The organism is Variovorax ureilyticus (assembly GCF_037889935.1).
Classification (GTDB): Bacteria; Pseudomonadota; Gammaproteobacteria; order Burkholderiales; family Burkholderiaceae_C; genus Variovorax; species Variovorax ureilyticus.
Genome location: NZ_JBBKZU010000014.1, coordinates 114,575 through 170,268, shown reverse-complemented (window position 1 = coordinate 170,268; position 55,694 = coordinate 114,575). Strand labels below are relative to the sequence as shown.

The window sequence follows — 55,694 nt, the reverse complement described above, 5'->3', positions numbered from 1 at the left end:
CTCGTTGGCATCCACGCAGAGCTCGACGTCCTCGCCCACCGCAGCGCGGACCGTGCGGACCATGTCGATGTCGCGCTTCGCGTCGACGCCAATCTTGATCTTGATGGTCTTGATGCCTTCAGCGGCGACCTGGGCGACTTCCTTCTCGGCTTCTGCGATGGGGATCAGGCCGATCGAATGCGTCACCGGGATGCTCGATCGCGCCTTGCCGCCCAGCAGCATGTGGACCGGCAGATTGAGCCAGCGGCCCGTCACGTCATAGGCGGCAAACTCGACTGCAGCCTTGGCGTACGGATAGCCGCGCACCACTGCGTCCATGCGGGCGTGCATCTCGGCGAAATTCCCGAGTTCGACGCCGATCAGCGACGGCGCAAGGTATTTCTCGATCACGAGTTTGGCGATGGCCGTCGACTCGCCAAAGTAGCGGCCGAACTCGCCGCCCCAATCCTTCAGCGCGGGTGCCTCGCCCCACCCTACGCGACCCTCGCTGTCCGTCATCCTGACCAGCAGGTAGCGCCCGATGGACTCGGTCAGGCCAGTCCACTTGTGCTCGCGCCGCGTCGGCAACTGGACGAGCATCGTCTCTATCGTTCGAATCGTTGGCATGCGTTTGCTCCTCGCTGTCAGTCCCCCGCATCTCGAACGGACCGCCCGTCGACATGCGAAGAATAGTGTGATCACAGTTTGTGATCAATTAAGATGCTTGTCAAGAAGGGGGTTCCTCGGAATTCCCCTATTCCTGAAAGCAGCAACGAAGCACCTCGGAGCAATGAACATGATCGTTGAGACCACCAACTACTACGCCCTGCCGGGCCAGTCCTCGGCTGTCCTGGCGCAACGCCGGCATGCCAGCGCGATCAGAACCCGACTGGGCTTACCGGCGGGCCGCATCTTCACGAAGCTCGAAGGTGCAGGGCCGGACGTTCGATGGGAATGCACGTTCGACACGCGCGAAGCCTACGAAGCGGATATGGCAGCGCGCGCGGCGTGCGAGGAATTCGCCGTGGCGCGGCAATCGATGCACCAATTGCTCGAGAGGTTCGAGCGGCACGTCGAGGAAGAGGCCTGCTGAGGCCAGGGGGAGTACTTGAGTCCTCGGGTCGAGCGTCAGTTGAAACCGGCGCTTTGCGGGCGCAAGACTGCTCTATGCGGACGCACCGCGCGGTCGAAGATTCAAGTGGTCATCTCGCGCCAGTGCTCGTAGGCCTGGATAGCAGCTGCCAGGTCCTCCAACGCGCTACCGACCGACTTGAAGACGGTGCGCTCACCGTGGCTTGCTCTACCAAGATGAGCACCCGCGCACAACCCAGCCAGCGTCGCAACGACATCATTCGCGCAGAAAACTCCCCGAGACATTGGCCCCAAGAGTTCGCCGCTCTTCTGAAGAGCCTCTTCGGTGTCCACGAAAAGCTTCGCGTCTCGGAACGCAGTATCGTCTGTCTCACGCATCTCAGGCGTGAAGCTTCCAATGAGGTCGAGGTGCGCCCCTGGAGCCAGCCACTCGCCCTTGACGATTGGCTCGCAAGAAAGAGTGGCGGTACTCACGATGTCGGCTCGACGCGCAGCCGCCTCGAGAGACCATCGTCCCACGGACATCGATGCCATGTCCGACTCCCTCAACGTGGCAGCGAGAAGATCTGCCGCTGCAGGGTCTCGGTTCCAAACGTCAATCTGCTCAAGGGGGAAAACTGCGCGATAGGCATCCGGCAACAGCCGACCTACCCGCCCCGCGCCAACAACGAGAAGGCGCCTGGAGTTCTTCTTCGCGAGATAGCTCGCGGCGAGTGCCGATGCTGCAGCTGTCCGTCTGGAGGTAATCACGTTTCCGTCGAGCTGCGCCAGCGGGAGGCCCGTGCTTGAATCGAACAATGTGAAGACGGAGAACAGACCTGGGAGACCCCTTTGGCTGTTCTGAGGATAGATATTGACAGTCTTGATTCCCAGGTACTTCTCGTTCCAGGCCGGCATGATGAGTACGGTACCGCTTCCCTCTGCGGTATTTACCACATGAGAATGCCGCTGCGGTACGGAGCAACCGGCCGCGAACATCTCCCGAAGGGTTTCAATCAAGCGATCGAAAGGCAAAGCTTCGTTGGTCTGCCGCTCATCGAGGGTGATCATCGCTTTGCGTTCTCTTGCAGCGACACGCGCTCGTACGATTGCAGAACGGCGGGCGCTGAGACGGTCACCGAGGTGTCGCCCACTTCGCAAACAAGCTCGGCCTCGGCCTCGGAGGCTTGAAGCGCGTGTAACGTGGACTTGCCCAAGCGTTGAGCCCAGAACGGGGCAATGGCGCAGTGAGCTGAACCTGTCGCCAGGTCTTCATCCACGCCCAGGCCAAAGGTTGGACAGAAGAATCTCGACACGCAGTCGAACGAGTTCCCGGGTGCCGTCGCAATAAAGCCGCGATGGCCAAGCTGACGAAGCTTCACCATGTCTGGATGGAGGGCGCGGACGTCGACCTCCGACGCAAAGACGGCGAGGACGTCACGACCAGCATCGAGGAGTTCCGTCGGAACCCATCCAAGCGCCTCCTCCAGCTCCGGCCAGCGATGTGCGCATCGAGTGGAGTCCCAGCGCGGCAACGAGAGACGGAACAAGTCGTCTTCCGTACGTTCCACCTCAACAGGTCCACCAGGCGTGAGAAAGATGAACTTTCTCAGATCCGGCTTCGACAGGGACATTGCCAACGAGGCAGCCAAGGTTCCGTGACCACACATCGACTTGACGAATGATCCGGCGCGCGAAAGCCATCGCAGTTCGACGCCTCGCTCGGTCTCCACGATAACGGCCGTCACCGGCAGATCGATTGAGCGGGCCAGGCCGGACAGTACTTCGTCAGTCGGCCATTCGGGAAGGCAAATGACGCCCGCAGAGTTGCCGCCTCCGGGGATTCGCGTGAAGGCGGAGACATGCATGTATTCCAGCGCCATGATCAAGCTCCCCCCTGTCGCAGACGGCGCTCAAGACGCCTGCCAAGCGAGCCGAGCCCGGTTGCGCATGAGAAGTAGACAAAGCCAACGAAGATGTACACCTCGAGATAGGCATTTGCCCACTCCGCATTGCCGTACGCCGTTTGTGCTGATGCCGTGAAGTCGAAGAATCCAATGATTGCGACGATGGATGTTTCCTTGAACGTGGCGACGAGCAAGTTGACCGTCGCGGGCAGGCCATTCGTCAGAGCCTGAGGTAGAAGCACCAAGCGCAGGCGCATGTACTGGTTCAGGGCCAGCGCCTTGGCCGCCTCTTCCTGTTGCCGTGGAATGGCCTGGAGGCCCGCGCGAACGATCTCGGACTGATAGCAGCCATAAACGAATGCAAAGGCGATCGCAACTCGCCAGAGTTTGTCTCCCGACAACGAGCCTGGAAACACGATCGGCGCCAGAACACCCACCGTAAAAAGGATCATGACCATTGGCAGCGTCCTGACCGCGTCGACGATGAACGCGGCGGTGCCAGCGAGAAGGCCTTTCGGGCTCCGCCGCATCAGGGCCAATGCGATTCCTGTCGGCATCCCGAGCAGCACGCCGACGAGATAGAGGAACAGCGTCAGTGCGAACCCTCCCCAGCGATCCGTCGAGACATAAGGGAGACCGAAAAGGCCCCCACGCATCAGGAGCACAAACGCGATGCCCACCGCCGCAGCCGCCCACAATAGCGTTGCAAGGCGCCAGAGCTTCGACCATTGAAGGAAGAGAACGGCCGCGACCACCAGGATGCAGGCTACCGCCGGCCGCCAATGCTCTTCGTAGGGGTAAAGACCGAACAGGATGATGCGATAGCGCGCACGAAGCACGGCCCAACACGCGCCACCGGAGGTGCACTCGTTCGCGGATGCTGCGGTCCAGGTCGCATCAAGAATTGCCCACCGTAGCGCAAGCCAAGCCAGATATGCGATGACGATTGCCGCTGCGGCCGTGGCAACGAGCGAGACGCCGTTGAAGTGGTCGGCACGAGTGGACGTCGATGCCTCAGTTCGCGCTATAGCCGGGAATTTCAAAAGCATGATTCAGCGCATTGGCGATCGAGACCACCGCCTGATTGAGAAGAACGAAGCAAGCTGTCATGACGCACAGCAGCGAAACGGTGTGACCCGACTGATTGATGGACATGAGGGTTACCGCAAACAGGTCGGTGAAGCCAACCGCAAGCCCGATGGAAGTCGCCTTGATCAGCGTCGTGTATTGGCTTCCCATCGGCAGGATTGCCGCGCGGAGTGCGAGGGGCACTCGGACCTTGAGTTCGACAACCCAGGACGGCAGGGCGAGTGCCCGTGCGGCTTCGATCACCCCCTTGGGAACCGTCGCAAAGCCTCCACGAATAATCTCCGCGATATACGCGGAGCCGAAGAGAGTCATGGCGATCAAGATTGAGATCAGCTCTGTCGGCATGTGGACCCCACCGACAAAATTGAAACCCTTCAGTTCAGGGACTGAGCCGAACGCCTCGCCCGGGAAGAAGAACGCGGGCAACACCCAACCCACCACCAACCCAACGACCAAAGCGAACAATGCGCGGCCTCGTTGAAATGGTCGATACCGACGCATCAATGCAAGCACCGCTACCACTGCGATGATCGCTGCCGCAACGGCCGCTTGACCGGCCGCCGTCAGGAATGGAACGCTGACGCCGCGGTTGCTCGCAGCGATGCCGAGGAACTGGACCGCCCGTCGTGGCGCGGGAAGATGCGAAATGACCGCGAACCAGAACAGGGCCTGCAAGATGAGCGGCATGTTCCGAAAGAACTGCACGTAGGCGGCTGCCAATTTGCTCCACAAGCTATTGCCGCTGACCGCCATGAAAGCGACCAAGCTGCCAATGACAGTTGCCAGGGCAATGGAGACCGCCGCGACCACGAGCGTGTTCAGAATCGAAATGCCGATGGTCCGCCAGTAAGGATCGCTAGGGTCTTGCGGAAGCACGGCAAAGCCCATTTGCCAGGACGTGGCGTCCCACAGAAAGCGAAGGCTGCCAGTCGCCAAGGCCGCGCCCATCGCGGCGAGCACGAGAATCGTTAACAGCGATCCGACCGAAGGTCGGATCTTGCCTTTGGAGGCCGACGCCTGCGTGCGCATCAGTTAAACCCTTTTCAGTCGAAGACTGGTCCGTAGATCAAGCCGCCGTTCTTCCACAGGCGGTTGGATGCACGATCGAGCTTGTACGGAGACCCGGAGCCCAGCTCACGGTCGTAGACCTGACCGTAATTGCCAACCTTCTTGATCACGTCATAGACCCAGGTGTCCGGAAGGCCGAGTTCGGCACCAACGCCCTTCTGGACGCCGAGGAACTTCGCCAAGGCGGGGTTGGACGCAGGATTCGCGGTCACTTGTGCGCGAATGCTGTCGACGTTGGCGCTGGTAATCCCGAGTTCCTCGGCGCGAATCATCGCCGCGATCACCCAGTTGACGACGGTGCGGAATTTTTTGTCGTCCTGCCTCACTGCCGCAGCGACCGGCTCGAGCGAAATAGTGATTGGCAGGATGACTTGGCTCGCCGGATCCTTCACCTTTTGCGTCCTGGTGACCGCCAGGCTCGGGCCCCATCCAGCGAGCGCGTCGCACCGCCCAGCGAAATAGGCACCCTGAAGCTCCTCGGACTTTTCGTAAGTCACGACCTGGAACTTCACTTTCTCCGTGGCTGCGTAGTCAGCCAGCACGGGTTCGATACTCGTCCCTGATGCCGTGCACACGGTTGCGCCGTCCAGTTCCTTGCCGCTCTTGATCTTCGAGCTCGCGGGCACCATGAATTGAAAGCCACCAACGAAATAGGGAATGCTGAAGTCAATCTTCTGCTTGGTATCACGGGAAAGCGTCCACCCCGTGGCCTTGAAGATGATGTCTACGTCTCCGGAAATGAGTGAAGGGAAACGCTGCGCCCAACTCAAAGGCACATAGGTCACCTTGTCCGGCGAACCGAGCACCGCAGCAGCAACCGCCTTGCAGAACTGGATGTCAAAGCCCTTCCATGCACCCTTGTCGTCAACCTCGAAGAAGCCGGGGAAGCTTCCGTTGTGAGCGCTGCATCGCAGGTTTCCACGTTCCTTGATCACGTCCAGGGTGCTTTTGGATTCAGCGGAAGCAGGGGCGACCATCGCGATTGCGAGCACTGCGCCGACGGCCCAGCGCGACAGGGGGAGCTTGATATCGATTGTTTCCACGGTCACTCCATTGGGCATCGCGCCCCGCGCAATTGCACAGTCACCACGCGATAGTGGTTGTATGATATGACAGGAATTTTCGTTTTGGAAAATTATTTTCTCCAAAGAGGTGTGAATGGCCAAAGCCATAAAGACGGAACGCTCAAGGAAGGCTGTGCCGGCCGAGGGGGACGAATCGAATGCGCTAGGAGCCATCGTGCGGACGCTGCGTCGCCGCGCAGGCCTGACGCTGGTCGAGCTCTCCGACAAGGGTGATCTCGCCGCATCGACCATTTCAAAGATCGAATCGGGGCAGCTATCGCCGGGGTACGAGACCATTCAAAGGCTCGCCGTAGGTCTCGGTGTCGACGTGGCAGAGTTGTTCCAGCCGCGGATCGACAGCGTCCCAACTGGCAGGCGAGGCGTCACGAGGCGCGGACAGGGCGTTCATCATCATTCGGCGAACTACGACTATGAAGCGCTCGCACCCGACCTGTCGCGAAAGCAATTCTTGCCGCTAGTCGCCACGATCAAGGCCCGCAGCACGAAAGCCTTTCCGACATTGCCCTCGCATGCGGGCGAAGAGTTCGTATACGTCATCTCGGGCAGCGTGACCATCTTTAGCGAGCACTACGAACCTCTCATCCTCGAAGAAGGCGACAGCGTCTACTTCGACAGTCGTGCAGGTCACGCGCTTGTCTCAAGCGGCCGCAACGACGCGAAGGTGATCTGGGTTTGCTCCGATCGAGACGCCCTGCAAAATCAACAGAAGGATTCTCATGAGTGACTTCAGCCAGCGAGCTCCAAGCTCGAGCATCGTCGCGCGAAACCTGAACAAATGGTATGGGACCACCCAAGTCCTGCATGACGTGAGTCTCACGATACCTCAAGGGGAACGTGTCGTGGTTTGCGGCCCCTCAGGATCCGGCAAGTCAACGCTCGTGCGCTGCTTCAATGGCCTCGAGCCGTATCAATCGGGCTCGCTCGTGGTTCAGGGACGAGATCTCAGCACCCATAAGTGCGTGGAGGCCGTGCGTCACGAGGTCGGCATGGTGTTCCAGCAGTTCAATCTATTTCCCCATCTGACCGTTCTGGAGAACTGCATGCTGGCTCCCGTCTGGTCAAATAAGGAAAGCGCGTCAGTTGCCGAGGAGCGAGCGATGGAGCTGTTGCGGCGCGTCAGGATCGGGGACCACGCTCGCAAGTTCCCGGGTCAGCTTTCAGGCGGCCAACAGCAGCGCGTCGCGATTGCTCGGGCCCTGTGCATGCAGCCCAAGGTAATGTTGTTCGACGAACCTACGTCTGCGCTTGATCCTGAAATGGTTTCAGAAGTGCTGGATGTGATGATCGGGCTCGCAGATACAGGAATGACCATGATCTGCGTCACGCACGAGATGGGCTTCGCCCGTGCCGTGGCAGATAGAGTGATCTTCATGGCCGACGGAAGGATTCAGGAATCGGCTACGCCGTCCGAATTTTTCGAGCATCCGCAGACGGAGCGCGCACGCCAATTCCTCGGGCAGATTCTTCATCACTGAAAAAGGCGGTGCGGCCCAAGGGCAGGCAGGTGCATACTGCGCTCGTACATCCTGCTCTGGGATCTGGCGTGTTGTCCTTACAGACCCACGAAATTCTTGCGAATCGCGGCGACGCCCGAACCTCGGACCTATATCTGTCCGCCCGTCACGCGCTCGAAAATGGACTGCGCCCCCTCGTCCGTACCTCCGCGCCAGGCCACGATCTGGTCAGGGCGAATGAGCGCAAGCGGTGCTTCGTAGAGTTCGCTCAAGGCCGGCTGCGGTAGTCGCACGACGCAAAGGTCCATCGCGAACTCTTTCGCGGCAGCTTCGAAGGCTTCGATCGAAGGCGGGTTCGGCCCCAGCACCAGGAGCGTCCATTCGGGACCGAACAGATCGAAGAGCGAGCGCCCATCTTCAAGCCACGCATGCGGGGGGCGGCCTCCCGGGCTGGCGGTGGGCGTGTAGCTGTTGGGTTCGTCGGGAGGCAGCGCGGCGTTGTCGCGAACGATGATCGGCGAGCCGTCGTACCGACCTCCGAACGTGACGCCGGGAATGTTGAATTCGAGGCGGGCGTGTTCGTTGAAATGGCGTCGAGCCAGTTCCCGCTCGGCCTCACCCCGCGGCGAATCTTCTTCAAGCGCCGGCTTCGCCGAGAAGAGGCCGACGGAATCTGCAAATCGTCTCGCGTACGCAGTATTGCGATGCGCCAGAGGCTTGCGTTCAGCCTCATAGCTGTCCAGCAATGATCGAGGCGCCCGTCCGCGGATCACGCTGGCAAGCTTCCATCCCAGGTTGACGGCGTCTTCCACCGCGGTGTTGTAGCCCAGGCCCCCTGTCGGCGTGAACAGGTGTACGGCGTCGCCAGCGAGGAAGACGCGCCCACGCTGAAACGCGTCGGCCACCAATGCGTGGCCGGCAAGCCAGGTTCCCATGGACAGGATCTCGATTGGAACCTCGGCGCCAACAGCTTCCGCAAAGACCCGACGCGCATCGGCTTCGGACCAGCCTTCGGGATCCTCGCCTGGCCGCAAGGCGGCGTGAAAGGCGTATTCGGACACCCCGTCGACGGAAGCCATGAAGGCGCGCCGCCTGTGGTTGACGGCCACGTACATCCAAGCTTTGGGATGGCGCAAGGTGGAGACGAACTCAGGGGCTCGCAAGTAGATCGCGAACATCTTGCCGCCCATGAACTCACGCTGAATGCCGGTCTCTCCGCCCCACTCGATGTCGAGCTTCAACCGCACCAGGCTGCGCGCCCCGTCCGCGCCGACCAGGAACTTCGCCCTGACCTCTTGCGCAGGCCCACCGTCGGTCGGACGAACCGAGGCGCTGACAAAGCTGCCCTCGTCACTGAAGTCCTTGAGCTTCCATCCGTACCGGATGTCGGTGGATGACCAGGCCTGCGCCTGGCGACGCATTGCTTCCTCGACAAACTTCTGCGAAACGCGATGGGGTAGTTCCGCAGCACTCCACGAACCCGTCATTCGCTTGACGTTGACCATGGCTTGCGCAGCAGTGGGCAATTCGATGCGCGCGAGTTCCTGATGGGCAAAGCGCGTCAAGTAGACAATGTCGGTGGGGTGATCGGAAGGCAGCCCGAGCGCCCGGATCTCTTCTGCAAAGCCGAGCCGACGGAAATGCTCCATCGTGCGGGCCTGTGTGGCATTTGCCTGAGGATTGAAGGCGGTGCCTGGCTTGGCATCGACCAACAGGCACCGGATCCCGCGACGCCCCAGTTCGATCGCAAGCATCAGGCCGCAAGGGCCCCCTCCTGCGATCAGGACCTCCGTATCGATGGCTGCTTGCCCGGCCGTTGCAGCCTCAAGCGCTTGATTCATTGACTTTCTTTCTTTGAAACAGGGGCCGACTGCGGCTCATCTTGATGCGCTTTTTCAATCGCCGTGAATGCCGCGTTCGCGAATCAAGGCACCGAAGCGCTTGGCGTCCTGCGCGCCCTTGTCACCGAACTGCGCCGGCGTCAGCGGTTCCGGAACATTGCCGATGAGTTCGATGCGAGATTTCACGTCTGCGGTACCCAGCGCGCGATTGACTTGGGCGTTGATCCGTTTGACGATGGCCTGCGGCATGCTCGCGGGGGCGTAGAGACCGAACACCGCGTCAGCGTCGAACCCTTTCAAGCCCAGTTCATCGAGCGTCGGGACATCCGGCATCTGCGGCGCTCGCTTGAGACTGGCCACCGCCAGCATGCGCAGCTTGCCAGCCTTGACGTGCTGGATGGCAATCCCCGGGTCAAACAGAAAGTCGATCTGGCCAGCCAGCAGATCATTCAGGGCAGGCGCTGCGCCCCGGTACGGGACATGAATGGCGGTCGTCCCGGTTTCCTTCGTGAGCATTTCGGCAGCGAGGTGTGGCGAGCTACCGTTGCCGGGCGATCCGAAGGAACGCTTCCCCGGGTTGGCCTTCAGATCCGAGATCAGGCTCTTGAAGTCTTTCGCTGGATTGTCGGCACGGACGACCAGGTAAAAGGGAACGCGGGCAACGGATGCCACAGGAATGAGATCCTTGGCGGGGTCGAAGGTCATCCTGGGATAGATGTGCGGGTTGATCGACACCATGCCACCAGAGCTCATGAGCAAGGTGTAGCCGTCTGCCTGCGCCTTGGCAACGAACTCGCCTCCCAGGTTGCCGCCTGCTCCGGGCTTGTTGTCGACCACAAAAGGTTGACCCAGCGCTTGTTGCAGCGGAGCAGCGATCACACGTGCCAGCTGGTCTGCCGCACCACCGGGCGCAAAGTTGACGATGACCTTGACGGGCTGCCTTGGCCACTCGTCTGCGTGTGCCACAACGCCCAGCGCCGAGCAGACCAGGAAGGCTGCAAGCTTGGAAATGATCTTCATCGTGGGAGTCCTCTTCATCCCGATCAAAACGGATAGTGGCGTTCAGAGGTCTGCACCGTGATCCAGCGCAGTTCCGTGAACGCGTCGATGCCCGCCCGCCCACCGAATCGGCCGTAGCCTGAATCCTTCACACCGCCGAACGGCATCTGCGCCTCATCGTGAACCGTCGGGCCGTTCACGTGGCAGATGCCGGAATCGATACGGTTGGCCACCGCCCACGCCCGTGCGATGTCTCGCCCGAACACGGCGGCAGACAGCCCATAGGGGTTGTCGTTGGCAATGGCCACAGCCTCGTCCACGCCATCCACCCGAACGATCGGCTTGACGGGGCCGAAGCTCTCCTCGTGATAGATGCGCATTTGCGGGGTGACGTTGTCGAGCAGCGTCGCGGGCATGAGCGTGTTCTCGGCCTTGCCACCGCACACCAATCGCGCACCCTTGGCCAGTGCATCGTCGATCAGTGCGTTGCAACGCTCCACGGTGCTGGGATCGACCACCGAGCCCAGTACGACAGGACCGTTGCGCGGGTCGCCGAGCGGGAGCTTCGTGGCCTTTGCGGCAAGACGGTCGACGAAGGCATCCGCGATGCGCCGGTCGACGACGATGCGCTCCGTGCTCATGCAGATTTGGCCGCTGTTGGCGAAGGCGCCGAAGGCAGCACCGTTCACCGCGGCATCGAGATCGGCGTCGTCGAGAACGATCAGAGGGGCCTTGCCACCCAGCTCCAATACGGCGGGCTTCAGATACTTGGCACAGGTCTGCGCGATCCGTTTGCCGACGCGCGTCGAGCCGGTGAAGTTGACCCGGCGAAGGGCCGGATGAGCGACGATCGCCTCCACCACGGCTGCCGCATCCGCGGGCGCATTGGTCACGAAGTTGACGACCCCAGGCGGGAAGCCGGCATCCTTGAACGCCTCGACGATCAGGCCGTGCGTCGCAGGGCTCATCTCCGAGCCCTTGAACACCACCGTGTTGCCACAGGCCAGCGGCGTGGCAATGGCCCGCACACCCAGAATGACCGGGGCGTTCCAGGGTGCGATTCCCAGAACGACACCCGCAGGTCGACGAACTGCCAGGGCCAAACTGCCGGGAACATCGGAGGGAATGACTTCGCCACCGATCTGCGTGGTGATGGCAGCCGCTTCCTGCAACATGCCGGCCGCGAGATGAACATTGAAGCCGGCCCATGGGGCTGCCGCACCCGTCTCGCTCGCCATGGCAGCGATCAATGCCTCCGCCTTGGCTTCGATCGCCTGCGCGGCCTTCAGCAGCAGAGCCCTGCGATCACTGGGTCCTGTACGAGACCAGGCCGGAAAAGCTGCAGCCGCGGCTTCGACCGCAGCCACCGCATCCGCCGTGGTGGCCGCCGGGGCGATGGTCGCCACTGCGCCGTCCAGCGGATTGCGGCGCTCGAAGGTGCCGCCATTGGCAGCTTGGCATGCCTCCCCGTTGATAAGCATCGATATGGTGCCCATGGGCTGTCTCCTTGAGTAATGACGAAGAAAAGAGGGGTTCCTGGCCTAAGCGATCTCGACTTCGACAAGCATCGGTCGATCGGCTTCGAGTGCCTGCGAAAGCGCTTGTCGAAACTGCTCCGCCGTCTCTGCATGCAACCCTTGCACACCCTGGGCAGCAGCGAGCTTGACGAAATCCAGGTCGGGCAGATCAGTGCCCGGGACCGGCTCGTCTGGGCGATAGCCGAAGATCTGCGCAAATTCGTGGAGTGCGCCATATCGCCGGTTCTTCAGAATGACGACGGCGACCGGAAGCCCCAATTGGGCTGCGCTCCAGATGGCCTGGATCGCGTACATCGCCGAGCCGTCTCCGATCAGTGCGATGACTTTCGTACCGGGCTTTCCCATTGCCACGCCAACGGCGGCTGGTAGTCCGTAGCCGAGTCCGCCGCTGCACATCGTGTAGAACGTTTCCGATTCAAAGATGGGCAAATGGCCATGCATGACCGGTCGCGCGCTTGGCGCCTCTTCGACCACGATGCTGTCGCGCGTGCGCAGATCATTCAATGTCTGCAGAACCCAGGACACAGGCAGGCGTGAATCGGGATGGGGCTCCGGCACGCGCGGCGGCCTCTGGTAGCTCGGCGGTGCCTCGCGCGCGGGAGGTGCGCTCACTTCCAGAAGATCCTGCAAACCGAGCCGTATGCTGCTGATCACGGAGGTTCCGAGGGGAGCGCGCGCTGCAACCTGAACGTCGTCGGTCAGCTGAACCAATTCGGTTCCTGATGGCAGATGAGGCCCGCGCCCTTCCACGTGGTAGGTGAACGCCGGCGCGCCGATGGCAAAGACGACGTCATGCGCGGCCAGCCTGTCGACAATGCGCTCACGCATGGGTGGAAGGAAGCCGTTCCATAACCGGTGGTCCTCCGGAAAACTGCAACGGCCGGACATCGGCGCAACATAGACCCGGGCGTTATGCAACTCTGCCAAGCGCACGACTTCAGACCAGGCGCGATCGCGGTCGACCGCCGCACCAACGACGAAAGCCGGTGCCTTTGCACCATCGAGCGTTCGCGCGACCTGCGCAATCAGGTCGGGGTCCGCGCGCAGGTTTCGGCTGACGATGCGTGCATCGACCGGCGACGTCTGTGCTTCCCAGTCATCTGACGGGATCGAGACCAGAACCGGGCCCCGCGGCGGCATCATCGCGATGTAGTAGGCGCGAGCGATCGCCAGCGGCACGTCTTCGGCACGCGCCGGTTCGACGCTCCACTTGACGTACGGTCTCGGCAGTTCGGCGGCTTGGGTGGAGCCGAGAAACGGATCGAAAGGAAGAATCGAACGTGCTTGCTGGCCGGCGGTAATGACCAGCGGCGTCTGATTGCGGTACGCCGTAAAGATGTTGCCCATCGCGTGACCGACACCCGCCGCCGAATGCAGATTCACGAAAGCGGCGTTGTGCGTTGTCTGGGCGTATCCGTCGGCCATGCCGACGACCACGCACTCTTGCAGGCCGAGCACATACCGGAAATCTTCCGGAAAGTTCATGAACAGCGGCAACTCTGTCGAACCCGGGTTGCCGAAGACGGTGGTCATGCCGAACTCGCGAAGCAGCTTGTAGACGGCGTCGCGGACAGAAAGGGTTCCTTCGGTAGAACCCCCGACGACTTCGGACTGACTGCGTTGATCCATGAGTGCTCCTTTGACGAGGGCGAAGTTTGCGAGCACCTTGTTTATTCATCAATACAATGAACTGACTAACGCAGAATTCAATCAATGCATACTGATCATTTGGACATGAACCTGCTTCGCTTGTTCGAAGCGGTTTATCGATTGGGTAGCGTGAGCCTTGCGGCGGAGGCGCTCGGACTGTCACAGCCGGCCACCAGTCAGGGCCTTACGCGATTGAGGTTGGCACTTGGCGACGCTCTGTTCGTTCGCGCCAATGGGCGAATGCGGCCCACGCTGCGGGCAGAGCGGTTGGCGGCCGTCGTGCAGCCGGCAATGACCGCGATTCAGGACGTATTGAAAACCGAAGACAGATTCGACCCTTCGCGGTCACGAATGACTTTGCGGATGCACATGAACGACATCGGGGAGGCTCGGCTGCTGCCCGAATTCATGGCGGCTTTGCACTGCGATGCACCAGGCATTCGCGTGCACACCGCCCCCCTGCCCCACGGTGAGATCGTCGATGCGCTCGAGACAGGCTCCATCCACTTTGCGCTCGGCTTCCTGCCCTCGATCACCGGCACGGAGAAGATCGAGCTACTGAGCGATCGCTATGCAGTGGTGGTGCGTGCGGGCCATCCAATGACCTCCGCATCCAAAAGAAAAGCGACCTTGCAGGACTTGCGACGCCTGGAATATGTTGCTGTTCGGACTCATTCGGAAACGTTGCGCATCCTGCAGCAACTCGATCTGGATGGTCGACTCGTACTGTCCTCTGCCCACTTCCTCGCCTTGCCAGCCATCATCGCTCGCACAGACCTGGCAGTTGTCATGCCGGAGGCGATCGCACGTCGCTTCGTCGATGCGAAGAGCTACGCGCTGCTTCCGACGGATCTTCCTCGCAGCAGATTCACGGTGTCCCTCCATTGGAGCCGCCGCTTCGAGTCAGATCCAGCTCACAAGTGGATGCGCGATCTTTTCGTGCGCCTCTTTGTGGGCCAGCAACGCTAGGCACCTCGAGACGCGATTCAATTACGCTGCAAAACACCTCTCCGACGCCTCCGGCGTGAACCCGAACAAAGGCCGCAATGGTCTACGCGCTTTTGCGCGTGACGACTTCGAAGCCCAAGTCGACGCATCGAGTGTCCGGCTCCCGCTCCGAAAGCCGCGTGAGGAGCATCTGCCCTGCAACTCCTAGGGATGGTCTGCAGAACGTGATCTGCGGACGCGATTGAATGAACCCGACGATGACGATGCATCCGCTTTGCTCATTCGAGCAAGCTCGGCATCGTTTTGCTGGGCAGCGCCGCCGTGTTGGCGGCCTTGCAAGCCCGCATCGGGCTTCGCAGACGCACTCATGCCTCGGCCTCAATCAACCGCCGCCGCGCCATCCACAGGTTCGACAGCGCAAACAGCGTGACGATCTGCGCCGTGTTCTTTGCCAAGCCTCGATAGCGAACCGTGTTGAAGCCGAACTGCCGTTTGATCACTCGGAACGGGTGTTCGACCTTGGCTCGGATGCTGGCCTTCATCTTCTCCACGCGCTCGGCCACGAACTCGGGCTCGATGAACGGGTTGAGCACCCTACGTTTGCCCGGACGCATTGCCACATGCCAGGTCGGTCCCGCGGCCTCGGCACGCTTGTGCACCCCCTGATAGCCCGAGTCGCCGAAGGCCGCGTGTTCTTCACGGTGCAGCAGCGACCCAGCGACGTTGATGTCACTGATGTTCGCCGCCGTACCCACCACTGTGTGCGCCAGCCCCGATGTGGCATCCACGCCAATGTGGGCCTTCATGCCGAAGTACCACTGGTTGCCCTTCTTGACCTGATGCATCTCCGGGTCGAGTTCACCTTCGGCGTTCTTGGTCGAACTCGGCGCCGAGATCAAAGTGGCGTCCACCACGGTGCCGGTGCGCAGCATCAAGCCCTTGGCCTGCAGGATGTCATTGACCACGCGCAGCATGTCGGCAGCCAGCTCGTGCGCTTCAAGCAGATGGCGAAACCGAAGGATCGTGGTCTCATCGGGCAGACGGCTCACGCCGTCGCCCAGGCCGGCGAACTCTCGGTACAAGGGCACATCGTGCAGCGCCTCTTCCATGGCGGGATCGCTCAGTCCGAACCATTGCTGCAGGTAATGGATGCGAAGCATCGTCTCGATTGCAAAGGGCGGGCGGCCGGTCTTGGCCCGCGGGCTGTGCGGCTCGACGATCTGGACCAACGCACTCCAGGGCACCACCCGATCCATCTCGTCGAGGAACTCGCGCTTGCGCGTCTTCTTCGTCGACAGATTCAAACCCAGACCGAGTTGACCCGGGGGCGTCACGCGTTTGGAAATCATGGCTTCAGATCATGCAAGGGCCGGGCCTGTTTTGCAGACCATCCCTAGGTGTTAGTACTGAACCGGGCGACATTTGTGCGCGGTTCAAATTTGCGGCAGTGAACCAGTATGCGCAATTCATCGGTGGAGACTTAGCAATGGATCAGCAGAAATTCGACCTCAACCTTCTCAGCCTTTTCGAAGCCATCTATCGGCTCAGAAGCGTCAGTCAGGCGGCAGATGCGCTGGGTCTCTCGCAGCCAGCCGCAAGCCAGGGGCTGGCAAGGCTGAGGAACTCCGTGGGCGATACACTGTTCGTGCGCGCCGGCGGCACAATGCATCCAACCCTGCGAGCTGAGCGGATGGCAAGCGTGATCCAGCCAGCGGTTTCCGCCATCCAGGCCGTCGTGGCACGAGACAGCTTCGATCCAAAACTGTTGAAGATGATTCTTCGCATGCAAATGAGCGACATCGGCGAAGGGCGTTTGCTGCCCGCGCTGACCAGCGCCCTTCATACGGAAGCACCCGGAATCTGTGTCGAAACGTTCCCGGTTCATCAGTCGGAAGTAGGGGCCGCCCTCGACTCCGGCGCAATCCATTTTGCGCTTGGCTATCTACCGAATGTTGAAGGGACAGAGCGTGTGGAGGTCGTCCATGACCGCTACGTCATCGTCGTGCGCGCCCAGCATCCTCTCTACGCCGACAGCGGGCGATGGCTGGCGCTGCAAAATCTGCAGTCGCTTGAGTTCGCCGCAGTGAGGTGGCATGACCCGACCCGCTGGATACTGCGTGAACTCGGGCTTGAAGCAAGCATCCGCCTGACGACGGAGAGCTTTCTTGCACTGCCGGGCATCATTGCCGACACCGACCTGGCTGCGGTCATGCCGCGCCCACTCGCTATGGAATTCGCTGGCCGGGAGCAGTATGAGGTGCTCCCGGTCGAACTGCCGCGCGCCTCGTTTGCGGTGTCACTTCATTGGAGCAGGCGGCTGGAGAACGACCTCACGCACCAGTGGCTGCGCAGCACAATCACCCGTGTTCTCAGCCAACCGCAGCTCAAGCACCGCAGGCATTCGGCAGTAGCTCACTAAAGGCGCTCTCGCAGCATCGCCGCAGCGAAGATTGCTCAAGACGGGCGCATGCCGAAGCGCTGGCGAGCGTGGCTCAGTCCATCGTCACGTTTGCGATCTTGACCAGAGCAGCACCTTTCTCGCGGTCGCGGGCAACCTGGACCTGCATCTCGCGAGGCCCTTCTATGCCAGGGCTGAAAGTCAACGGGTCCATCACCCGGGTCTTGAAAGCGGGGTCGTTGACGATGGCTATCGTCTCCGTTGCCATTGTGTCAACGACGGACTGCGGCGTTCCGGCTGGCGCAAACAGACCCAGCCATGTGCGGACGAAGAAGTCTCCCAATCCCAGTTCGACGAAGGTCGGAACGTTCGGCAAGAACGGACTGCGCTGCGTCCCGGTCACCGCCAGGGCCACCAGTTTCCCAGACTCGATGTATTGCTGCAGAGTGCCGATTGGCATGAGCGTTATTTGCGACTCCCCTGCCAGAACCGGCTGCAGAGGATTGCCGCGATACGGGACGTGGGTGACTTCCCATCCGGTTTTCGAGCGAATCCATTCAAGATAGAGGTGCGAGTTGCTTCCGATACCGAACGACGCCCAGTTCAGGGAAGCCGGGTTCGCCTTGGACAGGGCCACGACTTCCGCAACTGTCCTGGCAGGCACGCTGCTGGACACCACGACGGCGGTGTTTGCCCAAGCAAGAATGGCAACCGGCGAAAAGCTCTTCTCCGTGTCGTAAGGCAATTTCCTGAAAAGATGCGGATTGAGCGTCACGCTATCACTGAGCGTGAAGCAGAACGTATGACCGTCTGCGTCAGCAGCCGCACACGCTTGCATGCCGATATTTGTGCTGGCGCCTGGCCGGTTATCGATGACCACCGGCTTGCCCAGTTTTCGCTCCAGGCTTTGTCCGAGGAAGCGGGCCACGTTATCCGGTGGCGTACCGGCGGCCGCCGGCACAATGATCTTGATAGGCTTGGTGGGCCAGGCTGAGACTGCGCCTGACAGACCCACCAGAAGCAAGCCAAGGGAAAGCAACAATTCTCGACGCATCGATGAGTCTCCGTTTGAATTTTTATGGGAGCGCTGATTTACAGCGTCTCTGAATGCAGAAATCAGTCGCAGCGCTCGATATGAGGAAAAACAGGAGATCGAATCAATCGAACCCGAGCAATTTCCTGTACTGCGGCAATTGCATTGCGTCCTGATATTGCTGTTCCAGTATGGCCAGATGTTCGTCGCCGGACTGAACCTCCGAGGGGTCCATCTTCCAGTAGAAACGCGTGCCCGGATCCTCCAGGATGTACTCGCCGGTCAGTTTGGCGTTATCGTCGTAGCGCCATACCTGCGTCTGATATTGCGTCATGTAGTAGCGGGCCTCGAGATCGTCGATGTGGAATCCGTAGGACTGAGCCATGGGTCCGGTCAGCTGATATCCCCACATGCCGAAGGTAGCGAAGCCCCAGTCGCTCACCATGTAGTCGTCACCCAGAGGGCCCAGCAAATTCAACATGCCGGATTCGAACAATCCTGCGTAGAAGCTCGCAACGCTCTCATGGCCGTCATAGACCGTTGTACGCAGTCCGTCGCTGTGGCAGTAGTGCGGGTGCGCAACCGTGAGAGCCGGCGTGAGAATCTGCTGCCAACGGCCGGTCACTTCCAGCAGACCGTGGATGTGATGGTTTTCCAGGATCGCCCGGTGGCGCGGATTCGTAGTCTTTTCGAGAAGCCGTTTGACGGGCTCGAAGGTGGCTCGCGGATCGTAGGTCCTGCGCCTATCGCTCTGAGGCTTTTTCATGGATGTCCTTACTGCGGTTTTTTATCGTGGTGGGTGAAGCTCGTGAGACCGCCGTCCACGACCAAGCTTTGACCCGTGATGTAGCTTGCCTCCTCCGAAGCGAGAAAAAGCACTGCGCTGGACACTTCCTTCGGCTCACCCTCGCGCCGCATCGGCACCTGCGCCTTGATGCGCTCACGGAGCGCATCGGACATCTCACGCGTCATCCCGATGGTGCGTTCGCCAAAGTCTGTGTCCATTCCCCCGGGAATGACGATGTTCACGCGAATCCCGTCTGCCACCAGTTCAGCGGCAAGGACGCGATTCAGGTACTCGAGCGCAGCCTTGCTGGTGCCATAAGCTGCCAGGCCGCTGCCATTGGCGATACGGCCGGCCGCAGAGCCGCACAACACCACAGCGCCCCCGCAGGAGATCAGTGGGTGTAGTGCTTTCAGCAAAAAGTAGGAGCTCTTTAGATTCAAGTCGAAGATGCGATCCCAGGTCGCCTCGTCCATTTCCCTGATGGACCTGAATCCGCCAGCGCCGGCATTGAGGTAGACGACGTCCAACTCTTCGATGCTGTTTCTCAGAGCGTCAGCGACGCGGTCGATGCCAGCCTGGGTGCTCAGATCTGCCTCTACAGAGATGGTTTGAGACCCGAGTTGCTCGCTAGCCTTGAGAAGTTGAGCCGCATCGCGCCCAACAATCACGACACGCGCGCCCTCTTCGACAAGATCCTGTGCAACAGCAAATCCAAGGCCTCGGCTACCGCCGGTAACCAGGCAGGTTTTCCCTGCGAATCGCATATTCCTGTTCTCAACCATTTCTGTCCTTCCAAGGTCTCGGCTTGGCGACTTTCTTACTTTGCCGGGCAAGCTTCAATGCACGCCAAGATATAGAGTGAGATTGGTTTCGTGGATAGAGCGAGAGCAGACGCCGCGGGTTCCAGTAGGGATTGCTGATTGCGATCGCCGCCGCCCGATCCAGATCGGCCGCCTTCATGCCAATGTCCTTCAGCGCCACCCTGGCGCCGTTGTCGCGTAAAAGGTCGAACAGGCCCGCCGGCGCGCTGCCGCCCTGCGCGATTCCGAGAGCGCAAGCAATGCGATGCGTCGATCGAGGAGCGGCCTGGGCACCGAATGCCATCGCATGAGGCAAGACGATGGCGTGCACTCGGCGTGCGGTAGATCGAAGCCGCCGCCCAGGGTGTGGCAGAGCTTGTGGTGCAGCGCCAGGCCGACGTTGCCCAGCACCGTGCCGCACAGCCAGTGCACGGGGAACGGAGCCGGTGGCGTTCGTCATCGTGGCGTGATATGGCGCGCGGGCGGGCTATGGAAAGGCTGAAATGCAAGCGCTTTCAGAGCCCGTTCCACTTCCCGGTGGAAACCCTGACTGCATCTCAAGACCAATTCCCATTGGCCGGGACGCCGCGCCGATGCACGACTTTAGGGTCATCGCAGCATCCGATTCAGCGTCCAGAATGAAAGCGCTTCCATCGCACAAGCTTTCAAACAGGAGACCTCACCATGCAGCGACGACTTCTCACGGCCGCCGCTCTCGCGCTCGGCTTCTTCGCGCTGGGGACATCCGCGCAGACCGCGAGCACGAGCGACTATCCGAACCGGCCAGTGAAGATCATCGTGCCCTTCCCGGCCGGCGGCACCAGCGACATCATGGGCCGGCTCATCGCCGATCAACTCGGCAAGCAGCTCAAGCAGCCTTTCATCGTCGACAACCGGGGCGGCGCCGGCGGCACGATCGGCGCGGAACTGGCGGCCAAGGCGGCACCCGACGGCTACACGCTGCTGCTGTCGGGCATCGGGAGCAACGCAGTCATCCATGGCTTCTCGGCACCCAAGCCGGGCTATGCCGAGTCCGACTTCGTCCACATCTCGCAACTCGCGGCCGGGCCGAACGTGCTGGTGGTGAACCCGAGCTTTCCGGCGAAGAACTTCAAGGAGTTCGTCGCGTGGGTGAAGGCCAATCCAGGCAAGTTCAGCTACGGGCAGGTGACCGCATCGTCCGGCCATCTCACCACCGAATATCTCAAGCAGAGCGCGGGGCTGGACATGGTCGGCATTCCGTACAAAGGTGGAGCCCCTGCGCTCAACGAGGTGCTGGCCAACCAGATTCCAGGCATGTTCACCAATCAGGATGTCGTCTTGCCCCATGTCAAGGCCGGCAAGCTTCGCGCCCTGGTCGTGACAAGCCCGCAGCGCAATCCGCTGTACCCCGACGTGCCCACCGTGGCCGAGTCGGGTTATCCGGGCTTCAGCGCGGTTTCGTGGACTGGCCTCTCCGCACCCAAGGGCACGCCCCAGGCGGTGATCGACAAGCTGCAGGCGGCCATGAGCAAGGCATTTGCCGATCCGGCCGCGCGCGCAAAGTTGGAGAGCAACGGCTTCGTGGTCTCCACCTCCAATCCGCCGGACTACACCCGCTTCGTTAACAGCGAAGTGGCGCGCTGGTCCGAAGTCATCCGCGTGGGCGGCCTCAAAGCTGAATGAGCCGCGCGACTCCATCCTCACTCACATCACCTGCAAGGACCTGTCAAATGCAAGCCGTCGAATCGAACATCGTCTCCTACGCCAAGGTCGGCGCGGACGCCCGCACCGCCGCGGACACCGGCGACCGCATCGAGTGGATCAAGCTGTCGCTGACTTACCTGCCGCTGGCCACGCCCGTCAGCGATGCCAAGGTGCTCACCGGCCGCCAGAAGCCGCTCACCGAGATCGCCTTCATCTTCGCGGAGATACGCACGCGCGACGGCCATGAAGGCATCGGCTTCGGCTACTCGAAGCGCGCCGGCGGACCGGGCATGTACGCGCATGCGAAGGAACTCGCGCCGAACCTGATCGGCGAAGACCCGAACGACATCTCGCGCCTCTTCACGAAACTGCTGTGGGCCGGTGCGAGCATGGGCCGCAGCGGCCTCACGACGCAGGCCATTGCGCCTTTCGACATCGCCCTCTGGGATATGAAGGCCAAGCGCGCGGGCCTGCCGCTCGCGAAGCTACTCGGCGCGCAGCGCGATTCGGTGCAGTGCTACAACACATCGGGCGGCTACCTGCACACGCCGCTGGACCAGGTGCTCAAGAACGTCGCGATCTCGCGCGAAAGCGGCATCGGCGGCATCAAGCTCAAGGTGGGTCAGCCGGACCTGTCGATCGACATCGAACGCGTGCGCGCTGTGCGTAAGCTGCTGGGCGACGGCTTCCCGCTGATGGTCGATGCCAATCAGCAGTGGGACCGGCAGAACGCCACGCGCGCCTGCCGCACATTCGAGGAGTTCGACCTCACCTGGATTGAGGAACCGCTCGACGCGCACGACTTCGAAGGCCACGGCCAGCTTGCCGAGCGCTTCGATACCGCCATCGCGACCGGCGAGATGCTCACCTGCTTCGACGAGCATGCACAACTGATCCTTGCGGGCACCGACTTCATCCAGCCCGATGCGCCGCGCGTCGGCGGCATCACGCCCTTCCTGAAGATCATGGCGCTGGGGGAGTTCAAGCAGCGCAAGCTCGCGCCGCACTTTGCAATGGAGATCCACCTCCATCTCGCAGCCGCCTACGGCATCGAGCCGTGGCTCGAGCACTTCGAATGGCTCGGCCCGCTGTTCAATGAGCAGATGCACCTGAAGGACGGGCGCATGTATGTTTCCGACCGGCCCGGCCTCGGCTTCACGCTGAGCGAGCAGGCCCGGCGCTGGACGCCCGAGACCGAAGAGTTCGGCGAGCGGCCCTGAGGGCCCTGGCAGTCCCGCCATCTGGTACGGATCGGCGATGCCTGCCGCGAAGTGACGACCTGCGAGACAAGGGTTTCCCGACAATTCTTCCAAGCCATCGCAAGGAGACACCTCCCATGAAACGCATTGCCATCACCGGCGCAGCCGGTCTCGTCGGGACCGGGCTGCGCCAGCAACTTCTGGAGCAGGGCTACGCGGTCGTTTCGCTCGACCTGCTGCCGATCGCCAACCCCGCGCCCAATGAGACCACGGCAGTGGTCGACATCACCAACCAGCCCGCGCTGACGCAGCGTTTGGAAGGATGCGACGCCGTCGTCCACCTGGCCGCATGCACGACCGACGCACCATGGAAAGACCAGGTGCATCTCAGTGTCGAGGGCACGATCAGCCTCTTCGACGCCGCACGGGCCGCGGGCGTCAAGCGCGTGGTCTATGCGAGCTCGCACCATGTCGTCGGACTGCAGCCGCGCAGCCCGCACGGCCCGCTGATGGGTGACACCGCGATCCTGCGCCCCGACAGCCGCTACGCCGTGGGCAAGGCCTTCGGCGAATCGATCGGCGCGCTCTATGCCTACAAGTACGGCCTACCGGTTCTCGCCATCCGCATCGGCAACGTCAACACCAAGCCCATCGATCGCAGGCGGCTCGGCAGCTGGATCAGCTTCAGGGACCTCGCGCAGCTCGTGATCATTGGCGTCGAAAGGCCCGACCTGGTCTTCGAGATCGTGTACGGAATCTCCGACGCGAGCGGCCGCCACTACGACAACGCCTCGGCCTATCGGCTCGGGTACCGCCCGAAGGACAGTTCCGAGGGATGGGACGAGCGCGTGCTCGCGGAAGACCCGCAGCCCGCACCCGGCTCGAACGCAGCGCGCAAGCCGTCGGAGGTCACGCTCGGCGGCATGTTCTCGGAGTCCGAGTACGTCGGCGACACGCAGCGTCTGCTGACCCGGCGGGAAGCGCGCGCATGAAGATCGCGAAGATCGATGTGATCGAGGCGGTCGTCCCCTTCGACGACGGCAGCGGAACCCCGATTCATACCCCGGGCCAGTGGACCACACTGGACATGGTGCTGGTGCGGCTGGAAACCGACACAGGCCTCGTCGGCTGGGGCGAGTGTTTCGCCTACTCGTGCCGCACCGCCGTTGCTGCCGCTGCGCGCGACATGGTGGCGCCGCTGGTGCAGGGCCGTGAACTGCCCGAGCTACCCGAGGCGTTGACGCTGGAGCTGCAGCAGCGGCTTCACATCTTCGGCCGCTATGGCATTGCGATGTTCGCGATCTCGGGTTTCGACATCGCGCTGTGGGATCTTTTGGCGCAGCAGCGCGGCGTCCCCTTGCACGCCCTGCTCGGCTCTGCGCGCGAGACTCTCACGGCGTACGCGAGCCTCGTGCGCTACGGCGACGCATCGCTCGTGGGCAAGCACTGCCGCGACGCAGTCCGCGAGGGCTACCGCTACGTCAAGCTGCACGAGATCGACCCCGAGGTCATACGCGCGGGCCGCGCGGCCTGCGGGCCCCGCATCGGCATTTCCGTCGACGTCAACTGCGCATGGACACCCAAAACCGCCCATGAGCGGCTTGGTGTGCTGCGCGAGATCAACGCCCAGTGGGTCGAGGAGCCGGTTTTCCCGCCCGAGGACATCCACAACCAGGCTGCGCTCAACCGAGACTTTCCCGTCGGCGCGGGCGAGAACGCTTGCACGCGCCACGAGTTCGCACGCATGGTGGAAGCCAAGGCGGTGAGCTTCGCGCAACCTTCAGTGACCAAGGTGGGCGGAATCAGCGAATTCATGGCGGCAGCACAGGTTGCGCAAGCGCACGGCATCGCAGTGATGCCGCACTCGCCCTATTTCGGGCCCGGCTACTTCGCCACGCTGCATGTTTCGTCCGTCTTGCCTGGCCAGCCGCTGTTCGAACACCTCTACGTACGCCCCCAGGCAGACATCGCGATCGGCGGGACGCCGCTGCCGCAGGACGGTCGCGTTCGCGTGCCCCAGAGGGTCGGCCTGGGCTTCTCGCTCGACCTGCAAGCGATCGAGCCCTTCCGCGTCTGATCGCCTCTTGAAAAAACCACCCGCACCGCAGCACGGTGGGGGTGGCAGGTGGGTCGGGCCAGCGGCCGGACAGCCAGCTGCTCGATCTCAGTTGGTCGGCTTGACGATCTCCGCCGGCAGATCCGTTCCGTGATACTTGCGATAGATGGCATTGAGCTTGCCGTCCGCCATGTGCGTCTTCACCCACTGGTCCAAGTAGCTCTTGAGCGCCGGATCGTTCTTGCGTAGGCCAATGCCGACGGGGAATTGCGTGAAGATGAACTTCGGCTCCAGTTGCCGTTGAGGATTGCGTGCGGCCACGGCCGTGAGCGTCGCAGGCTCCTGGATCACGATGTCGACCTGTCCGCTCGCGAGCGCCGTCATGTTGGTGGATTCGTCATCGAACCGCACCACCTCGACGCCGAAATCTTTGGCCTTCTTCGTAAGCTCCACATCACCGGTCGTCGCGCGGGTCACACCGACGCGCTTACCCTTCAGATCGGCTTCCGACTTCAGTGGCAGCGACTTGGGCGCGCCGACGATCTGCACCGCGCTCGCATACGGCGCCGAGAAGTCGATGACCTTCAGCCGTTCCGGCGTGATCGAGAACGTGGACAGCACCACATCGGCCTTCCTCGTCTGCAGGAAGGGAATGCGATTCGGCCCGGTCACCTCAACGATCTCTAGCTTCACGCCGAGATCCGAAGCCAGCAGCTCCGCCGCTTCCATGTCCGAGCCGGACATCTTCAGCTTGTCGTCCTTGAAGCCCCACGGCGGACGGCCGAATTCGAGCGCGACGCGAATGGTCTTGGCTTCGCGGATGGCCGCGAGGGTGTCCTGGTCGGCCGCATGCGCGAGGCCCATGGACAGGAGGCAGGCTGCGCTGGCCGCAATAGCCAGCAGGGAGCGACGATTCATTTCAGTGTTCCTCGTTGAAGCAAATAGGAGATTCAGGCATCCGCGCTGATGAAATCCGCCAGTTCGCGCGTGGACGGCTGGCGCAGGATGTCGGCGGTACCACTCTCGTGCACCTTGCCGTCCCGCATGTAGATCACCTGGTGTGCGACATTGCGGGCGAAGGCCATCTCGTGCGTGACAAGCACCATAGTCATGCCGTCGGCGGCCAGCTGCTCCATCACACGGAGCACTTCGCCTGTCAGCTGCGGATCGAGCGCGGAGGTGACCTCGTCGAAGAGCATCAGCTTGGGCTCCATGGCAAGGCTGCGCGCAATTGCCACGCGTTGCTGCTGGCCGCCCGAGAGCTGCTCGGGATAGGCGCCCATCTTTTCCTTGAGCCCGACCTTCGCGAGCACCGCGGCGGCGATCTCCTGAGCCTCCGAGGCCTTCATGCCTTTCACGGCGCGCGGCGCGAGCGTCACGTTCTGCTCCACCGTCAGGTGCGGAAAGAGGTTGTAGCTCTGGAACACGATGCCGACATCGCGCCGCAGCGGCTTGAGATCGACCTTCGGGTCGTGCAGCGCATGGCCGCAGACATTCAGCTCACCGCTGTCGATGGTCTCCAGCCGGTCCATGCAGCGCAGCGCGGTGCTCTTGCCCGAGCCGCTCTGGCCGATGATGGCCGCGACCTGCCCGCGATGGACCTCGAAGCTGACCCCGCGCAGCACATGGTTCGTGCCAAAGGTCTTGTGGATGTTCTTGAGTTCAACGACGACTGACATTGAGTTTCCTTTCGAGCTTGCGCGCCTGGCGTGACAGCGGATAGCAAACGGCGAAGTACATGAGGCCTGCGAGGCCGAAGTAGATGAAGGGCTGGAAGGTGGTGTTGTTGAGCACCTTCGCGTTGTAGGAAAGCTCGGCAAAGCCGACGACCAGCGAGGCCACCGAGGTGTTCTTGACGATCTGCACCATGAAACCCACGGTCGGCGGCGTCGCGATGCGCAGCCCCTGCGGCAGGATCACCATCCGCATGCGCTGCCAGCGCGAGAATCCGAGGCACTCCGCCGCTTCCCACTGCGCCTTGGGCACCGCCTGCAGGCAGCCGCGCCAGATCTCGCCGAGGTAGGACGCCGCGTAGAGCGTCATCGCGAAAGTGGCCGCCAACAGCGGATGCACCGACTGGAAGCCCAGCAGGCTCGGGCCGTAGAAGCACAACCCCATCAGCACCAGCAGCGGCATACCCTGCATGAACTGGATGTAGGCGCTCGTGGCGCTCGCCATGCCACGGCTCGGCGAAATGCGGCACAGCGCGATGACGAGGCCGAGTAGCCCCCCGAAAAGGAACGTCAGCGCGCTCAGGAGCACGGTTCCCCAGAGCCCCTGCAGCAAGGACCCGATGTATTGCATGTTCATGACCGGCTCCATGCCTCAGATAGGTGTGCCGAGCTTGCGGCGGCGCGTGAAGAGCACGAGGTTCAGCAACCAGAATCCCGCGCGCATCAGCAGTGACAGCGCGAGGTACACGATGCCGAGCGTCACGAAGACTTCGAAGTTGCGGAAGGTGTCGCTCTGAACCCGGTTCGAGATGCCGAAGAGCTCTTCCACGCCGACCGACGACAGGATGCTGGAGGCCAGCATCAGCAGCACGTACTGGCTGGCGAGCGCCGGATAGACGCGCTCCATCGCAGGGCGAAGCACCACATGCAGGTAGACCTGCAGGCGCGACAACCCAAGGCATTCGGCGGCTTCGAGCTGGCCGCGCTGGATCGAGTCGATGCCCGCACGCATGATCTCGGTCGTGTAGGCGCCGATGTTCACCACCAGGGCGATCGTCGCGCCGACCAGGATCGGCAGCTTCATGCCGATGCTGGCCATGCCGAAGATCAGGAAGTAGCTCTGGATCAACAGCGGCGTGTTGCGGACCAGCTCCACATACGCCGCAACCAGGTTGCGAAGCCATGCCGGGCCGCTGGTGCGCGCGATCGCGCAGAGCGTGCCGACGACGAAGCCGAGCACGGTGGCGAAGAATGCAAGTTTCAGCGTGACCCAGGCGCCCTCGACGAAGAGCGGCCAGTAGTCCAGCACCGCTTTGAAGTCAAACTCGTAGTTCATTTCGATCTTGTGGACTCAGGTGCCCGTCTTCAACACCTCGGCAGGGATCTCCGCGCCCTGATGCTTCTTGTAGATCGCCTGCAGGTCGCCGCTCTTGAGGCGATCCTCGACCCATTTGTTGACCCACTCCTTGAGCGCGGTGTCGTTCTTGCGCATGCCAACGCCGAACAGCGAGTTCTGCAGCAGCAGCTTGGGCTCGAGCTGCTTGCCCGGGTTGCGCTGATTGATGACATCGATCAACGTCGTTGCAAGCGCGGTGACGTCCATCTGGCCGCTGACCACTGCGGTCATGGTGGTCGACTCGTCCTCGAAACGGACGACCTCCGCGCCCGATGGCGCCATGCGCGTGATGTCCGCGTCATTGGTGGTTCCGCGCGTCACTGCGATCTTCTTGCCAACGAGGTCCGCCGGCGTCTTGATCGACATCGACTTGGGCGCCGCCACGAAAGTCGAGATGCCGGAATACGGCCGCGAGAAGTCGATCGTCTTGAGGCGCTCTGGCGTGATCGTCATCGCCGAAATCACCACATCCGCGCGGTTCGTCATCAGGAGCGGGATGCGGTTCGCGCTGTTCGTCGGCACCACTTCGAGTTCGACGCCGAGGTCCTTGGCGAGCAGCTTCGCAGTGTCGACTTCGGAGCCTTTCATCTCCAGCTTGTCGTCCTTGTATGACCACGGCGGCACACTGAGATCGATAGCGATGCGGATTTTGCCGCTGCCGTGGATCTTGGCGAGCGAGTCGCTCTGGGCCATCGCCGACTGGCTCATGAACCCGAGCGCGAGGGCGATGCCGAAGGCCTGCAGAAGGCGATGCTTGGGGAAGAGGTTTCTCATGGCAGTCTCCTTCAGGCGGTGGCGGTGCGCATCACTTCTGGCGAAAGGTCCGCGCCATGATGCTTCCTGTAGATGGCATTGAGCTTGCCGTTGCGCAGGTTCTCGCGCACCCAGTCGTCGAGCTTCGCCTTGAGTTGCGTCTCGCCCTTGTGCAGGCCGATGCCAGTCAGGTTGGTCTTGACGACCACCTTCGACTCCATCGCGAGCTCGGGCTTGCGCTGGTTCACCGGCGCGAGCAGGGCCGGCGCGGTGCAGTAGCAGTCCGCCTGGCCGCTGATGATGGCGGTGATCGCGGTCGCGTCGTCGTCGAAGCGGACGATTTGCGTTCCCGCCGGTGCGGCCTTGGTCAGTTCGGTGTCGTTGGTGCTGCCGCGCACCACGGCGACCCGTTTGCCTCCCAGGTCCTCCAGCGAGCGCAGCGCAACGACCTTGGGCGCGCCGATGACCACCTGGATGCCCGAGTACGGCACCGAGAAGTCGATGACCTTCGCGCGCTCCGGCGTGATCGACAGGGTCGAGATCACGAGATCGGTCTTGTCGGTCAGCACATAGGGAATGCGGCTCGCCGGATTGGTCGGGACGATCTCCAGTTCGAGCTTCCAGTCGCTGGCCAGCAGCCGCGCAACATCCACTTCGGAGCCCGCATATTCGAGCTGCGCATCCTTGGTCGAGTAAGGCGGCGCGGCCGGGTCGATCGAGATGCGGATCTTCTTGTTCTTCTCGATGTTCGAGAGTGCGTCCGCGAGCGCCGGACGGCTGACAGCCGCGAGGGCCAGAAAGCCGGCCATGCTGGCGACGGCGGTGCGGCGCTTGATGGCGGCGGGTGGATGGATCTGCATGTCTTTGTCTCCTGCTGTGGATACTTTGATATTGGGTTGCTACTGCCGCTACTGCCGCATCGGCCCCGGCCAATCCAGTCCGTGCGCCGCCATCGGAGCCGACAGCGCATTGACGATGACGTCCGAGAGCGCAACGCCTTGCGCGATCGCCTCGCGGTGCCGGGTCAGCGCCTGGTCGCCGGGCACGCGCACCTGCTGCACGCCGGGCCTCGGCGGGTTCGCATGGCAGGCGCGCACGAGCCAGTCAGTCTCGTCCAGCATGGCCTTGCGTCCGCCGAAGGCTTCGGGGTCGAGGATCTGGATGAAGGTGTTCATCACGGTTCCACTCGGCACATCGCGCCTGCCGCAGCCCGAGAGGCCCTGCGTCAACGCCTCGACCAGCAGCGCCATGCCGTAGCCCTTGTGGCCGTGATCGAGCCCGCCGACCGGCAGCAGGCTGCCGCCCTGCTCCAGCAGAACGCGCGGGTCGTCCGTGGGCTGTCCGTTTGCGTCCATGGCCCATTGGCCCGGATAGCGTTCACCGGCTTCGGCGAGCTGGATGGATCGCTTGATGGTGGTGATGGAACAGCTGATATCCAGCATCACCGGATCGCCATGGCTCGGGACGCCCGCCGCCAGTGGGTTCGGCGTAAACAGCCCGTTCAAGCCACCATACGGCGCAACGCCCTGGGACGCTGGCCCCGAGCACGCGATCACCGCCATGAGACCGCGCTGGGTGACGCGCGGAAGGTAGGTCGCCAGCGCACCGGTGTGATGGCCGTTTGCGATGGTGCAGGTCACGACGCCATGGTCAGAAACGCGATTGAGCGCCATGTCGATCGCCTGATCGATCAGCCATGCGCCCGGAAACCGCTGGCCGTCCCAAGCGATGCATGCGCCGCGATCGGAGATGACGCGAACCTCGCCGGCTGCGCGCAAGCCGCCGGAGCCCAGCTCTTCGAGATACCACGGCGCGATCCCGAGCCCGTGGGTGGAGTGGCCGAGCATGTCTGCCGTCACAAGACTAGTCGCGACGCTGCTCGCCTTGTCCTTTTCCATGCCGCGGATCTCGAACAGCCGCTGCACGACGGCGAACAGATGTTCGACCGAGTACCGGCGCACGGAAATGCTCATGCCGCGACCTTTTGCGCGTGCTGCGCGGCAACGGCTTCGTCGACCATGTCGAACAGGCTGTAGCGTGGCTGGTAGCCGAGCAGTGCGCGCGCCTTGGCCGCACTTCCGTGCGTACGGCCGAGCTCGACAGGGAGCTTCGCTTCCACGTAGCGGCGGCCCGTGGCCTTCGCGAGATACGGGATGAACTCCGCAAGGCTCACCGGCGTGGCTGGTGCGAGATTGAAGGTCTCGCCGATCGCCTCGGACTTGTCGTGGATCAGCAGCAGGCCTTCCACGATGTCGCGCACGTCGACCAGTTCCTGCGTATGCGGCTTGCCGTGCTGGTCATAGGCCAGCAGCAGCGGCTCGTCGTCGCTCATCAAGGGTTCGAGGATGTCGAGGATTAGGCGCAGCTCATTCTGGCTGGTCGCGCCCGCATGATGGGTGCTCGCGGCCTTCAGGCTGCGCACGCGACCATTGACGTAGAACGCGGCACTCGAATACTCGCCGTGGGGGTCGATGAGCTCATGTGCCGCCTCGATGTGCGAGAACACCGCGATGCTGGTCGAGAGGTTCTCTTCGGATCGACCGTAGAACTTGACCATGTCCTCGCCGACTACCTTGCTGAGGCCATAGAAGGTGTACGGCTCGCGCGGATGCAGCTCGTCGGTCGGGCGGTAGCGCGCGAAACGGGTCGGATAGACCTGGTCGCTCGACGCGAAGACCAGACGCAACGGACGCGTTTGCGCGAGCTCGGCGGCGACACGCAGCACGTTGTAGGTGCCCGTCACGTTGGCGTCCCAGATGAGGTCACGCGCCAGTGGCTGGAACGAGATCACCGCGGCCATGTGGAAGACCGAATCGCAGTCGCGCATGGCTTCGCGCACCGCGGCGAGATCAGCGAGGTTGCCGGTCACACATTCGATGCCGGCCTGACGCGTGGCGTCGAGCTGGCGGTCATTGGGCAGCGCGAGCGTGCGCACCTTCCAGCCGCGTGCCATCAGCGCGCGGGCGAGCGTGCCGCCGACCCGTCCGGTTGCGCCGGAGACGAAAACTTGCATTGCAGAACTCCTTGTGTGCTTCGAACAGAAGAAATCAGCTCGTGTCGCTCAGACCGTGTAGTCCACCGCGGCCCACTCGTAGTAGGTGCGCAAGTCCTGCACCAGCGCCTGATGCAGGGGATGGAGGAGGTAGGCGTCCAGCGCAGCGGCGTCCACCACTTCCGATTCGAGAATCAGGTCCCAGGTCATCGGGGGACGCTGGAGCTCATTCGCCGCCACCCGCCATGACTGGATGGCTGCGATCTGTGAGCCGAGCCCGCGCATGCGCGCAAAGAGTGACCGTTCGAGTACCTCATCGCGTTCGAGGCCCGGCTTTCGCCGGAAGAGGACGACGTGTCTCAGCATGGCACCCCCTGGCGTTCGAGGAGCCACTCGGGCGCGTCCTGCAAGGCCACCGGCCGCAGGAAGCGGTCCATCGCCGCATAGCCCACGGAGGTGCTCCAGGGTTGCGTCGAGGCCGGATAGGGCCCGCCATGGTGCTGCGCGGCTGCCACGGCCACCCCGGTAGGAACGCCGGCGAAGAGCACACGGCCCGCAATCTGCGATGCCGTGCGCACCAGCGCCCTCGTCTCTTCGCTCTCGTCTTCCGCGCCCCACAGGGTGACGGTCAGCGATCCGCCAATGGTTTGCAGCACGTCGATGGCCTGATTGTTCGACGCGACTCGAACGACGAGTGCAGCGGGCCCGAAGACTTCCTCGTGCAGTAATGCATCGGCGATGAAATCGCCCGCCACGACCTCCCCGAGGAACGGACTGGGTGCGGCTGCACCGCGGGCTGGCGGCGCAAGCAGCGCACGCACCGAGGACGAATCCGCCCACGCCGAGACGCCACGATCGAAGGCGCTGCGAATGCCTTCCGTCAGCATCCGTTGCGGCGCTTGCGCGGAAAGGGCCTTCGCGAGCGCGCTCACGAAAACATCGCCCGCATTGCCTGCCGGCACCACGATGACGCCAGGGCTGGTGCAGAACTGCCCGCTTCCCTGGCAGATGGATTGAGCGAGTGCGGCGGCAGGCCCTTTCGCGTCGCGTTGCAGCATGGCTGGCAGCACGATCAGCGGATTGGTCGAGCCCAACTCGCCGAAGAACGGAATCGGACGCGGGCGCCGTGCCGCAATGTCGGCGAGCGCGATGCCGCCGCGAAACGATCCGGTGAAAGCCACCGCGGCAATCGCTGGCGCCTGCACCAGCCGCACGCCGGTCTCGACCGAAGCGCCTTCGATGAACTGGAAAACGCCTTCGGGCCAACCTTGCTGCTCGACAACGCGACGGGCGATTTCCACCGTCTTGCGGGACAGCATCGGATGTGCCGGATGCGCCTTGACCACGACGGGGCACCCGGCCGCGAGCGCCGATGCCGTGTCGCCACCCAGCACGGAGAAGGCGAACGGGAAGTTGCTCGCCGCGAACATGGCCACCGGGCCGAGCGGCAGGCGCACCCGCGTCAGCCGTAGCCGCCCCGCAGGCGGCGCGCCGGCCACCGCAGGATCGTCTTCCACGCGGTGTGCCGCGCCACGCTCCAACTCAGTAGCGAAGCCGCGCAACTGGAAGGCCGTGCGATCCAGTTCACCATCGAGCCGCGACAAGCCGAGCCCGGTTTCCTGCTCGGCCAGCGGCACCAGCGATTCGCGCTCCGCTTCAAGTGCGTCTGCCAAGGCGCGCAGCAATCGGGCACGTGCCGCGGCGGAACTCGCCGCGAAGTCGCCCGCTGCCTGGCCTGCTGCGAGGGCTGCAGCATCGATGGACACGAGGTGCGACATCACTCAGGCGCTCTTCAGGTGGTAGCCGCGCGCGGCGTAGTCGAAGCCCACGAGCTCGTTGATGCGCACTTCCTTGTCCGCAGGAGATGCGTAGTAGGCGCGAATCTCCTTGATCCGGTCGCCCTCGAAGATGTACCACTCCGCGCCGCGCAGGGCGGTGCCGATCTTGTTCTTCCAATGGGTCCACTCGATCATCGCCTCCGGCTTGTCGTGGCTGATCAGGATGCGGTCGACGGTCCACTGCGAGCCGAGCGTCTCGACGCACCAGACCCACTTGCGGCTGATGGTGGCGGCGCCGCGCCAGGGGACTTCCGGCAGGCCCGAGGGAAAGTAGTGGACGGCATCCGGCGTGAAGCACGACATCAGCGCGTCGTAGTCCGCAGCGTTGCATGCGTCGAAGTAGCGCCGGATCAGCGCGTCATAGAACTCGGGCGAGTGAGTCTGAAGGCTCATCTTCTGCTCCGATATCAGCGCGCGGGCGCGGCGGGGTGGATCGGGGGACGGCCATCGGCCACCCATTGCTTGTGCGCGGCGCGGGTCTGCTCGCTCGGCGGATAGAGGCCCCACAGCGGCTCGCCGGCCTTGACCCGCATCGCGAGATAGGCCTCGATGTCGTCGCGGCGCTCGCACAGGTCAGCCATTTCTTCGGCAAGATGCGCCGGCACGATGGTGATGTTGTCGCCGTCGCCGTGGATCACGTCGCCCGGATAGACCGCGACGCCCGCGCAGCCGATCGGCACCTGCAGGTCCGCCACATGGTGATAGGAAAGGCGCGTGGTCGCGGTCACGCCGATGCACCAGACGGGGAAGTCCATCTCCGAGAGCTCGGTGCCGTCGCGGAAGCTCCCGTCGGTGACGACCGCGCGGGCGCCGCGCATCATCATTCGCGTGATGAGCATGTTGCCCATCGATGCGGCGCGGCCGTCGCGGTTGCTGTCGATCACCAGCACATGGCCGGGCTCGATCTGCTCGACGCCGACCCACTGCAGGTTGTCCGCGCTCGGGGTGGTTGTGAGGTTCTCATAGAGGTCCACATCTTCGCGGGCCGGGATGAAGCGCATCGTGTAGGCGCGGCCTGCAAATGGCTTCACTTTCCGGTTCAGCGGCGTGAGTCCGTGAAGCACCGGTTGGCGAAAGCCCTTGATGTAGAGCTGCGTGGTGAGCGATCCGCTGGTAACTTTGGCGAGCCTGTCGAGCACGCTGTCGGACACATGCGGCACCGGGGGGCGTTGGGGGATGGCGGTCAAGGGCGGGGGCGTCTTGAGTGACATGGTCGTCTCAAAATATGGGAATCGATGGGATTCGTTGGCGAGGTCTCAGTGACATCGATGCTAGTGACGAGCACCCCAAAATAGAATCACCAGACACCGGCTTCGCACCCGTGTCACTGCCCCGCGTACCACCCGTTGAGACAAACCATGGCAACCCGCTCCGCCGCGACTTACGCGCCCAAGTCAACACGCAGCGCGCAGTCCGGCGATGGCACCGGCGCGCTGGAAAAAGCGCTGGATGTGCTCGACGCAGTCGGCTCCTCGCCCCGGGGACTGAGCCAGAGCGAAGTCGCAGAACGGCTCGACCTGCCGCGCACCACCGTCTACCGGCTGCTCGCCACGCTGATCAACCGGGGACTGCTGCGCCGCGATCCGCTGCGCAAGGTCTATTGCCTGGGCTTTCGCTGCTTCGAGATGGCGAAGCAGGCCTATGCGATGCCCGACCTCGTGGCCGCGGCTGCCGCTGAACTGCGCGCATTGAGGGACCTGACCGGCGAGACCACCTACCTCGCGACCCTCGATGGCCGCGAAGTGATTTCGCTCGAGCGCTGCGACGGTGCGCACAGCCAGCGCTCTTCGGCCGCGCTCGGCGAGAGAAAGCCGCTGCATTGCACGAGCCAGGGCAAAGCGATCCTTTCAGCCATGTCGGATGAGGCGCGCGATGCGATCGTTCGCGAGTTGACGCTCAAGCCACTGACACCGTTGACCATCACCGACCGCCGGCGGCTGCATGCCGAGCTGCGCATCACCCGTGCGCGCGGTTACTCGATCGACGACGAGGAAATCGTGCTCGGCGTGCGCTGCGTCGGTGCGCCGGTCAAGGACTCGGCGGGCGAAGTCCGCGGCGCGATCAGTGTGGCCGGTCCCGCATGGCGGCTGACGCGCGAGCGACTGGAACTGCTGGGCCCCGAAGTGGCCGAAGCAGCGCGGCGCATCGGCGCGCAACTCTCCTCAACGGCACCGGCGAACAATGACTCCGAATCGACGGTCCGCGCGATACTGGGGCCGTGGGCTTTTCATGGTGCCCATCCGGTGGTGGCTTCGGACGGAACCGTGTATTGGGCCGACACCCTCGCGCCTGCGGTGCGCGTCTTGGACGCGCAGGGCGATCGCGAGCTTTTCGGCGCGAACGCGCCCATCGTCGCCCTGCTTCGCGCCGAGCATGGATTGATCGTGGTCAGCGAACAGGGCGCGATCGAATGGAGATCCGGACAAAGCACCCCGCATCCCTGGCCCGAAGGCATGACGCTCGCGGCATGCACTGGCGCGGACCGCGTGATCTGGGTCGCCGTGGGATTGCCGGAGGCCGGCGCCGCCATCGGACAGCTCCATCCGGATGGACGATTGAAGATCTTCTGGCGCATCGGCGAGCCTGTCGCGGCCCTGAGCTGTTGGGGCGAGGACGGTTCGGTATTCGCGACAGCGCCGCAATCGGGCGCGATCCTCGTGATGACGCCGGGGCAAAGTGGCGTCAAGCGGCTCGCCACCGTGCCGCGCGGTTCGGGCCGCCTGGGCGGCCTCGCGTTCGACGATCAGGGCGGCATCTGGACCGCGTTGTGCGATGGCTGGTCCGTGGTGCGGTTCACGCTGGAAGGTCAACTCGATCGCGTCATCGGCCTGCCCGTGCCGTGCGCGACCGACGTGGCGTTCAGGAAACACGCCGGTTTGCGAGAGCTGGTGGTCACGACCCAAAGGCAAAGCGTGCCGATCGACACTTTGTCCACCGCGCCCCTTTCAGGTCGATTACTCGTGGCACGGATCTAACACACTCTCGTGGAACGGACTGAGCTTGCGGCGCGCTCCTTGGCCTCAGTCCATCTCGCCGAACCGATTGCCTGAATCGACCCGTTTGCGCATCCGCGACGCTATGAGTCCGATGAGCCGGTCAACGTCCTCTGGGGTATTGAAGGCACCAAACGAGATACGGACCCCACCTCGTTCAGGAGACACACGCACTAGGTTCTGCGTGAGATAGTTCACCCACTTTGCGACTGGAAGGGGAAGGACGTAGATGTGCGAGCGTTGGCCTCGCTGTCGCGGCCCCACCAGAGGAATGCCGAGTTCGTCCAATCCCTCAATGAGTCTGTCCCCGAGCATCTGCACATGCTCTTCAATACGCGCAACGCCGATACTCTGAATGAATTCAATCGACCTCGCTAGCGCATGCAGGCCTGGGAGATTGAAGTTCCCGAATTCGAATCGGCCAGCATCCCTGCGGGTGGTCATGTCGTCCGGTCTTGCCACATAGTCCTTGGGCGGATTGGCTAAGCTACCCATGGCCAGGTAGACAGGCTGTAGTTCCTGGAGGTTCTGTTTCACGTACAGAATCCCTATGCCCTGGGGCACCAGAAGTCCTTTATGGCATCCGGCGGCCAAGACGGACACACCCAGCTTTTTCACGTCAACAGGCAGGACCCCGATGGACTGCATGGCGTCGACCACCAGGTAGATGTTCTTCCTTGCGCAAAGCCGTCCGATGTCTTCGATGTCGTGACGCTGACCGGCGTGAAAGGTCACGTGCGAAAGCGAGATGACACGGGTCGATGCGTCGATGTGGTCGGCAAACGTACTGGCGCTCGCCACCTGGTCATCCGGGAGGCTCACGAACTTGACTTTCACACCTTTGCGCCTGAGGTGAAGCCAGGCGTAGGCGTTGTTCGGATGGTCACCTTCGAGCATCAGCACGGTGCTCCCGGGCTGCAAAGGCACCGCGTTCGCGGCTATGTTGATCCCCTCAGAGGTGTTCTTTGTGAATGCTATCTCGTCGGCTGCGGCATTCAAAAGCTCGGCGACCTTTTCGCGGGCAACCTCGACCCGACGCATCCAGACCGGCTTCGGGCCAGCCATCTCGTTGCCCTCAACCAAGAACTCGCTCAATGCACTTCGAACACAGTTCGGCATGGGCGTCTGATGGGCCGAATCCAAATAGAGAATCCGTTTCGTCGCAGGGAATTCCTGTCGAACGGCGCTGGCGTCAAGGGGAGTGCTCATATGGTCCTTTGTGACCGGTGCGGCGAACAACACCAGCTATGGAAATCAGTGCAACTTGACCCGAGAGCCTGTCGATGGCTCGAGGCAACGAGCCAACGTCTCCAGGGTCACGCGCCGCCAGCCGTGAAGTGCGGCTTCGTGCATCTTGTACATAGAGAGGTACATCAATTTCGCGAAGACGCCTTCCACGAACATGCTCTTGCCGACCACGCCGCCCATCAGGTTCCCGACGGTGCTGTAGGAGCCCAGTGAGACCAGAGAACCGATGTCGCGGTAGACGTAGTTGGGAAGCGGACGACCCTCCACGTACGCGGGCAGATAGCGCGCCAAGAACGTGGCCTGCTGATGCGCCGCCTGGGCGCGTGGAGGCACAAATCCTTGACCATCCGGTTTCGCGCATGCGGCGCAATCCCCGATAGCAAACACACTCGGGTCGCTCGTCGTTTGAAGCGTCGGACGGACCGTGAGCTGATTGATTCGGTTCGTCTCCAAGCCAGCCAGGTTTCGCAGGAAGTCTGGAGCTCGGACTCCGGCAGCCCAGACCGTGATTTCCGCTGGAAGGACTTCACCGTCGCTGAGCTCGACGCCGTTTTGATGAACTCTTGCCACCTTGGCTCCGACATGGACCGAGATGCCTTCGTTAGCGAGGAGCCTGTGTGCCGCAGCCGACAGTCTCGGAGGAAGCGCGGGCAGTATCCGGTCCGCCGCCTCGACAAGGTGAATTTCGAGCCCCTTATTGGTCGTCGAGGCGGAAGCGTCGTACGCAAGCACTTCTTGTCCGGTCCTAAGCAGCTCGGCCGCCAACTCGACTCCCGTGGCGCCGGCACCGATGATGCAAACCCTCAGCTGCGCCGGTGCCAGTACAGTCTCCTGAGCCTGCGCCCGAAAGCACGCATTCATGAGCTTTCGGTTGAAGCGCGCCGCGTCGCTGAGGCATTCCAGCTTGAGCGCGTACTCCTTCACGCCCGGGGTTCCGAAGTCGTTGCTCTGGCTTCCGACCGCGAGGACCAACGTGTCGTATGAGAACGTGCGAGCTGGCGTGATCTGCTCGCCCTCCCCGTCGATGAAGGGCGCGATGGCAACTCGACGAGACTCTCGGTTCAGGCCGGTCATCTCGCCCATTCGGTATACGAATCCGTGGTCACGCGCGTGCGCCAAATAGCCCACCTCGTGCCGCCCCATGTTCATGCTACCCGCCGCAATCTCATGCAGCTTCGGCTTCCAGATATGAGAGCGCGCCTTGTCGATGAGCGTCACCGAAAGCCGTTCGTGCTTGCCCAGTTGGGTGGCGAGTTCGAGTCCGGCCGCGCCGCCCCCAACTATCACGACGCGATGGCGGTCGGCCGAATCGGGCGTGCCGTCTTTCCCGGGCAAAGTGGCTGCCGTATGCCTGGTCATGGCAAACCTCAGTTGTAGCCGAGGACCGCGACGTTTCGGAGGTCCGCTTCCCGCTCATCGTTGGCCGCGGGAATTGCCCGCACCGGCTGTGCGAAACCGCCTTGGCACGAGCCACCACCCTCTGCCTGGTCTATCCACTTGAACAAGTGGCCTTTCAAAGGGTGCAGAGAGACAGCCTCTGCGATGAGGTGAATTTGCGATTGCATGTTCTCGGTGAGTTAGTTGCGCAGCTTGCCTTCGAGGTAGCTGGCCAGCAGAGAGAGTGGATAACAAATGGCGAAGAAGACGAGCAAGACACCGCAGTAGATGGGGACCGCGTGTGCATCGGTACTGACGTAGGCGAGCCGCTCAATCATTTGGCGCGCAGACCCGAGTAGGTCCGTCACACCGACAACCGACGTCAAGGCGCTCGCCTGGATGAGGACGGTCAACTGGCCGATGTACGGCGGCAGGAACCGCCGGATGGCCTGAGGCATCACGGCAAACACCAATGCCTCGACTTTGCCCAGTCCAAGTGCTCTTGCCGCTTCCGTCTGACGCGACGAGATGGACTTCAATGCGCCGCGAGCAGTTTCCGCAATGTTCGCGCCACCCCAGACAGCAAGTCCAAGAACGGAGGCCGTGATAGGGCCGGTCGTGATGCCGACGTGAGGAAGCGCGAAGAAGACGAACAGGAGCGTGATAAGGGAGGGCACGCCCCGGAAGATGTCGATGTAGAGCCGGACGGCGACCTGCACCCATTTCGTCGTGCTGGCAGAAAGCGCCCCCATGAACACACCGATGGCCGTCGCCAGCAACGTTGTGAGCAGGGAGACCCACAACGTCACATAGAGGCCATTCAGCATGTGGGACGCAACGGGACCAATCCAATCGTGGTTCATTTGACAGCTCCCAGACCCGGAACTGCGACCGCGCGTTCAAGCCGGCGAGACGCAATCGCGATGATGTTAGACACGACCAGGTACGCGAGCGCGGCAATGCCGAAAATCTCGAAGACCTTGAAGGTATCGGCGACCATACGGTTCGCCACGTAGGTGAGCTCCTGGTACCCCACGGCAATCATGAAAGAGGAGGAGCGAAACTGGGTGATGGCCATGGTCGTGGCGGCCGGAATCGATGCGCGAGCGCCGAGCGGAAGCGTGACATCCAGGAAGGCACGCGGCGCAGACATCCCCAGCGCACGAGCTGCGACCACCTCATTCGGATTCACCGAGCCGTACGCGGCCCGGAAAATCTCAGTGTGGTAAGCAGCCCCCCACAGACCGAGCGCCAGCCACGAGGTGTCGAACGGGGTCAGCTTGATTCCCATTTCGGGCAGAGCGAAATAGAGCATCACGACCTGCACCAGCAGCGGAGTACAGCGAAACAGGTTCGCGTAGCAGGCAATGAGTTGGCTCAGCACAGGAACACGGGCGTGGCGAGCCGCGCCCATCAGCATGCCAAGGACGATTCCCATCGAAATGCCGATGGTGCTGATGAGCAGTGTTCGACCAAGTCCGCCGAGCAAGACCTGCAGTTCGTTCAGGATTGATGTAGACATGCCTTCCTCTTCATCGCCGGACCACGCTCAGCGGCAGGACGACTCAACACGTGCTCAGGAGGCCTTCAGGCAGTCGAGGGCGCCACTCTTGGAGTAGTCCAACTTCAGGTTCGGGCCCGGAACCACCTGGCGATACTTGGCCGCGAAGATTGGGTCCTTCACCTCCTGAGAGAACGACCTGTAGAAAGCGTCTTCGGCCCGCATCTCCTCCAGCACCGCATTCACCCAGTCGAGCATCGGCTTGTTGCCCTTCTTGACGCCAACGCCCTGGATGGCTGTCGCTGCGAGAGTCCCGACAACCTTGTAGTTCTTCTGCATCTGGGCAAAGTTGAATCCGTACACGTCGATGTACGCGAAGGCATCAGCCCGGCCTTGGGTGAGCATGGTCGAGCCCTCGGCCGCGGTCTGCGACGTGACCAGGTTCGCCTGGGGATAGCACTTCTGCAGCCAGGTTTGGTAGGTGCTGCCGGTCGGCGTGACGACAGTCTTGCCGGCCAGGTCGCCGTAGTCGGCCACCTTGGAGTCCTTGGGGACGATGAGCTGCAGATTGCTCACCCAAATCGGGTTCGAGTAGTCCAGCTGTTCGGCACGCGCCGGCGTATATGCAAGCGACGCCAGAATCATGTCAATCTTCCCGGACTGCAGGAACGGGATGCGGTTGCTGTCGTTCACGCACTGCGTCTTCAGGCCGTCGCCGGTCCCCAGTGCGAACTCGGCGATTCGCTTCACCATCGCGTACTCGTAGCCAGCCGGCTTGCCGTCGATGCCGACGTAGCCCGCGGGAGGGTAGGTGCAGTTGATGCCGACGGTGAGAAAGCCCGCGCTCTTCACCTCAGGGGGGAGAGGAACGTCCACCTTCGAGGCGGCAGCACTGGCGAACGACATCGAAGCGATGACGGCAGAGATCGAGGCAGAAATGATGCGATTCATGGCTTGCTTCCAGAGTGAGTTATGGGACGTAGGAACGCGCTGCTGCCCGTTCAGTGATTTTTCATCCGGGAGAGGAACTGCTTGGTTCGTTCTTGCTTAGGATGGTCAAAGACCTCAGCCGGCGGCCCCTGCTCGACGATGTTCCCGCCGGCCATCAGAACCACCCGGTCACCGACTTCACGAGCGAAGCCCATCTCATGGGTCACGACGAGCATCGTCATGCCCGACTTGGCAAGGTCCTTCATCACCGCGAGGACCTCGCCGACCAACTCCGGGTCGAGGGCTGATGTCGCCTCATCGAAGAGCATCACGTGCGGCTGCATCATGAGTGCCCTGGCAATCGCAACGCGCTGCTGTTGGCCGCCCGAGAGTTGGTCCGGGTAGTGCTCGGCTTTGTCGGCCAGGCCGACCCTGCGCAGGTACTCGCGGGCCCTCCCCTCTGCGTCCGCGGGAGACTCCTTCAGAACGCGGCGAGGAGCCAGCGTCAGGTTCTTCAGCACATTGAGATGCGGGAAGAGGTAGTAATGCTGGAACACCATACCCACTCGCTGCCGAATCCGGTTCTCGTTCAGCGAGCCGGAGGAAAGGTCCACGCCTTCCAGCAGAATCTGCCCAGAGTCAATGCGCTGCAAAAGATTCGCACAGCGCAGCAGAGAGCTCTTACCGCCGCCGCTCGGGCCAACGATAACAACGACTTCTCCTCGCTGGACAGAAAGGTCGACCCCCTTCAAGACCACGTTGCTCCCGTAGGCGAGGTGAATGTTCTTCATCTCGAGAATGGGCTGCTCTGCAGTCCTCGTTGCAGACGTGCTCATCATGCCGATGCCCTCTGATAGCTTCATGACAGCTCTACCTTTTCAGCCCCGGTGGTTGTTTGCCTGGAAGCGCTTCACGAAGGTCTGGAAGCGTTCCGTTTTTGGATTGGCAAAGACTTCAGCCGGGGGGCCGTCTTCAATGATTGCGCCTTGATAGAAGAACAGAAGCCGGTCCGCGACGTCTCGTGCGAACTGCATCTCGTGCGTCACGATAATCATCGTCATGCCTTCGTTGCTGAGGTCGCGAAGCGTCTTCAAGACTTCGTCAACCAGTTCCGGGTCCAGCGCTGACGTCACTTCGTCGAACAGCATCACCTTCGGTCGCATGGCAAGCGCTCGCGCGATAGCAACGCGCTGCTGCTGGCCGCCGGACAGCTGGGAGGGAAAGTGGTCGGCCCGGTCTTTCAGACCTACTTTGGCCAGGAGCTCCAGACCATGCGCGCGCGCGTCCGCCTTCGATTCCTTGTTCACAAGCATCGGTCCCATCATCACGTTCTCGATGGCCGTCTTGTGCGGAAAGAGGTTGTAGTTCTGGAAGACCATGCCAGCCTTGGTCCTCAGGTCGGCGATGTCTGCTTCGGATTGGCGCCGCCGGGAGGGGCCGCTGGCTCCGCCGTTGTAGCCCACGGCGTCGCCGTCAACCAGAATTTCGCCTGCCTGGAACTCCTCGAGGAAGTTGATGCAGCGAAGCAGCGTCGACTTTCCGGAACCACTGGGGCCCACCAGGACCACGACCTCTCCTTCCTTCACATCAAAGGAGATGTCTTTCAGAACCTCGTTGCTTCCAAAGCTCTTGGAAACACCCTTGACCTCAATCATGGTCCGCCGCGATGTTGGGGAGTGCGCTAAGTTCATCGTTTGCCTTCAGGAGGTCTTGAAACGGCGCTGCAGGTACGTCGCGCCAAGCGAGATGGGATAGCAGATGCAGAAGTAGATGAGCATCACGGCGAAGAAGATTTGGAACGCTGCGAGCGTGCGCTCCACGACTTCGCGCGAGGCGTACGTCAGCTCCCAGACACCCACGATGGATGCGTAGGACGTACTTTTGACCGCAATCGATGCCGTGGTCACGAGGGGCGGCAGGGCCAGGCGCATGCCGAGTGGCAGCTGAATCTGCATCAGGATTTGCGCCTTGCGCAGGCCAATCGACTTGCCCGCCTCCACAGTTGTCTTGGGCACAGCGAGAATCGAACCGCGAACGATGTCGGCCACGAACGCGGCGAAGTAGATGACCAAGGCGATGGTCGCCGCCACATAGTTCGGGGCATCCAAGCCCATGCGCGGCAAGCCGAAGTAGGCAATGAAGATGAGCACCAGAACCGGCACCCCGCGGACGATGTACACGTACACCGCCAGCACTGAGCGCACCGCCGTGCCGCCGAGAGCTGCGAACACGCCCAGCGCCGTCCCCAGCAGGAAGCTGAAGACCACGGTCGCTGCAGCCATCTCGAGCGTCACAACTGCCGCCTTGAGGAGATAGCCGAGGTTGAGAATTGCAACGTCCATATGAACCTCAGCGGCGCTTGCCAGCAGGAATCTCAAGCCAACGGAACAAGGCGCTGGCGATGGTGGTCAGGATGAGATAGAAGGCGGCGATGACCACAAACACCTCGTAAGAGGAGGCAGTGCGCTCCATGACGAGCTTGCCGCTCAAGGTGAGGTCCACGACACCGATACCGGCCACGAGTGACGTGTCCTTGATGAGCACCACGACCTGGTTGCCAATGGCCGGAACGACCTTGAGCACCGCCTGGGGCAGCACGACGCGGAAGAAGACGCCCGCAGGCTTCAAGCCGATTGCACGGCCGGCATCCCACTGGGTCCGGGGGACCGCCGCCACGCCACCGCGGAAGACTTCTGCCAGGTACGCGGTGTGCTGCACCGCGATTGCAATGGCGCCGCAATAAATGCCATCTAGTCTGGAACCGAGGAGAGGAGCGCCGTAATAGACGACAAGAATCAGAAGGAACGTCGGAACGTTCCGGAGGAACTCAATCACGGCGTAGGTCGGAGCCCAGACCACCGCCTTCTCCGAGACGCGCAGAAGGACCAGCAGCATTCCCAGCACCAGCGCAGCTGGCAGACACATCGCGACGAGCGCGAGCGTCACCAGGAAGCCGTCGAAGAACTCCGGCAGCCATCCTGCGGCGAGGTTGAGCCAGTTCACGATTGCTGTTCCTCTGTGCTGCGTCCAACGCTCACTTGACGTTCACGTAGTACTTGGTGTTCAGCGCGTCCTTGCCGAACCACTTCTTGTAGCTGGCGGAGTAGTCGTTGAACATGGAGCCCGCACGCATTTCATTGACATACGTATCCAGGGCCAGCCACCACTTGAAATCACCTTGCTTCATGTAGATGGCGTTGTTGGTGACCGCGGTCATCCGTTCGTCGAGAATTCGAACGTCCTTGTTCTGTGCGGCGTACCAGAGGGCCACCGGCTCGTCCAACTGGGCGGCATCGACACGTCCGCCCTTCACGGCAGTGAACTGCGCGCCGATGGAATCCAGCGTGGTCGTCTTGGCCTTCGGGAAGAACTGCTTGGCACGCTCAGCCTGCACGGGCGTGGACAGAATGGCCGTCGACACCTTGTCGTTGTTGAGGTCCGCGAAGGTCTTGAACTTCGAGTCGGCCTTCACGATGACAACAATCGAGGAGTCGATGTAGCCACGGGTGAATGCGACCCGAGCGATGCGGTCCGGGAGAACGGTGGCCACGTGAATCCCGAAGTCCACCTTGCCGCTATTCACGTTCTCCCAGCGAGCGGCCGAGCTCTGCTTGACGAACTCGATGTGCTTCGGGTCGTCGCTTCCGAACAGGCCCTTCGCGATGAGCTTGGCCACGTCGATGTCGAAGCCGGCCAGTTCGCCCTTCTCGTTGACGAAACCGAAGGGCGGAGATTCGCTGCTGACACCCACGATGACCTTGCCGCGGGCGAGCACTTCGTCCAGCTTGGATTTCTCCTGGGCGGCCGAAGTTTGCGAGACGAGCAGACCTGCAAAAAGCATGCAGACAGCACCAATAAGTTTGCGCATGGAGAACTCCTCTTGTAGTGGGGATGGGTTGACGGAAAGTTTGGCGGGCAGTCGATCAGTTGAGCGCCGGCTTGACGACAGCGCGCAGCATTTCGGCAAAGGCGACGTGTGTCTCCAAGTGCATGCCGTCGACATTGGCGTCCACGACGTTCTGAACCGAGTTGATGAGGCCGATGTCCACGCCGCGCAGAAGCAGTTGACGCTCCAGCTCGGGGGTGTTGAGCAGCCGTGCATCCTTGCGACGCGCAGCGATTGCGGCGGCGATTGCGTTGCACCCCCAGTTCGAGCATGCAGCGGTGACCAGAACATCGGCCGGCGTTACTGCGGCGATGGTTGCGCCGAACTTCACATGGTCGGCGACTGCCTTGGTGATCGCTCCCATGCCGATTTCGTTTCCGCCATCCCCGACAGCTACCGTCGGAATACCCTGAGCAATAGCTTCATCGAACAGGACGTCGATGCGCGACCGGCCCATGCCGTAGTCGATCGCACGCATGCTGTAGTACACACCGTCCCTCGCACGCCCGACCCGCTCGGTCGAGAAGAAGAGGCTGGGTTTGAAGGTGGCAAGAAGCTCTTTCGCCTCGGCCGTGGCTTCCTCATCCTTGGTCGTGAAAGGCAGCAAAGTACAAACAGCCAGGCTCCCATCCTTGCAGGCGATTTGTGCTTGCTCGTAGGGCAGCACCGTCACGCCTGCGCTGGTCAGGATGGCCTTCATGCCCGGAAGCAGGGTCTCCTCTGCGAGTAGAACGCAGTGGACCCGCTTGCCGACAGACAGAGCCCGAATCACGACCGCAGCACCGGCCGGCCCGTCGTTCTCCCCGATTTCGGTTGAAATCCAGGCTCGCGAGACCGAGCCGGTGGTCACGAAGATGGTCGCGCCGTCCGGCACAGCAAGCAGCGCATCTGCAGCCGCACCGATCAAGGAGCCCCCTTGGCGTGCGCGAGCAGCCACGTAGAGGTGTTCGACGCCACGGCCACCGATATCCAGGCTCACCAGCTTGTCGAGCCGCTCGTCGATGGCCTCAAGCACTTTGCGGTCGACCGTCATTTCGTGTCTCCCAGGATGAGTTGAGTCAGGTCTTCGGGCTTTGCGACATACCGCGCAACTTCGGTGAACGAAGCGTCCATGGCCTCGATGACACGTGCCATACCGCCGACGCGCTCGATGGCGCCATGAGTCGGCTTGAGACGCACAGAGACACGGGCGCCAGGCTGGCCGTGCGTGTTGACGGTCAGGATGCCGTAGTCACGCAGAAGGACCATGCCCAGGGCGGAGGTCACTTCGGCAGGCGTGATGCCTGCGTTGTCAGTGCTCTTGCCTGCACGGCGGAAGACTTCTTTGAGCGCCAGGTCCTCCTCAATCATCGGACCGAGGTCGCTGACCGCGACGAGCTCCGACCCCATGCGCTCTCGCAGCGCGTGTCCCAGTTGTTGACCGGCTCGAGCCTCATCGATGAGGTCCTGCGGGGAGAACCGCTGAATCGAACGCAGGGCGCTGGCGGCTATCGGGGCCCGGGCTTCCATCCCAAACTCCGAGGCCTTGGCGGAGACACGCGTCACCAGCTCGGGACGGCCCACCAGCAGTCCGGAACGCGGACCGGACAACCCGGCCTTGTCGCAGTTCGTGATTGCCAGGTCGCCTCCAAGCTTGAGGCTGAGAGCGCCAGAGCGCAGCACGGGCCGCATGCGAGCGCCGTAAGCTTCATCGAGAAGCACCTTGGCGCCACTCGCCTTGGCGACGGCTGCGACATCCATCGCAACGACGTCGTCCAGGAACTCCAGGCTGCTGGTCACGGTAGTGATGACAACCAGCGCCGGCTTGTTCTGCTCGATGGATGCGGCCCAGTCCTTGTCACCTTGGACTTCGTGCAACTCGACTCGAGCGATACCGCAGCCGCGAATCACCGATGCGTGGGAGCGACCACCAGGCGGTACCACGGAAACGACGCTCTTGCGCTCTGCCAACGCGGCGATGCTGGCGATGATGCCCGCACTTGTGCGGTTCACAGCGGCAACCCCGTCGGTCGGGAGCCCGCCCATGTGGGCGATGGCTGCCGCCCTCAGTTCCTCAGCGAAGAGTCCTGGTCCTACCCACTCTTCGCAGTGGGTCTTGAGGTCTTCAACCTTCAGAGGGAATTCGCGTTGATTGCCGGTGAAGACGCCAATCGACTCCGGTCCGAGCTTGCGAACCCGTTCGGCCGCAACCTTCTGGCCTTGGCGAAGCCGCCGAGCTTCGTCGACGCTCGATCGAATGATGCGCCCCCTTGCGAACCCGACGATGGGGTCGAGCGGGTTTCCGAAGGAGTCGGTGGTCGTTTTCTGTTGCATGCGAATTCCTGGCTACGCGGCGGACGCGGTGCGGATGGAGATTCCGGCCACGACCCTCAGAAGGGAGACGAAGGCGAGATGGCCTGAAAAATCAATGCCATCGACAACCATGGTCTGTTTGGAGGTAGCGCCATCTCGTGCGCCTGCGGCGACGGTGACGGCAATGAGTTCGTGCTCGGTGTCGGCGTCGTGCAGCAGCTCGCTATCCGAGAGCAACACCGCCAAGGCTGCAGCGACCGCACATGCGCCCCAGTTGGATACCGCGGCGCTCACGGTCACGTCGGTCGGAACAACGGTCACGACGCCAGATGCGTGGCCGGCGAGCGAGCGACCGCGCATAGGAAGTACGTCGCGGATTGCTTCGCGGACCGCTCCGAAGCCGACTTCATTGCCGCCATCCCCGATGCCGATGGTGAGGATGCCGGCTTCGGCGGCGTGGTACGCGAGCAGGTAGACATAGCCAACGGTGAGCGGGTCGCGGCAATCGCCCCGGACACCGTGGAACTGACCTTCAACGTTGGGTCCATCGCGTTCGACGAATACGACGGCGCTGGGGTTGAGCGTTTCGATGAGCTCGCGAGAGCGGGCCTGCCCTGCGTTCATCCCGATGGGGAACGATTCGACGGTAATCGGTTCGTACGTGCGCCCGGGTTGGCCTTCGGCCCAGGCAGCAAGCTTCGCGTTCACGAGCTCGATGGCAGCAACGACTGGCGGGAGGTGCGCGTCCTCGGTCACGAAGACGACCTTGGCCCGCAGACCTTTAACGATGGCGGCAGCCAGCGCCGCGGCGCCCACGGGACCATCTGTCTCGCCCAAAGGAAGCTTAGGAGCAACGCCGGCACCTGTCGCAATGACGACGGTGCTGCCAGGACGAACCTTGGCCTTCAAAGCAGCCGCAGCGGCCATCGAGAGTGGCGCTCCCTGATGGGCGCGACAGACCTCGTACATGGGCACAACGATGCCTGGGGGAAGACCGCCGCTGAGCGGGCGGATTTCCAGTGTCATCAGGCGGTCGATTCGGTTGCCCGATTCAACCTGTTCCGATGTAAGGGCGACGCCAGTGGCGGCGCTCGCTGTGGTCGATGAGGTCGTCACGTCCATCTCGGTCACCTCAGATGCCGTACGTCACGCTCTTGCGGCTGGTGTAGCTCTCGAGCGCGCCTTCAATCGAGTACTCAGCGCCGATACCGCTTTGCTTGGCACCGCCGTAGGACATGCCCGGAATCTGGCCGCCCGCACGGTTAACCTGAATCCAGCCGGCATCCAGCGCCTCAGTGGCGCGCATCGCGGCATTGATGTCGTTTGTGAAGACGTACGCCGCCAGGCCATAGTGGGTGTCGTTGGCCATGGCCAGGACTTCGGCTTCGTCCTTCCATGGAATTGCGACCAAGACGGGACCGAAGACTTCTTCCTTGGCAATGCGCCAGGTGTTGTCCACGCCGCTGAAGATGACCGGCGTCGGGAAGTAGCCCTTGGCATCCTGAACTGCAGGCGGAAGCTTGCCGGTTTCGACCTTGGCGCCCGCATCGATGGCTTCCTTGATGAAGCCGCAGACCGCGGTGTAGCGCTCAGAATTGATGACAGCGCCGATGTCGGTGCTTTCGTCCAGCGCATCGCCAACTTTCAGCGCATTGACCTTCTCGACCAAGCGGGGCATGACCTTGTCCCAGGCCGACTGGTGGATGAACAGGCGAGAGCCGGCCGTGCACGACTGGCCTTGGCGGGCGAAGCGCATCGCAGCGATGATGTTGTTCACCGTCGTGTCGATCTGCGCGTCGCCAGTCACATCCGGATAGACGATGCAGGGGCTCTTTCCACCCAGTTCGAGCGTCAGGTGACCGATGCGGTCGGCGACGGCGTGAGCCACCTTCTGGCCCACTTCGTGGGAACCGGTGAACGAGACCTTGGCGACGTCGGCGTGCTGGCTCAGCGGAGCGCCTGCCTCCAGGCCCTCACCGGTCACAACGTTGAACACGCCGGGCGGGAAGATGTCCGCGGCCAGTTCGGCGATGCGGATGACGGCCAGCGGAGCGTCTTCGGCAGGCTTCAGGACCAGCGTGTTCCCCGTACCGAGCGACATGCCAATCTTCACGGCAGCGAGCACCAGTGGCGAGTTCCAGGGAATGATGGCGCCGACCACGCCGAAAGGCTCGCGTGTGGTGTAGCTGAACAGGCCCGGGCCCAGCGGCAGGGTCTCGCCCTTCTGCTCGGCGATGACGCCGCCGTAATAACGCAGAACCTCCGCAGTGCTCGCGACTTCCGGGCGGCTCTGCGTGCGCAAGGCATTGCCCGTTTCCGCGGCCAGAATCCTGGCGATTTCCTCGGCGTTGGCCGTGATGCGGTTGCCGAACTCGATGAGCATGGCGCCACGTTCACGAGCGGCCCTGCGACGCCACTTTGGGAAAGCCGCCTTGGCAGCAGCCACGGCGGCGTCCACGTCGCGTGCGTCGGCCGCTCCGACGTTGGCGATGGTGTCCAGACGGCAGGGGTTGATGACCGCCAGGGTCTTTCCGCCGATTGGCCTGGACCATTCACCGTTGATGAAATTGCCAGCCAGGCCCGCGCTCGGCAGCTTGACGTCGCCGTACTTGGATTGAGAAGAGTTGCTCACGTGAATCTCGCAAAAGGGATGGGTTGAAAGACTTAAGCGGCTGCTTGCAGGCGCACGCCCAGCAGCTCTTCGTAGATTTCGCAGATGCTGGTGGAGTCCTTGCCGCCGAGGCCCTTTGCGCGGGCCGCGTTGTAGGTCTGCTTGACCAGCTGGCCCAGCGGCATCGGGTAATTCGAGAATTCGTCAAGGCACAGGCCGATGTCCTTGTGCATCAGGTCGATGGCGAAGAAGGCAGGTCGCTCGGCGGTGAACAGCGTCTTCTGGAACCAGTCGAGCATCTTGCTGCCCGCCATGCCAGCCGTCAGGACATCGCACAGCACTCCGAGGTTGCCGCCAGCCTTGACGCTCGCAGCGAGAACTTCACCGAGTGCAACGGTGTTGATGGCGACGATGAGGTTGTGGCTCAGCTTGGTCAGTTGGCCCGCGCCGATGGGGCCGCAATGAACGATGCGACCGGCCAAGTTGTTCAGCATCGGAGTAGCGCGCTCGAGGACAGCCGCGTCGCCGCCGACCATGAGGACGAGCTTTCCGTTTGCCGCACCAGCTACGCCACCGCTGACCGGCGAGTCCAGGAACTCGGCGCCCTTGTCAGCTGCAGCCTTCGCGAGTTCCTTCGTGGTTTCAGGGTCGACCGTGCTGAAGTCAATCAGGACGGCGCCCTTGCCGACCGAACCGAGCACGCCTTCAGCGCCAGTCACCGCAGCGCGAAGGATGGCCGGCGTCGGCAGACTGAACATGACGGCGTCAGCGCCTTCAGCTGCGGCCTTCGGGTTCGAGGCTGCGGCGGCCCCCTTCGAAACCAGTTCCTTGACTGCGGCTTCGTTGGGGTCAAACACGGTGACCTTGAAGCCTGCGGCGGCCAGCCGGGCAGCCATTTGCGCGCCCATCTTGCCCACACCAATGAATGCAACGTTCTTCATAATTTTCAATCGCTCCTGTTTGGAATGGAGCGAACTTTATGAAGAAGGGTCTCCGAAGGTAAGACCACCGATGCTTACGGGGAACGTTAGGTTTTCTTTCCTATTTGGCGGGCAGGCTGTGCGCGCCTTCCGGACTGGCGCGACATTTGCATGCATTGATCCCTTCGCCCTATTTTCCTTGGGGAAAACCCTAGGCCGGGTATCCTCTACGCCCCTGAAAGGCGTAATACACCGTTAGTTTTTCTGTCGTCTTATGCTGAACCTCTCCCGGCTTCATCTTCTGAGCGAGTTGTCTGTTCTCGGCACTATTGCGAAGGTCGCAGAAGCCGTAAACCTCACCCGCCCGGCTGTTTCACAGCAGCTGGCCATCCTCGAACAGGAGACAGGTACCGTGCTTTTCGAGCGGTCAGGCAGGGGCGTACGGCTGACCCTTGCCGGAGAGAGCCTCGTCGCTCGATCGGCCAAGGTTTTGGAGCTGGTCAACGAAATCGAGGCCGACTTGGCCTCCGCCAAAGGTGCGGTGGCCGGGGAAGTTCGAATTTCCGCCTTCGGGTCTGTCGCGACCACCTTCATCCCGGCGGTTTTCGAGGACCTGATGCGCGAGTTTCCACAACTGGACCTCCGCTTCGAAGAGTTGGAACCTGGCGAAAGCCTGAAGGCAGCAGCTGCCAAGCAAGTCGACCTGGCGCTCGTCGACGACTCGATTAGTGCCGAAGCGCTGTCGAGCATGCTGTACTTCCGTCCGGTCTATGAGGACCACTTCTCCGTGGTAATGGCCGCCAACCATAGGCTGGCGAACGAAGCGTCGATTCGGATTTCGGAGTTGTCGTCAGAGAACTGGGCCATCAACAGGAATGCGCAGACCTACAAGGCACAAATCGTCAATGCATGCCATGAGGCTGGGTACACGCCCCGCGTCGTCGCCAGCTGCCGCAACATGGCAGCAACGCTTGAGATGGTCCGTACGGGCTACGTGGTCACTGTTCTACCCGCCCTGGCCTTGCGGGCGGCCGCCGCCGACCCAGCCTTTGCGGTCGTGCCGGTGACGCCGCTTATGGTGCGCCGAATCTTTGTCGCGATGGTTCAAGGCACGTTCAGGCGACCTGCAATTGCCGCCGTGCTGCGCGCCCTTGACGGCGTTGTGCCCAGATTCGCGGGGGCGACGCAAGCAACCAACTCCGACCTGAGGGCCAAGCGCACCGAAGGCTCGCTGTCAGATTAGCTTGGCACGCTTCGGGGATGATTGGTTTACCACTGAGTTGCCCGTAGCCGCGTCACTGGCAGGTGTAGCTCCCCGTCGCGCTCAAGGAACCGCCGCCCGAATACGTGGCTTTCTGCGGGTACAGACAGAGCGGCATGCTGACACTCCCGTCCTTTGAGCTAACGTCGATTCGCGTGGGGGCCACGCCGTTCTCCACCCACTTGCGCAGCGCGGTGAACATCTCGTCGCGACCGTTGAGGTATTGCGGCAGCGGCACCTTATTCGTGCTGATGTTCGCGTTCGTGTTCGGATCGATCGAAGCACTGCTGGCAAAAGTGCTGTCATGCGCCAGCCCAGGAATCAGGAACAGGCGATCAAATTTCTGCGTCGCGGCGTTCCCTCCCATCGCGGCGGCGACGCGAGAGTAGTAGTTGATCGAGCCCATCGGCATGATCTTGTCGTCGGCGAGGCCGTGGTAGGTGAGCACCTTGCCACCTGCATCACGGAAGCCGCTCAGGTCCGGGTTGTCGGTATCGATGTTGCTGAACGCGGCCTGTAGTGCAAGGCCCCGCTGGAACGCATGGGCCAGCCCCGCGTAATCGAGCGTCTTCCACTGGTTCGTACCGTTCCCGGTAGCGTTGGTGAAGGTGTTGCCCGCATAAGACGGGTCCTGCAGTTCCAGGGCTACCTGGTCGGACGCGATTGGGAACGGGTTGGTGCCGGCCAGCGAAAGCGGCAGGTTCGTGCCGCGCGTCAGGCCGTACCACAGTTGGTCGGGTCCGGCGAGGCCGGGGTTGGTGCCGTTGTCCACTGTCGGATCCGGCCAAGCACCGCTCGCCGTCTCACCGTACCAGATCTGGTTGATGACGCGCGCCTCGGTTAGGTTCACGCAGGAAGCATTCCCGCTCGTCCCGGTCGCGCCATTGCCCGCTACCCCGTTGCACAAAACGCTCGCGTCCTTCGTGGGGTCATAGTGGCATTGCAACGGGTCCAGCAGGAAGCCGACGCCCAGCGTGTCGCAGGACTTCACGGCGGCGCCGCTCACGAAGTTGAGTTTGGCGGCGGCGATGGGGGCACCCAGTTCGCGCTGCATCGCCACCTGCGGATACAGCTCGCCAGTGATGAACTTGCTCCAGTTGATGGCGGGCGACCCGGCCAGGATGCCGTCGAAGTCCGTCGGATACTTCTGGGCAAGCTTGAACCCCTGGCGGCCCCCCGTGGAGAATCCGTCCCAGTAGGCGTACTTTTGCGGCTTCGCGTAATAGGCTTGCACCAACGCCTTGGTCTTCACCGCCATTTCATGAAGGCTTCGCTCGGCGAAGTCCTGCCACAGCACGGTATTGATGCTGCCGTCCGGATTCATGGCGAACGAGCCGTTGTTCAGCAGCGCATGCCCGTGGTCAGAGGTCACGATCACATAGCCACTCGTCACTGCGGGCATGTACTGCGGGCGGGTACCGATCTGCGTCGAATCAGCGTGCGCGCCGCCCGCCCACCCGCCGCTGCCCATCGCTCGGATGATGTTGTTCCAGGCAGACGGTGCTGGCAGCCATACCTCAAGGCCAATCCCGGCGGAGGTGGATGGCGCCCCGGCCGGCCCGGCATTGCCAGGACCAACTACCAACTTCACCAGGCACATGTCGGCTCCGGCAGTGGCCGGCACAGGCGCAGCCGGCGTGCCGGAGAGCGCCAGGGAATCGCCTGCCTTGAACGCCTTCACCACGGTGACCGTGGTGTTCGCATCCGGATGGATGCCAGTTTTGATGCTGTCGTCACAGCTCAGGGCTGCTTGCGTTTGTGGAAGTGGCGCGGGGGCGAAGGGAGTGTGGCCGCCACCACCGCACGCCGCGAGCATCGTCGCGGTGAATGCAGCTACGAGCACACCAGTGCGTGTGCGGAATTTCGTCATGCGTTGTCTCCTGGTCTAGGGTCGGCGTCATGCGCCGGCCGGCATCTTCGCGAAGCATTCCGCGCCAGACCAATGAATTCGAGCGCCCAGGTATTAGACTGACCGATACCATGTCGCTCTCCGCTTCCGTCCTCCTTCAGCGTCTCCTCGCGGGCGGCAGATTCCGCCACATCCAACTGCTGCTCACGCTCGCGGAGCTCGGCAGCATCCAGCGCACGGCCGAAGCCATTGGCATCACCCAGTCGTCTGCAACACAGACCCTCGCCTTTCTCGAGGGACTTCTGGAGACGCAGCTGTTCCATCGACACGCCCGCGGTGTACGCCCGACGCGGGCCTGCACCGATCTGCTGCCGATCGCGCGCAACGTCCTGCATGGGGTCGCTGAAGGTGCCGAGACGATCGCCGCGCGCGGTGCGCAAGGCAAGGGCAGTGTGCGCCTCTTGGCATCCGTGGCAGGCGTCAGTGGCCTGCTGGTTCGCGGGCTGCCGCTTTTCCATGAGAAGGTGCCGCACATCCAGGTGCACCTTCGCGAGGCCGAAGGCGAAGATCAACTTCTGGCGATCAGCCGGGGCGAAGTAGACATGGTGGCCTGCCGCAAACCCGCCATCATTCCGGAAGGTTGGTCTTTCGTGCCCCTTATTCCCGACCGGCTGGTAGTGGTCGGCGCCGCGGGCCACCGGTTGGTGCGATCGCGACGCGTCACCTGGAAGGTATTGAGTACAGAAACCTGGTTGCTACCACCGGCCGACACGGCGGCGCGCCAACGATTCGATGAGTTCGCAGCGACTTTCACCGACGGCGCCCGCGTCTACCCCCTAATCACACGCGCGCCGGCGATGATCCGTTGGCTGCTGGTGAATCGGGGAATGCTGTCCTTGCTTCCGCTCAGCTTCGTGCAGCACCTGATCGACGCGGGCGAACTCGCCGAAGTACGGACAGCCGAGAGCATCCCAGTGGAACCGCTGGGCCTGCTGATCCCCCAAGGCGGCGGCGCAGAAGCGGGGGCACGGCTTGCCGAATTTCTCGGAGAAGTCTTCAGCGCTCCACGCATCTGACACCCGCGGGAGGTCAGACTCCGTGCAATGAAGCTGCGCTGGCGTTTCAAGCAGCGGACCCGAGTCCATCCGAGTCATCCCGCTCCTAACGTGCAGCATCGCGCGCAGACGGCAAAGACTTCAGCCGTACTGCGCACGGCGCGCAAGGAAGTCCAGCACAAGTCGATTGACTTGTTCGGGCTTCTCGAAGTAGGCGGAGTGCCCTGCCTGGTCGACGACGGCCAGTTCGCTGCCACGCACCAAGTCCTGTACTTCGCGCATCACGCTCACGGGCACGATCGGATCTTCACTGCCCACCAGCAGCAGCGTGGGAGACCCGACCTCGCGCAAGGCGGCCATCGGAGTCAGCTTGCCTGGCCCGAGTAGCGCGGCGAGAGCAGCGCCCCACTGGGTCTCCGAAATGGAGTGCGCGCTCCGATTGAAATGGTTGATCTGCGCGTATAGCGCCGCCTTCTCTGGATGGTTCTCGAGGAACCAGCGTCCCAATGAGCGCTGCTCAATGCTCACTGC

55 protein-coding genes and 1 pseudogene (2 of these 56 running past the window's edge) are annotated in these 55,694 nt (G+C 62.5%); 12 read left to right on the top strand and 44 right to left on the bottom strand.

Going from position 1 to position 55,694, the window contains the following annotated elements:
• Positions 1-606, bottom strand: the 5' portion of a protein-coding gene (locus WKW77_RS27060) for a mandelate racemase/muconate lactonizing enzyme family protein (RefSeq protein ID WP_340359988.1). Its footprint begins 555 nt before the window's first position; the window shows 606 of its 1,161 coding nt (coding positions 1-606); the start codon lies at positions 604-606; its stop codon lies off the left edge, out of view.
• Positions 607-775: 169 nt separating this feature from the next.
• Between WKW77_RS27060 and WKW77_RS27055 the strand changes: the two genes are divergently transcribed.
• Complete coding sequence (locus tag WKW77_RS27055; RefSeq protein ID WP_340359987.1) at positions 776-1,072, top strand: hypothetical protein; 297 nt, start codon at positions 776-778, stop codon at positions 1,070-1,072.
• 101 nt (positions 1,073-1,173) lie between these two features.
• Here WKW77_RS27055 and lhpI read toward each other — a convergent pair whose 3' ends face one another.
• The 5 genes from lhpI to WKW77_RS27030 are packed head-to-tail and all read right to left on the bottom strand — an operon-like array spanning position 1,174 to position 6,157.
• Positions 1,174-2,121, bottom strand: a complete 948-nt coding sequence (gene lhpI / locus WKW77_RS27050; RefSeq protein WP_340359986.1) for a bifunctional Delta(1)-pyrroline-2-carboxylate/Delta(1)-piperideine-2-carboxylate reductase — start codon at positions 2,119-2,121, stop codon at positions 1,174-1,176.
• Entirely contained in the window at positions 2,118-2,933 is an 816-nt protein-coding gene (locus WKW77_RS27045) for a PhzF family phenazine biosynthesis protein (RefSeq protein WP_340359985.1), read from the bottom strand. The genes lhpI and WKW77_RS27045 overlap by 4 nt, the downstream gene beginning before the upstream one ends.
• A 2-nt stretch (positions 2,934-2,935) precedes the next feature.
• Positions 2,936-4,006, bottom strand: a complete 1,071-nt coding sequence (locus tag WKW77_RS27040; RefSeq protein WP_340359984.1) for an amino acid ABC transporter permease — start codon at positions 4,004-4,006, stop codon at positions 2,936-2,938.
• Positions 3,972-5,075 carry an ABC transporter permease subunit gene (locus tag WKW77_RS27035; RefSeq protein WP_340359983.1) on the bottom strand — a complete coding sequence of 368 codons (1,104 nt, stop codon included), beginning with the start codon at positions 5,073-5,075 and terminating at the stop codon, positions 3,972-3,974. The genes WKW77_RS27040 and WKW77_RS27035 overlap by 35 nt, the downstream gene beginning before the upstream one ends.
• 14 nt (positions 5,076-5,089) lie before the next feature.
• Entirely contained in the window at positions 5,090-6,157 is a 1,068-nt protein-coding gene (locus WKW77_RS27030) for an amino acid ABC transporter substrate-binding protein (RefSeq protein ID WP_340359982.1), read from the bottom strand.
• A gap of 115 nt (positions 6,158-6,272) precedes the next feature.
• Between WKW77_RS27030 and WKW77_RS27025 the strand changes: the two genes are divergently transcribed.
• Together WKW77_RS27025 and WKW77_RS27020 are read left to right on the top strand one after the other, a co-directional pair.
• The gene (locus tag WKW77_RS27025) at positions 6,273-6,923 is read left to right on the top strand and encodes a helix-turn-helix domain-containing protein (RefSeq protein WP_340359981.1); all 651 of its coding nucleotides are present in this window, start codon (positions 6,273-6,275) and stop codon (positions 6,921-6,923) included.
• Complete coding sequence (locus tag WKW77_RS27020) at positions 6,916-7,674, top strand: amino acid ABC transporter ATP-binding protein (RefSeq protein ID WP_340359980.1); 759 nt, start codon at positions 6,916-6,918, stop codon at positions 7,672-7,674. Before WKW77_RS27025 ends, WKW77_RS27020 begins: the two co-directional genes overlap by 8 nt.
• Before the next feature lie 128 nt (positions 7,675-7,802).
• Here WKW77_RS27020 and WKW77_RS27015 read toward each other — a convergent pair whose 3' ends face one another.
• From WKW77_RS27015 to mdlC, 4 genes are read right to left on the bottom strand one after another with little or no spacing between them, the layout of a single operon-like run.
• Complete coding sequence (locus WKW77_RS27015) at positions 7,803-9,494, bottom strand: FAD-dependent oxidoreductase (protein WP_340359979.1); 1,692 nt, start codon at positions 9,492-9,494, stop codon at positions 7,803-7,805.
• A gap of 54 nt (positions 9,495-9,548) precedes the next feature.
• On the bottom strand, positions 9,549-10,514 hold the full coding sequence (locus WKW77_RS27010; RefSeq protein WP_340359978.1) for a Bug family tripartite tricarboxylate transporter substrate binding protein: 966 nt from the start codon (positions 10,512-10,514) through the stop codon (positions 9,549-9,551).
• Positions 10,515-10,537: 23 nt separating this feature from the next.
• Complete coding sequence (locus WKW77_RS27005) at positions 10,538-11,989, bottom strand: aldehyde dehydrogenase (RefSeq protein ID WP_340359977.1); 1,452 nt, start codon at positions 11,987-11,989, stop codon at positions 10,538-10,540.
• A 45-nt stretch (positions 11,990-12,034) separates the two neighbouring features.
• Positions 12,035-13,660: a benzoylformate decarboxylase gene (gene mdlC / locus WKW77_RS27000; protein WP_340359976.1), complete on the bottom strand. Its 1,626-nt coding sequence runs from the start codon at positions 13,658-13,660 to the stop codon at positions 12,035-12,037.
• An 84-nt stretch (positions 13,661-13,744) separates the two neighbouring features.
• Between mdlC and WKW77_RS26995 the strand changes: the two genes are divergently transcribed.
• A complete protein-coding gene (locus WKW77_RS26995) occupies positions 13,745-14,650 on the top strand; it encodes a LysR family transcriptional regulator (RefSeq protein ID WP_340359975.1) in 906 nt (301 codons plus the stop codon).
• Between the two features lie 344 nt (positions 14,651-14,994).
• Here the strand turns inward: WKW77_RS26995 and WKW77_RS26990 are convergent, their stop codons facing one another.
• Positions 14,995-15,978, bottom strand: coding sequence for an IS5 family transposase (locus WKW77_RS26990; protein WP_340359974.1), 984 nt, complete (start codon positions 15,976-15,978; stop codon positions 14,995-14,997).
• 137 nt (positions 15,979-16,115) lie between these two features.
• On the opposite strand from WKW77_RS26990, the gene WKW77_RS26985 reads away from it, so the two are divergent.
• The gene (locus WKW77_RS26985) at positions 16,116-17,048 is read left to right on the top strand and encodes a LysR family transcriptional regulator (protein WP_340359973.1); all 933 of its coding nucleotides are present in this window, start codon (positions 16,116-16,118) and stop codon (positions 17,046-17,048) included.
• A gap of 73 nt (positions 17,049-17,121) precedes the next feature.
• Here WKW77_RS26985 and WKW77_RS26980 read toward each other — a convergent pair whose 3' ends face one another.
• The 4 genes and pseudogenes from WKW77_RS26980 to WKW77_RS26965 all read right to left on the bottom strand — a co-directional run.
• Entirely contained in the window at positions 17,122-18,081 is a 960-nt protein-coding gene (locus WKW77_RS26980) for a Bug family tripartite tricarboxylate transporter substrate binding protein (protein WP_340359972.1), read from the bottom strand.
• 103 nt (positions 18,082-18,184) lie between these two features.
• On the bottom strand, positions 18,185-18,826 hold the full coding sequence (locus WKW77_RS26975) for a hypothetical protein (protein ID WP_340359971.1): 642 nt from the start codon (positions 18,824-18,826) through the stop codon (positions 18,185-18,187).
• A gap of 8 nt (positions 18,827-18,834) precedes the next feature.
• On the bottom strand, positions 18,835-19,611 hold the full coding sequence (locus WKW77_RS26970) for an SDR family NAD(P)-dependent oxidoreductase (protein WP_340359970.1): 777 nt from the start codon (positions 19,609-19,611) through the stop codon (positions 18,835-18,837).
• Positions 19,612-19,621: 10 nt separating this feature from the next.
• Positions 19,622-20,073 (bottom strand): annotated as a pseudogene (locus WKW77_RS26965) (hypothetical protein); the annotation flags it as partial.
• Positions 20,074-20,331: 258 nt separating this feature from the next.
• On the opposite strand from WKW77_RS26965, the gene WKW77_RS26960 reads away from it, so the two are divergent.
• The 4 genes from WKW77_RS26960 (at position 20,332) to WKW77_RS26945 (ending at position 24,609) form a co-directional block, all read left to right on the top strand.
• Entirely contained in the window at positions 20,332-21,312 is a 981-nt protein-coding gene (locus tag WKW77_RS26960; RefSeq protein ID WP_340359969.1) for a Bug family tripartite tricarboxylate transporter substrate binding protein, read from the top strand.
• Between the two features lie 47 nt (positions 21,313-21,359).
• Positions 21,360-22,553: an L-talarate/galactarate dehydratase gene (locus WKW77_RS26955; RefSeq protein WP_340359968.1), complete on the top strand. Its 1,194-nt coding sequence runs from the start codon at positions 21,360-21,362 to the stop codon at positions 22,551-22,553.
• Positions 22,554-22,669: 116 nt separating this feature from the next.
• Positions 22,670-23,524: an NAD-dependent epimerase/dehydratase family protein gene (locus WKW77_RS26950; protein ID WP_340359967.1), complete on the top strand. Its 855-nt coding sequence runs from the start codon at positions 22,670-22,672 to the stop codon at positions 23,522-23,524.
• Complete coding sequence (locus WKW77_RS26945; protein ID WP_340359966.1) at positions 23,521-24,609, top strand: mandelate racemase/muconate lactonizing enzyme family protein; 1,089 nt, start codon at positions 23,521-23,523, stop codon at positions 24,607-24,609. The genes WKW77_RS26950 and WKW77_RS26945 overlap by 4 nt, the downstream gene beginning before the upstream one ends.
• Before the next feature lie 87 nt (positions 24,610-24,696).
• Here WKW77_RS26945 and WKW77_RS26940 read toward each other — a convergent pair whose 3' ends face one another.
• The 12 genes from WKW77_RS26940 to WKW77_RS26885 are packed head-to-tail and all read right to left on the bottom strand — an operon-like array spanning position 24,697 to position 34,451.
• Positions 24,697-25,506 carry a transporter substrate-binding domain-containing protein gene (locus tag WKW77_RS26940; RefSeq protein ID WP_340359965.1) on the bottom strand — a complete coding sequence of 270 codons (810 nt, stop codon included), beginning with the start codon at positions 25,504-25,506 and terminating at the stop codon, positions 24,697-24,699.
• A gap of 32 nt (positions 25,507-25,538) precedes the next feature.
• Positions 25,539-26,267, bottom strand: coding sequence for an amino acid ABC transporter ATP-binding protein (locus WKW77_RS26935; protein ID WP_340359964.1), 729 nt, complete (start codon positions 26,265-26,267; stop codon positions 25,539-25,541).
• Positions 26,251-26,898 carry an amino acid ABC transporter permease gene (locus WKW77_RS26930; protein ID WP_340359963.1) on the bottom strand — a complete coding sequence of 216 codons (648 nt, stop codon included), beginning with the start codon at positions 26,896-26,898 and terminating at the stop codon, positions 26,251-26,253. Before WKW77_RS26930 ends, WKW77_RS26935 begins: the two co-directional genes overlap by 17 nt.
• A 15-nt stretch (positions 26,899-26,913) precedes the next feature.
• A complete protein-coding gene (locus WKW77_RS26925) occupies positions 26,914-27,597 on the bottom strand; it encodes an amino acid ABC transporter permease (RefSeq protein ID WP_340359962.1) in 684 nt (227 codons plus the stop codon).
• A gap of 15 nt (positions 27,598-27,612) precedes the next feature.
• On the bottom strand, positions 27,613-28,431 hold the full coding sequence (locus tag WKW77_RS26920; protein ID WP_340359961.1) for a transporter substrate-binding domain-containing protein: 819 nt from the start codon (positions 28,429-28,431) through the stop codon (positions 27,613-27,615).
• 11 nt (positions 28,432-28,442) lie between these two features.
• On the bottom strand, positions 28,443-29,270 hold the full coding sequence (locus tag WKW77_RS26915) for a transporter substrate-binding domain-containing protein (protein ID WP_340359960.1): 828 nt from the start codon (positions 29,268-29,270) through the stop codon (positions 28,443-28,445).
• 48 nt (positions 29,271-29,318) lie between these two features.
• The gene (locus WKW77_RS26910; RefSeq protein ID WP_340359959.1) at positions 29,319-30,383 is read right to left on the bottom strand and encodes an Ldh family oxidoreductase; all 1,065 of its coding nucleotides are present in this window, start codon (positions 30,381-30,383) and stop codon (positions 29,319-29,321) included.
• Positions 30,380-31,423, bottom strand: a complete 1,044-nt coding sequence (locus WKW77_RS26905; protein WP_340359958.1) for an NAD-dependent epimerase/dehydratase family protein — start codon at positions 31,421-31,423, stop codon at positions 30,380-30,382. The genes WKW77_RS26910 and WKW77_RS26905 overlap by 4 nt, the downstream gene beginning before the upstream one ends.
• 48 nt (positions 31,424-31,471) lie before the next feature.
• Positions 31,472-31,768, bottom strand: a complete 297-nt coding sequence (locus tag WKW77_RS26900; RefSeq protein WP_340359957.1) for a Dabb family protein — start codon at positions 31,766-31,768, stop codon at positions 31,472-31,474.
• Positions 31,762-33,180: an aldehyde dehydrogenase (NADP(+)) gene (locus tag WKW77_RS26895; RefSeq protein ID WP_340359956.1), complete on the bottom strand. Its 1,419-nt coding sequence runs from the start codon at positions 33,178-33,180 to the stop codon at positions 31,762-31,764. Before WKW77_RS26895 ends, WKW77_RS26900 begins: the two co-directional genes overlap by 7 nt.
• Positions 33,181-33,183: 3 nt before the next feature.
• Entirely contained in the window at positions 33,184-33,633 is a 450-nt protein-coding gene (locus tag WKW77_RS26890) for a nuclear transport factor 2 family protein (RefSeq protein WP_340359955.1), read from the bottom strand.
• 14 nt (positions 33,634-33,647) lie between these two features.
• A complete protein-coding gene (locus tag WKW77_RS26885) occupies positions 33,648-34,451 on the bottom strand; it encodes an RraA family protein (RefSeq protein WP_340359954.1) in 804 nt (267 codons plus the stop codon).
• 147 nt (positions 34,452-34,598) lie between these two features.
• Here WKW77_RS26885 and WKW77_RS26880 point away from each other — a divergent pair, with 147 nt between their 5' ends.
• A complete protein-coding gene (locus WKW77_RS26880) occupies positions 34,599-36,215 on the top strand; it encodes an IclR family transcriptional regulator domain-containing protein (protein WP_340359953.1) in 1,617 nt (538 codons plus the stop codon).
• A 45-nt stretch (positions 36,216-36,260) separates the two neighbouring features.
• On the opposite strand, the gene WKW77_RS26875 is transcribed toward WKW77_RS26880, so the two are convergent.
• The 15 genes from WKW77_RS26875 to WKW77_RS26805 all read right to left on the bottom strand — a co-directional run bounded on the left by WKW77_RS26875 (position 36,261) and on the right by WKW77_RS26805 (position 51,019).
• Positions 36,261-37,442 carry an aminotransferase class V-fold PLP-dependent enzyme gene (locus WKW77_RS26875; protein ID WP_340359952.1) on the bottom strand — a complete coding sequence of 394 codons (1,182 nt, stop codon included), beginning with the start codon at positions 37,440-37,442 and terminating at the stop codon, positions 36,261-36,263.
• A gap of 45 nt (positions 37,443-37,487) precedes the next feature.
• A complete protein-coding gene (locus tag WKW77_RS26870) occupies positions 37,488-38,840 on the bottom strand; it encodes an NAD(P)/FAD-dependent oxidoreductase (protein WP_340359951.1) in 1,353 nt (450 codons plus the stop codon).
• 218 nt (positions 38,841-39,058) lie between these two features.
• Positions 39,059-39,721, bottom strand: coding sequence for an amino acid ABC transporter permease (locus WKW77_RS26865; protein WP_340359950.1), 663 nt, complete (start codon positions 39,719-39,721; stop codon positions 39,059-39,061).
• A complete protein-coding gene (locus WKW77_RS26860) occupies positions 39,718-40,380 on the bottom strand; it encodes an amino acid ABC transporter permease (RefSeq protein ID WP_340359949.1) in 663 nt (220 codons plus the stop codon). Before WKW77_RS26860 ends, WKW77_RS26865 begins: the two co-directional genes overlap by 4 nt.
• Positions 40,381-40,434: 54 nt before the next feature.
• Positions 40,435-41,310 carry a transporter substrate-binding domain-containing protein gene (locus tag WKW77_RS26855; RefSeq protein ID WP_340359948.1) on the bottom strand — a complete coding sequence of 292 codons (876 nt, stop codon included), beginning with the start codon at positions 41,308-41,310 and terminating at the stop codon, positions 40,435-40,437.
• 50 nt (positions 41,311-41,360) lie between these two features.
• A complete protein-coding gene (locus tag WKW77_RS26850; RefSeq protein WP_340359947.1) occupies positions 41,361-42,152 on the bottom strand; it encodes an ATP-binding cassette domain-containing protein in 792 nt (263 codons plus the stop codon).
• 15 nt (positions 42,153-42,167) lie between these two features.
• Entirely contained in the window at positions 42,168-42,944 is a 777-nt protein-coding gene (locus WKW77_RS26845) for an amino acid ABC transporter ATP-binding protein (RefSeq protein WP_340359946.1), read from the bottom strand.
• 45 nt (positions 42,945-42,989) lie between these two features.
• Positions 42,990-43,667 carry an amino acid ABC transporter permease gene (locus WKW77_RS26840; RefSeq protein ID WP_340359945.1) on the bottom strand — a complete coding sequence of 226 codons (678 nt, stop codon included), beginning with the start codon at positions 43,665-43,667 and terminating at the stop codon, positions 42,990-42,992.
• Complete coding sequence (locus tag WKW77_RS26835) at positions 43,639-44,292, bottom strand: amino acid ABC transporter permease (RefSeq protein WP_340359944.1); 654 nt, start codon at positions 44,290-44,292, stop codon at positions 43,639-43,641. The genes WKW77_RS26840 and WKW77_RS26835 overlap by 29 nt, the downstream gene beginning before the upstream one ends.
• 31 nt (positions 44,293-44,323) lie before the next feature.
• The gene (locus WKW77_RS26830; RefSeq protein ID WP_340359943.1) at positions 44,324-45,157 is read right to left on the bottom strand and encodes a transporter substrate-binding domain-containing protein; all 834 of its coding nucleotides are present in this window, start codon (positions 45,155-45,157) and stop codon (positions 44,324-44,326) included.
• A gap of 55 nt (positions 45,158-45,212) precedes the next feature.
• On the bottom strand, positions 45,213-46,208 hold the full coding sequence (locus WKW77_RS26825) for a glutamate cyclase domain-containing protein (RefSeq protein ID WP_340359942.1): 996 nt from the start codon (positions 46,206-46,208) through the stop codon (positions 45,213-45,215).
• Entirely contained in the window at positions 46,205-47,488 is a 1,284-nt protein-coding gene (locus tag WKW77_RS26820) for a PLP-dependent aminotransferase family protein (RefSeq protein ID WP_340359941.1), read from the bottom strand. Before WKW77_RS26820 ends, WKW77_RS26825 begins: the two co-directional genes overlap by 4 nt.
• Positions 47,489-47,500: 12 nt before the next feature.
• Positions 47,501-48,589 carry a glutamate cyclase domain-containing protein gene (locus WKW77_RS26815; RefSeq protein ID WP_340359940.1) on the bottom strand — a complete coding sequence of 363 codons (1,089 nt, stop codon included), beginning with the start codon at positions 48,587-48,589 and terminating at the stop codon, positions 47,501-47,503.
• A 10-nt stretch (positions 48,590-48,599) separates the two neighbouring features.
• Complete coding sequence (locus WKW77_RS26810) at positions 48,600-50,099, bottom strand: aldehyde dehydrogenase family protein (protein ID WP_340359939.1); 1,500 nt, start codon at positions 50,097-50,099, stop codon at positions 48,600-48,602.
• A gap of 32 nt (positions 50,100-50,131) precedes the next feature.
• Positions 50,132-51,019, bottom strand: coding sequence for an NAD(P)-dependent oxidoreductase (locus tag WKW77_RS26805; protein ID WP_340359938.1), 888 nt, complete (start codon positions 51,017-51,019; stop codon positions 50,132-50,134).
• Between the two features lie 253 nt (positions 51,020-51,272).
• On the opposite strand from WKW77_RS26805, the gene WKW77_RS26800 reads away from it, so the two are divergent.
• Positions 51,273-52,241 carry a LysR family transcriptional regulator gene (locus WKW77_RS26800; RefSeq protein WP_340359937.1) on the top strand — a complete coding sequence of 323 codons (969 nt, stop codon included), beginning with the start codon at positions 51,273-51,275 and terminating at the stop codon, positions 52,239-52,241.
• A gap of 52 nt (positions 52,242-52,293) precedes the next feature.
• Here the strand turns inward: WKW77_RS26800 and WKW77_RS26795 are convergent, their stop codons facing one another.
• Entirely contained in the window at positions 52,294-54,129 is a 1,836-nt protein-coding gene (locus WKW77_RS26795; RefSeq protein WP_340359936.1) for a tannase/feruloyl esterase family alpha/beta hydrolase, read from the bottom strand.
• 110 nt (positions 54,130-54,239) lie between these two features.
• On the opposite strand from WKW77_RS26795, the gene WKW77_RS26790 reads away from it, so the two are divergent.
• Positions 54,240-55,184 carry a LysR family transcriptional regulator gene (locus WKW77_RS26790; RefSeq protein ID WP_340359935.1) on the top strand — a complete coding sequence of 315 codons (945 nt, stop codon included), beginning with the start codon at positions 54,240-54,242 and terminating at the stop codon, positions 55,182-55,184.
• A 120-nt stretch (positions 55,185-55,304) separates the two neighbouring features.
• Here WKW77_RS26790 and WKW77_RS26785 read toward each other — a convergent pair whose 3' ends face one another.
• Positions 55,305-55,694, bottom strand: partial view of an alpha/beta fold hydrolase gene (locus WKW77_RS26785; protein ID WP_340359934.1) — the end only. It continues 417 nt past the right edge of the window; the window shows 390 of its 807 coding nt (coding positions 418-807); its start codon lies off the right edge, out of view; it ends in the stop codon at positions 55,305-55,307.

Excerpts from the sequence above, each read along its gene's own strand:
- WKW77_RS27040 (WP_340359984.1), bottom strand. The coding sequence starts at position 4,006 with ATGCTTTTGAAATTCCCGGCTATAGCGCGAACTGAGGCATCGACGTCC.
- WKW77_RS26805 (WP_340359938.1), bottom strand. The coding sequence starts at position 51,019 with ATGAAGAACGTTGCATTCATTGGTGTGGGCAAGATGGGCGCGCAAATG.
- WKW77_RS26945 (WP_340359966.1), top strand. The coding sequence starts at position 23,521 with ATGAAGATCGCGAAGATCGATGTGATCGAGGCGGTCGTCCCCTTCGAC.
- WKW77_RS26930 (WP_340359963.1), bottom strand. The coding sequence starts at position 26,898 with ATGAACATGCAATACATCGGGTCCTTGCTGCAGGGGCTCTGGGGAACC.
- WKW77_RS26880 (WP_340359953.1), top strand. The coding sequence starts at position 34,599 with ATGGCAACCCGCTCCGCCGCGACTTACGCGCCCAAGTCAACACGCAGC.
- WKW77_RS26850 (WP_340359947.1), bottom strand. The coding sequence starts at position 42,152 with ATGAAGCTATCAGAGGGCATCGGCATGATGAGCACGTCTGCAACGAGG.
- WKW77_RS26855 (WP_340359948.1), bottom strand. The coding sequence starts at position 41,310 with ATGAATCGCATCATTTCTGCCTCGATCTCTGCCGTCATCGCTTCGATG.
- WKW77_RS26990 (WP_340359974.1), bottom strand. The coding sequence starts at position 15,978 with ATGATTTCCAAACGCGTGACGCCCCCGGGTCAACTCGGTCTGGGTTTG.
- WKW77_RS26790 (WP_340359935.1), top strand. The coding sequence starts at position 54,240 with ATGTCGCTCTCCGCTTCCGTCCTCCTTCAGCGTCTCCTCGCGGGCGGC.
- mdlC (WP_340359976.1), bottom strand. The coding sequence starts at position 13,660 with ATGGATCAACGCAGTCAGTCCGAAGTCGTCGGGGGTTCTACCGAAGGA.
- WKW77_RS26905 (WP_340359958.1), bottom strand. The coding sequence starts at position 31,423 with ATGCAAGTTTTCGTCTCCGGCGCAACCGGACGGGTCGGCGGCACGCTC.
- WKW77_RS26870 (WP_340359951.1), bottom strand. The coding sequence starts at position 38,840 with ATGACCAGGCATACGGCAGCCACTTTGCCCGGGAAAGACGGCACGCCC.
- WKW77_RS26950 (WP_340359967.1), top strand. The coding sequence starts at position 22,670 with ATGAAACGCATTGCCATCACCGGCGCAGCCGGTCTCGTCGGGACCGGG.
- WKW77_RS27020 (WP_340359980.1), top strand. The coding sequence starts at position 6,916 with ATGAGTGACTTCAGCCAGCGAGCTCCAAGCTCGAGCATCGTCGCGCGA.
- WKW77_RS26830 (WP_340359943.1), bottom strand. The coding sequence starts at position 45,157 with ATGCGCAAACTTATTGGTGCTGTCTGCATGCTTTTTGCAGGTCTGCTC.
- WKW77_RS27025 (WP_340359981.1), top strand. The coding sequence starts at position 6,273 with ATGGCCAAAGCCATAAAGACGGAACGCTCAAGGAAGGCTGTGCCGGCC.
- WKW77_RS26915 (WP_340359960.1), bottom strand. The coding sequence starts at position 29,270 with ATGCAGATCCATCCACCCGCCGCCATCAAGCGCCGCACCGCCGTCGCC.
- WKW77_RS26815 (WP_340359940.1), bottom strand. The coding sequence starts at position 48,589 with ATGGACGTGACGACCTCATCGACCACAGCGAGCGCCGCCACTGGCGTC.
- WKW77_RS26875 (WP_340359952.1), bottom strand. The coding sequence starts at position 37,442 with ATGAGCACTCCCCTTGACGCCAGCGCCGTTCGACAGGAATTCCCTGCG.
- WKW77_RS26820 (WP_340359941.1), bottom strand. The coding sequence starts at position 47,488 with ATGCAACAGAAAACGACCACCGACTCCTTCGGAAACCCGCTCGACCCC.
- WKW77_RS26895 (WP_340359956.1), bottom strand. The coding sequence starts at position 33,180 with ATGTCGCACCTCGTGTCCATCGATGCTGCAGCCCTCGCAGCAGGCCAG.
- WKW77_RS26885 (WP_340359954.1), bottom strand. The coding sequence starts at position 34,451 with ATGTCACTCAAGACGCCCCCGCCCTTGACCGCCATCCCCCAACGCCCC.
- WKW77_RS26890 (WP_340359955.1), bottom strand. The coding sequence starts at position 33,633 with ATGAGCCTTCAGACTCACTCGCCCGAGTTCTATGACGCGCTGATCCGG.
- WKW77_RS26985 (WP_340359973.1), top strand. The coding sequence starts at position 16,116 with ATGGATCAGCAGAAATTCGACCTCAACCTTCTCAGCCTTTTCGAAGCC.
- WKW77_RS26960 (WP_340359969.1), top strand. The coding sequence starts at position 20,332 with ATGCAGCGACGACTTCTCACGGCCGCCGCTCTCGCGCTCGGCTTCTTC.
- WKW77_RS26900 (WP_340359957.1), bottom strand. The coding sequence starts at position 31,768 with ATGCTGAGACACGTCGTCCTCTTCCGGCGAAAGCCGGGCCTCGAACGC.
- WKW77_RS26975 (WP_340359971.1), bottom strand. The coding sequence starts at position 18,826 with ATGAAAAAGCCTCAGAGCGATAGGCGCAGGACCTACGATCCGCGAGCC.
- WKW77_RS26795 (WP_340359936.1), bottom strand. The coding sequence starts at position 54,129 with ATGACGAAATTCCGCACACGCACTGGTGTGCTCGTAGCTGCATTCACC.
- WKW77_RS27035 (WP_340359983.1), bottom strand. The coding sequence starts at position 5,075 with ATGCGCACGCAGGCGTCGGCCTCCAAAGGCAAGATCCGACCTTCGGTC.
- WKW77_RS27055 (WP_340359987.1), top strand. The coding sequence starts at position 776 with ATGATCGTTGAGACCACCAACTACTACGCCCTGCCGGGCCAGTCCTCG.
- WKW77_RS26865 (WP_340359950.1), bottom strand. The coding sequence starts at position 39,721 with ATGAACCACGATTGGATTGGTCCCGTTGCGTCCCACATGCTGAATGGC.
- WKW77_RS27045 (WP_340359985.1), bottom strand. The coding sequence starts at position 2,933 with ATGGCGCTGGAATACATGCATGTCTCCGCCTTCACGCGAATCCCCGGA.
- WKW77_RS26940 (WP_340359965.1), bottom strand. The coding sequence starts at position 25,506 with ATGAATCGTCGCTCCCTGCTGGCTATTGCGGCCAGCGCAGCCTGCCTC.
- WKW77_RS26845 (WP_340359946.1), bottom strand. The coding sequence starts at position 42,944 with ATGATTGAGGTCAAGGGTGTTTCCAAGAGCTTTGGAAGCAACGAGGTT.
- WKW77_RS26980 (WP_340359972.1), bottom strand. The coding sequence starts at position 18,081 with ATGCGTCGAGAATTGTTGCTTTCCCTTGGCTTGCTTCTGGTGGGTCTG.
- WKW77_RS26935 (WP_340359964.1), bottom strand. The coding sequence starts at position 26,267 with ATGTCAGTCGTCGTTGAACTCAAGAACATCCACAAGACCTTTGGCACG.
- WKW77_RS27005 (WP_340359977.1), bottom strand. The coding sequence starts at position 11,989 with ATGGGCACCATATCGATGCTTATCAACGGGGAGGCATGCCAAGCTGCC.
- WKW77_RS26920 (WP_340359961.1), bottom strand. The coding sequence starts at position 28,431 with ATGAGAAACCTCTTCCCCAAGCATCGCCTTCTGCAGGCCTTCGGCATC.
- WKW77_RS26800 (WP_340359937.1), top strand. The coding sequence starts at position 51,273 with ATGCTGAACCTCTCCCGGCTTCATCTTCTGAGCGAGTTGTCTGTTCTC.
- WKW77_RS26955 (WP_340359968.1), top strand. The coding sequence starts at position 21,360 with ATGCAAGCCGTCGAATCGAACATCGTCTCCTACGCCAAGGTCGGCGCG.
- WKW77_RS26825 (WP_340359942.1), bottom strand. The coding sequence starts at position 46,208 with ATGACGGTCGACCGCAAAGTGCTTGAGGCCATCGACGAGCGGCTCGAC.
- WKW77_RS26910 (WP_340359959.1), bottom strand. The coding sequence starts at position 30,383 with ATGAGCATTTCCGTGCGCCGGTACTCGGTCGAACATCTGTTCGCCGTC.
- lhpI (WP_340359986.1), bottom strand. The coding sequence starts at position 2,121 with ATGATCACCCTCGATGAGCGGCAGACCAACGAAGCTTTGCCTTTCGAT.
- WKW77_RS26995 (WP_340359975.1), top strand. The coding sequence starts at position 13,745 with ATGCATACTGATCATTTGGACATGAACCTGCTTCGCTTGTTCGAAGCG.
- WKW77_RS27010 (WP_340359978.1), bottom strand. The coding sequence starts at position 10,514 with ATGAAGATCATTTCCAAGCTTGCAGCCTTCCTGGTCTGCTCGGCGCTG.
- WKW77_RS26860 (WP_340359949.1), bottom strand. The coding sequence starts at position 40,380 with ATGTCTACATCAATCCTGAACGAACTGCAGGTCTTGCTCGGCGGACTT.
- WKW77_RS26970 (WP_340359970.1), bottom strand. The coding sequence starts at position 19,611 with ATGCGATTCGCAGGGAAAACCTGCCTGGTTACCGGCGGTAGCCGAGGC.
- WKW77_RS26925 (WP_340359962.1), bottom strand. The coding sequence starts at position 27,597 with ATGAACTACGAGTTTGACTTCAAAGCGGTGCTGGACTACTGGCCGCTC.
- WKW77_RS27015 (WP_340359979.1), bottom strand. The coding sequence starts at position 9,494 with ATGAATCAAGCGCTTGAGGCTGCAACGGCCGGGCAAGCAGCCATCGAT.